Annotated in this window: 58 protein-coding genes and 2 tRNA genes (2 of these 60 running past the window's edge); 43 read left to right on the forward strand and 17 right to left on the reverse strand. The window is 63.8% G+C overall.

The features are described from left to right. The 12 genes from BLS75_RS12280 to BLS75_RS12335 all read left to right on the forward strand — a co-directional run. On the forward strand, positions 1-382 hold the end of the coding sequence (locus BLS75_RS12280; protein ID WP_011063390.1) for an NAD(P)/FAD-dependent oxidoreductase. 605 nt of this gene lie to the left of the window's left edge; 382 of the gene's 987 nt are visible here — the last part of the coding sequence; the start codon falls outside the window, past its left edge; the stop codon is at positions 380-382. After that, complete coding sequence (locus tag BLS75_RS12285; RefSeq protein WP_072450936.1) at positions 379-594, forward strand: TIGR02450 family Trp-rich protein; 216 nt, start codon at positions 379-381, stop codon at positions 592-594. Before BLS75_RS12280 ends, BLS75_RS12285 begins: the two co-directional genes overlap by 4 nt. Positions 595-716: 122 nt before the next feature. Further along, positions 717-1,667, forward strand: coding sequence for a YbgA family protein (locus tag BLS75_RS12290; protein WP_072450937.1), 951 nt, complete (start codon positions 717-719; stop codon positions 1,665-1,667). 3 nt (positions 1,668-1,670) lie between these two features. Continuing rightward, positions 1,671-2,606 (forward strand): MerR family transcriptional regulator, encoded by a 936-nt coding sequence (locus BLS75_RS12295; RefSeq protein ID WP_072450938.1) that lies wholly within the window; start codon positions 1,671-1,673, stop codon positions 2,604-2,606. A 13-nt stretch (positions 2,607-2,619) separates the two neighbouring features. Continuing rightward, positions 2,620-4,065 (forward strand): deoxyribodipyrimidine photo-lyase, encoded by a 1,446-nt coding sequence (gene phrB, locus BLS75_RS12300; RefSeq protein ID WP_072450939.1) that lies wholly within the window; start codon positions 2,620-2,622, stop codon positions 4,063-4,065. Then, positions 4,058-4,483: a nuclear transport factor 2 family protein gene (locus tag BLS75_RS12305; RefSeq protein ID WP_072450940.1), complete on the forward strand. Its 426-nt coding sequence runs from the start codon at positions 4,058-4,060 to the stop codon at positions 4,481-4,483. Before phrB ends, BLS75_RS12305 begins: the two co-directional genes overlap by 8 nt. Next, on the forward strand, positions 4,480-5,250 hold the full coding sequence (locus BLS75_RS12310; protein WP_072450941.1) for an SDR family NAD(P)-dependent oxidoreductase: 771 nt from the start codon (positions 4,480-4,482) through the stop codon (positions 5,248-5,250). Before BLS75_RS12305 ends, BLS75_RS12310 begins: the two co-directional genes overlap by 4 nt. Next, positions 5,247-6,494, forward strand: coding sequence for an NAD(P)/FAD-dependent oxidoreductase (locus BLS75_RS12315; protein ID WP_011063397.1), 1,248 nt, complete (start codon positions 5,247-5,249; stop codon positions 6,492-6,494). Before BLS75_RS12310 ends, BLS75_RS12315 begins: the two co-directional genes overlap by 4 nt. Further along, positions 6,491-7,306, forward strand: coding sequence for a DUF1365 domain-containing protein (locus tag BLS75_RS12320; RefSeq protein ID WP_065365195.1), 816 nt, complete (start codon positions 6,491-6,493; stop codon positions 7,304-7,306). The genes BLS75_RS12315 and BLS75_RS12320 overlap by 4 nt, the downstream gene beginning before the upstream one ends. Continuing rightward, positions 7,293-8,564: an SAM-dependent methyltransferase gene (locus BLS75_RS12325; RefSeq protein WP_072450942.1), complete on the forward strand. Its 1,272-nt coding sequence runs from the start codon at positions 7,293-7,295 to the stop codon at positions 8,562-8,564. The genes BLS75_RS12320 and BLS75_RS12325 overlap by 14 nt, the downstream gene beginning before the upstream one ends. Next, positions 8,557-9,072 carry a DUF2878 domain-containing protein gene (locus tag BLS75_RS12330; protein ID WP_072450943.1) on the forward strand — a complete coding sequence of 172 codons (516 nt, stop codon included), beginning with the start codon at positions 8,557-8,559 and terminating at the stop codon, positions 9,070-9,072. Before BLS75_RS12325 ends, BLS75_RS12330 begins: the two co-directional genes overlap by 8 nt. 54 nt (positions 9,073-9,126) lie before the next feature. After that, a complete protein-coding gene (locus BLS75_RS12335) occupies positions 9,127-9,435 on the forward strand; it encodes a YkgJ family cysteine cluster protein (protein ID WP_011063401.1) in 309 nt (102 codons plus the stop codon). An 8-nt stretch (positions 9,436-9,443) separates the two neighbouring features. Here BLS75_RS12335 and BLS75_RS12340 read toward each other — a convergent pair whose 3' ends face one another. The 6 genes from BLS75_RS12340 to hemA all read right to left on the reverse strand — a co-directional run bounded on the left by BLS75_RS12340 (position 9,444) and on the right by hemA (position 14,799). Continuing rightward, a complete protein-coding gene (locus tag BLS75_RS12340) occupies positions 9,444-9,962 on the reverse strand; it encodes an acyloxyacyl hydrolase (protein ID WP_015636972.1) in 519 nt (172 codons plus the stop codon). Positions 9,963-10,078: 116 nt separating this feature from the next. Continuing rightward, positions 10,079-10,870, reverse strand: a complete 792-nt coding sequence (gene murI / locus BLS75_RS12345) for a glutamate racemase (protein ID WP_072450993.1) — start codon at positions 10,868-10,870, stop codon at positions 10,079-10,081. Then, complete coding sequence (locus BLS75_RS12350) at positions 10,863-11,618, reverse strand: molybdopterin-synthase adenylyltransferase MoeB (RefSeq protein ID WP_072450994.1); 756 nt, start codon at positions 11,616-11,618, stop codon at positions 10,863-10,865. The genes murI and BLS75_RS12350 overlap by 8 nt, the downstream gene beginning before the upstream one ends. Further along, complete coding sequence (gene prmC, locus BLS75_RS12355) at positions 11,612-12,442, reverse strand: peptide chain release factor N(5)-glutamine methyltransferase (protein ID WP_015636975.1); 831 nt, start codon at positions 12,440-12,442, stop codon at positions 11,612-11,614. Before prmC ends, BLS75_RS12350 begins: the two co-directional genes overlap by 7 nt. Next, the gene (gene prfA / locus BLS75_RS12360) at positions 12,443-13,525 is read right to left on the reverse strand and encodes a peptide chain release factor 1 (RefSeq protein WP_072450944.1); all 1,083 of its coding nucleotides are present in this window, start codon (positions 13,523-13,525) and stop codon (positions 12,443-12,445) included. Further along, entirely contained in the window at positions 13,525-14,799 is a 1,275-nt protein-coding gene (hemA, locus tag BLS75_RS12365) for a glutamyl-tRNA reductase (RefSeq protein ID WP_011063407.1), read from the reverse strand. Before hemA ends, prfA begins: the two co-directional genes overlap by 1 nt. A 347-nt stretch (positions 14,800-15,146) precedes the next feature. On the opposite strand from hemA, the gene BLS75_RS12370 reads away from it, so the two are divergent. The 8 genes from BLS75_RS12370 (at position 15,147) to ychF (ending at position 22,061) form a co-directional block, all read left to right on the forward strand. After that, positions 15,147-16,871 (forward strand): tetratricopeptide repeat protein, encoded by a 1,725-nt coding sequence (locus BLS75_RS12370; RefSeq protein WP_011063408.1) that lies wholly within the window; start codon positions 15,147-15,149, stop codon positions 16,869-16,871. 4 nt (positions 16,872-16,875) lie between these two features. Then, positions 16,876-17,493 (forward strand): lipoprotein insertase outer membrane protein LolB, encoded by a 618-nt coding sequence (gene lolB / locus BLS75_RS12375; RefSeq protein WP_019095037.1) that lies wholly within the window; start codon positions 16,876-16,878, stop codon positions 17,491-17,493. A gap of 1 nt (position 17,494) precedes the next feature. Further along, positions 17,495-18,346 carry a 4-(cytidine 5'-diphospho)-2-C-methyl-D-erythritol kinase gene (ispE, locus tag BLS75_RS12380; RefSeq protein ID WP_072442501.1) on the forward strand — a complete coding sequence of 284 codons (852 nt, stop codon included), beginning with the start codon at positions 17,495-17,497 and terminating at the stop codon, positions 18,344-18,346. 36 nt (positions 18,347-18,382) lie between these two features. Beyond that, positions 18,383-18,457 (forward strand) — tRNA-Gln (locus BLS75_RS12385). Positions 18,458-18,504: 47 nt separating this feature from the next. Then, a complete protein-coding gene (locus BLS75_RS12390; RefSeq protein WP_003171603.1) occupies positions 18,505-19,446 on the forward strand; it encodes a ribose-phosphate pyrophosphokinase in 942 nt (313 codons plus the stop codon). A gap of 138 nt (positions 19,447-19,584) precedes the next feature. Beyond that, the gene (locus BLS75_RS12395) at positions 19,585-20,184 is read left to right on the forward strand and encodes a 50S ribosomal protein L25/general stress protein Ctc (protein WP_011063411.1); all 600 of its coding nucleotides are present in this window, start codon (positions 19,585-19,587) and stop codon (positions 20,182-20,184) included. A 168-nt stretch (positions 20,185-20,352) separates the two neighbouring features. Further along, positions 20,353-20,937 carry an aminoacyl-tRNA hydrolase gene (pth, locus tag BLS75_RS12400; protein ID WP_011063412.1) on the forward strand — a complete coding sequence of 195 codons (585 nt, stop codon included), beginning with the start codon at positions 20,353-20,355 and terminating at the stop codon, positions 20,935-20,937. 23 nt (positions 20,938-20,960) lie between these two features. Continuing rightward, positions 20,961-22,061: a redox-regulated ATPase YchF gene (gene ychF, locus BLS75_RS12405; protein ID WP_015636980.1), complete on the forward strand. Its 1,101-nt coding sequence runs from the start codon at positions 20,961-20,963 to the stop codon at positions 22,059-22,061. 58 nt (positions 22,062-22,119) lie between these two features. On the opposite strand, the gene BLS75_RS12410 is transcribed toward ychF, so the two are convergent. Further along, entirely contained in the window at positions 22,120-24,174 is a 2,055-nt protein-coding gene (locus BLS75_RS12410; protein WP_072450945.1) for a TonB-dependent receptor domain-containing protein, read from the reverse strand. A 189-nt stretch (positions 24,175-24,363) separates the two neighbouring features. Next, on the reverse strand, positions 24,364-25,551 hold the full coding sequence (gene pobA, locus BLS75_RS12415; RefSeq protein ID WP_072450946.1) for a 4-hydroxybenzoate 3-monooxygenase: 1,188 nt from the start codon (positions 25,549-25,551) through the stop codon (positions 24,364-24,366). A 190-nt stretch (positions 25,552-25,741) separates the two neighbouring features. Here pobA and BLS75_RS12420 point away from each other — a divergent pair, with 190 nt between their 5' ends. After that, positions 25,742-26,632: a helix-turn-helix domain-containing protein gene (locus BLS75_RS12420; RefSeq protein WP_015636982.1), complete on the forward strand. Its 891-nt coding sequence runs from the start codon at positions 25,742-25,744 to the stop codon at positions 26,630-26,632. Positions 26,633-26,698: 66 nt separating this feature from the next. Here the strand turns inward: BLS75_RS12420 and BLS75_RS12425 are convergent, their stop codons facing one another. After that, positions 26,699-27,916 (reverse strand): MFS transporter, encoded by a 1,218-nt coding sequence (locus BLS75_RS12425; protein ID WP_011063417.1) that lies wholly within the window; start codon positions 27,914-27,916, stop codon positions 26,699-26,701. A gap of 87 nt (positions 27,917-28,003) precedes the next feature. Continuing rightward, positions 28,004-28,912 (reverse strand): LysR substrate-binding domain-containing protein, encoded by a 909-nt coding sequence (locus tag BLS75_RS12430; RefSeq protein ID WP_011063418.1) that lies wholly within the window; start codon positions 28,910-28,912, stop codon positions 28,004-28,006. A gap of 226 nt (positions 28,913-29,138) precedes the next feature. On the opposite strand from BLS75_RS12430, the gene BLS75_RS12435 reads away from it, so the two are divergent. The 8 genes from BLS75_RS12435 (at position 29,139) to BLS75_RS12470 (ending at position 36,574) form a co-directional block, all read left to right on the forward strand. Next, complete coding sequence (locus tag BLS75_RS12435; protein WP_041119858.1) at positions 29,139-30,257, forward strand: ABC transporter ATP-binding protein; 1,119 nt, start codon at positions 29,139-29,141, stop codon at positions 30,255-30,257. Between the two features lie 15 nt (positions 30,258-30,272). After that, positions 30,273-31,193: an ABC transporter permease gene (locus BLS75_RS12440; RefSeq protein WP_041119859.1), complete on the forward strand. Its 921-nt coding sequence runs from the start codon at positions 30,273-30,275 to the stop codon at positions 31,191-31,193. After that, positions 31,190-31,999: an ABC transporter permease gene (locus BLS75_RS12445; RefSeq protein ID WP_015636986.1), complete on the forward strand. Its 810-nt coding sequence runs from the start codon at positions 31,190-31,192 to the stop codon at positions 31,997-31,999. Before BLS75_RS12440 ends, BLS75_RS12445 begins: the two co-directional genes overlap by 4 nt. Before the next feature lie 27 nt (positions 32,000-32,026). Further along, positions 32,027-33,061: an ABC transporter substrate-binding protein gene (locus BLS75_RS12450; protein ID WP_072450947.1), complete on the forward strand. Its 1,035-nt coding sequence runs from the start codon at positions 32,027-32,029 to the stop codon at positions 33,059-33,061. A gap of 70 nt (positions 33,062-33,131) precedes the next feature. Further along, positions 33,132-34,595, forward strand: coding sequence for an amidase (locus tag BLS75_RS12455; protein ID WP_072450948.1), 1,464 nt, complete (start codon positions 33,132-33,134; stop codon positions 34,593-34,595). 77 nt (positions 34,596-34,672) lie between these two features. Continuing rightward, positions 34,673-34,749: transfer RNA gene (locus BLS75_RS12460), tRNA-Met, on the forward strand. A gap of 180 nt (positions 34,750-34,929) precedes the next feature. Then, positions 34,930-35,769 carry a 5'-nucleotidase, lipoprotein e(P4) family gene (locus BLS75_RS12465; RefSeq protein ID WP_065365183.1) on the forward strand — a complete coding sequence of 280 codons (840 nt, stop codon included), beginning with the start codon at positions 34,930-34,932 and terminating at the stop codon, positions 35,767-35,769. A gap of 118 nt (positions 35,770-35,887) precedes the next feature. Next, positions 35,888-36,574, forward strand: coding sequence for a T6SS immunity protein Tli3 family protein (locus tag BLS75_RS12470; RefSeq protein WP_072450949.1), 687 nt, complete (start codon positions 35,888-35,890; stop codon positions 36,572-36,574). 49 nt (positions 36,575-36,623) lie between these two features. Here BLS75_RS12470 and BLS75_RS12475 read toward each other — a convergent pair whose 3' ends face one another. After that, positions 36,624-37,520 carry a cytochrome-c peroxidase gene (locus tag BLS75_RS12475; protein ID WP_275656354.1) on the reverse strand — a complete coding sequence of 299 codons (897 nt, stop codon included), beginning with the start codon at positions 37,518-37,520 and terminating at the stop codon, positions 36,624-36,626. 331 nt (positions 37,521-37,851) lie between these two features. Between BLS75_RS12475 and ggt the strand changes: the two genes are divergently transcribed. From ggt to BLS75_RS12520, 9 genes are all read left to right on the forward strand, one after another. Then, positions 37,852-39,687 carry a gamma-glutamyltransferase gene (ggt, locus tag BLS75_RS12480; protein ID WP_072450951.1) on the forward strand — a complete coding sequence of 612 codons (1,836 nt, stop codon included), beginning with the start codon at positions 37,852-37,854 and terminating at the stop codon, positions 39,685-39,687. A 154-nt stretch (positions 39,688-39,841) separates the two neighbouring features. Further along, the gene (locus BLS75_RS12485; protein ID WP_072450952.1) at positions 39,842-40,336 is read left to right on the forward strand and encodes a GNAT family N-acetyltransferase; all 495 of its coding nucleotides are present in this window, start codon (positions 39,842-39,844) and stop codon (positions 40,334-40,336) included. A gap of 463 nt (positions 40,337-40,799) precedes the next feature. Further along, on the forward strand, positions 40,800-41,066 hold the full coding sequence (locus tag BLS75_RS12490) for a DUF3077 domain-containing protein (RefSeq protein ID WP_072442483.1): 267 nt from the start codon (positions 40,800-40,802) through the stop codon (positions 41,064-41,066). A gap of 115 nt (positions 41,067-41,181) precedes the next feature. Then, positions 41,182-41,493 (forward strand): type II toxin-antitoxin system HigB family toxin, encoded by a 312-nt coding sequence (locus BLS75_RS12495; protein ID WP_072450953.1) that lies wholly within the window; start codon positions 41,182-41,184, stop codon positions 41,491-41,493. After that, on the forward strand, positions 41,490-41,861 hold the full coding sequence (locus BLS75_RS12500) for a helix-turn-helix domain-containing protein (protein ID WP_011063430.1): 372 nt from the start codon (positions 41,490-41,492) through the stop codon (positions 41,859-41,861). Before BLS75_RS12495 ends, BLS75_RS12500 begins: the two co-directional genes overlap by 4 nt. 78 nt (positions 41,862-41,939) lie before the next feature. Next, positions 41,940-42,752, forward strand: a complete 813-nt coding sequence (locus BLS75_RS12505) for a MerR family transcriptional regulator (protein ID WP_072450954.1) — start codon at positions 41,940-41,942, stop codon at positions 42,750-42,752. 133 nt (positions 42,753-42,885) lie between these two features. Then, positions 42,886-43,602: a purine nucleoside phosphorylase YfiH/LACC1 family protein gene (locus tag BLS75_RS12510; protein ID WP_011063432.1), complete on the forward strand. Its 717-nt coding sequence runs from the start codon at positions 42,886-42,888 to the stop codon at positions 43,600-43,602. Beyond that, on the forward strand, positions 43,599-44,054 hold the full coding sequence (locus BLS75_RS12515) for a GNAT family N-acetyltransferase (RefSeq protein WP_072450955.1): 456 nt from the start codon (positions 43,599-43,601) through the stop codon (positions 44,052-44,054). The genes BLS75_RS12510 and BLS75_RS12515 overlap by 4 nt, the downstream gene beginning before the upstream one ends. Positions 44,055-44,150: 96 nt before the next feature. Continuing rightward, positions 44,151-44,732, forward strand: coding sequence for a membrane protein (locus BLS75_RS12520; RefSeq protein ID WP_019093550.1), 582 nt, complete (start codon positions 44,151-44,153; stop codon positions 44,730-44,732). Between the two features lie 9 nt (positions 44,733-44,741). On the opposite strand, the gene BLS75_RS12525 is transcribed toward BLS75_RS12520, so the two are convergent. The 4 genes from BLS75_RS12525 to BLS75_RS12540 form a co-directional block, all read right to left on the reverse strand. Continuing rightward, a complete protein-coding gene (locus BLS75_RS12525; RefSeq protein WP_011063435.1) occupies positions 44,742-45,095 on the reverse strand; it encodes a gamma-glutamylcyclotransferase family protein in 354 nt (117 codons plus the stop codon). A 30-nt stretch (positions 45,096-45,125) separates the two neighbouring features. Then, positions 45,126-46,220 (reverse strand): D-alanine--D-alanine ligase, encoded by a 1,095-nt coding sequence (gene ddlA, locus BLS75_RS12530; protein ID WP_065365173.1) that lies wholly within the window; start codon positions 46,218-46,220, stop codon positions 45,126-45,128. Between the two features lie 38 nt (positions 46,221-46,258). Then, positions 46,259-46,744: a GNAT family N-acetyltransferase gene (locus tag BLS75_RS12535; protein WP_072450956.1), complete on the reverse strand. Its 486-nt coding sequence runs from the start codon at positions 46,742-46,744 to the stop codon at positions 46,259-46,261. Positions 46,745-46,818: 74 nt separating this feature from the next. Then, the gene (locus BLS75_RS12540) at positions 46,819-47,460 is read right to left on the reverse strand and encodes a LysE family translocator (protein WP_072450957.1); all 642 of its coding nucleotides are present in this window, start codon (positions 47,458-47,460) and stop codon (positions 46,819-46,821) included. A 242-nt stretch (positions 47,461-47,702) separates the two neighbouring features. Between BLS75_RS12540 and BLS75_RS12545 the strand changes: the two genes are divergently transcribed. The 4 genes from BLS75_RS12545 to BLS75_RS12560 all read left to right on the forward strand — a co-directional run bounded on the left by BLS75_RS12545 (position 47,703) and on the right by BLS75_RS12560 (position 52,090). Then, entirely contained in the window at positions 47,703-48,512 is an 810-nt protein-coding gene (locus tag BLS75_RS12545; RefSeq protein WP_072450958.1) for an AraC family transcriptional regulator, read from the forward strand. A gap of 81 nt (positions 48,513-48,593) precedes the next feature. After that, a complete protein-coding gene (locus tag BLS75_RS12550; RefSeq protein ID WP_011063440.1) occupies positions 48,594-48,980 on the forward strand; it encodes a cupin domain-containing protein in 387 nt (128 codons plus the stop codon). A gap of 258 nt (positions 48,981-49,238) precedes the next feature. Further along, on the forward strand, positions 49,239-49,853 hold the full coding sequence (locus BLS75_RS12555) for a biliverdin-producing heme oxygenase (protein ID WP_072450959.1): 615 nt from the start codon (positions 49,239-49,241) through the stop codon (positions 49,851-49,853). Continuing rightward, positions 49,850-52,090, forward strand: a complete 2,241-nt coding sequence (locus tag BLS75_RS12560) for an ATP-binding protein (RefSeq protein WP_072450960.1) — start codon at positions 49,850-49,852, stop codon at positions 52,088-52,090. The genes BLS75_RS12555 and BLS75_RS12560 overlap by 4 nt, the downstream gene beginning before the upstream one ends. A gap of 36 nt (positions 52,091-52,126) precedes the next feature. Here the strand turns inward: BLS75_RS12560 and BLS75_RS12565 are convergent, their stop codons facing one another. Continuing rightward, positions 52,127-53,026: a LysR substrate-binding domain-containing protein gene (locus BLS75_RS12565; RefSeq protein WP_011063443.1), complete on the reverse strand. Its 900-nt coding sequence runs from the start codon at positions 53,024-53,026 to the stop codon at positions 52,127-52,129. A gap of 102 nt (positions 53,027-53,128) precedes the next feature. Here BLS75_RS12565 and BLS75_RS12570 point away from each other — a divergent pair, with 102 nt between their 5' ends. Next, positions 53,129-54,061 carry a DMT family transporter gene (locus tag BLS75_RS12570; RefSeq protein ID WP_011063444.1) on the forward strand — a complete coding sequence of 311 codons (933 nt, stop codon included), beginning with the start codon at positions 53,129-53,131 and terminating at the stop codon, positions 54,059-54,061. Positions 54,062-54,066: 5 nt separating this feature from the next. Here the strand turns inward: BLS75_RS12570 and BLS75_RS12575 are convergent, their stop codons facing one another. Then, positions 54,067-55,309: the 3' portion of an MFS transporter gene (locus BLS75_RS12575; RefSeq protein WP_072450961.1), read on the reverse strand. It continues 164 nt past the right edge of the window; only the last 1,243 of its 1,407 coding nucleotides appear in the window; its start codon lies beyond the right edge, outside the window; its stop codon occupies positions 54,067-54,069.

The raw sequence follows: 55,309 nt of genomic DNA on the forward strand, positions 1-55,309 counted from the left end.
CTGCTTCGTGCAGGACAGCCCGCTGGACTGGCTGGCCCGCAACCGCAGCAAGCCCGGGCGCGACAGCCACCTCGACACCTGGGTCCTGCATGCCACCAGCGCCTGGAGCCGGCAGCACATCGACCTCTCGAAAGAAGCCGTGACCGAACAACTGCACGGTGCCTTCGCCGAGCTGCTGCACAGCGTCATGCCCGCCCCCACCTTCAGCCTGGCCCACCGCTGGCTCTACGCCCGCCCGGCCACCAGCCATGAATGGGGCGCCCTGGCCGACGCCGATCTGGGCCTGTACGTTTGCGGCGACTGGTGCCTGTCCGGCCGCGTCGAAGGCGCCTGGCTGAGCGGGCAGGAGGCCGCGCGCCGGCTCCACGAGAGCCTGCAGTGAATCGCCTCAACCCGCGCAAACTGCTGCTGTCGAAGTGGACAGCAGCCCACCCGCAACACCGTGAGAAACACTTCCTGGTTACCGAGCTGTTCTGCGATGAACAAGGCACCGTGCTGGACATCGAATTGCAGGCGGTGCTCACCCGACGCAGCCAGCGCCTGAGCTGGCAGACCCTGCAGAACGAGCGCGACTGGCACATGGGCTGGCAATAACCTGGCGCATCCGCGCCGGCGGATACCTATACAAATAATTTGACTTGTACAACTTTAATTCTATGATGGATAAAAGTTGTACAAGCCACCGTTCTTGTACAGGTATACCCGGAGGTTGAACCATGTCTGCCAAGCCGAAAATCGCCATCAGCGCCTGCCTGATGGGCGTCGAGGTCCGCTACAACGGCGGGCACAAGGAATCTCGCTTGTGCAGCCGGGTGCTGTGCGACTACTTCGATTTCGTGCCCCTGTGCCCGGAAGTCGCCATCGGCCTGGGCACGCCCCGGGAGCCGATTCGCCTGGTAGGCACCCCCGAACAGCCACGGGCCACAGGCACACGGGACAGCAGCCTGGACGTCACCCAGCCCCTGGCCGACTACGCCGAACACATGGCGGGCCAGTTGGGAGATATCTGCGGCTACATCTTCATGCAGAGCTCCCCTTCTTGCGGCCTGGAGCGAGTCAAGGTGTACCAGGCCAACGGCATTCCCCATCGCAGCGGCGGGCGCGGCATCTACGCCCAGGCCTTCTGCGCCCGGCACCCGGACCTGCCCGTGGAGGAAGCCGGACGCCTGAATGACCCGGTGCTGCGGGAGAACTTCCTGACCCGGGTGTTCGTCTATCGCGACTGGCAGGCCCTGGTTCAGCAAGGGCTCAGCCGCCGTGCCCTCACCGACTTCCACTCACGCTGCAAATACCTGCTGATGGCCCATCACCCCGAACAGTACAAGGCCCTGGGCAATCTGTTAGGCAGCATGGGCAAGGGCGATGCGACGCTGATCGGCCCACGCTACTTCAGCCAGTTGATGGAAGCGCTGAGCCGCTGCGCCACCCGTGGCACCCACAGCAATGTGCTGCAGCACATCAGTGGCTACTTCAAGCGGGCCATCAGCAGCGAGGACAAGCAGGAAATGCAACGCCTCATCAGCCAGTACCGCCAGGGCATCGTGCCGCTGGTGGTGCCCCTGACCCTGCTCAAGCACCACTTGCGCCAGAACCCCGATCCCTACATTGCCCAGCAACTGTACCTGCAGCCGCACCCCGAAGACCTCAGCCTGCGCAACGCGATCTGAGCCATGAAACTCTTCCCCCCAGCGGTCGACGAAGACACCGCCCCGGATACCGACTGCCAGGAACAGGGCTGGCTGCCGATCCGCGAGGTGGCGCGCCAGACCGGTGTCAACGCAGTCACCTTGCGGGCCTGGGAGCGCCGCTACGGGCTGATCGTGCCCCGGCGCACGCCCAAGGGCCACCGGCTGTATTCCAGCGAGCAGGTGCAGCAGATCCTGACCATCCTCACCTGGCTCAATCGAGGGGTTGCGGTGAGCCAGGTCAAGCCCTTGCTGGACAGCGACACCAGCTCCAGCCCCCAGGTGGAGAATGACTGGCTGCACCTGCGCGCCGCCCTCGCCCGGGCCATCAGCCAGTTGGCCGAGCGCAAGGTCGACGACACCTTCAATCAGGCCATGGCGCTGTACCCGCCACGGACCCTGTGCGAGCACCTGTTGATGCCGCTGCTGGCGGAACTGCAACAGCGCTGGCAAGGCCAGTTCGGCAGCCAGATGGAACAGGTGTTCTTCTACTCCTGGCTGCGCAGCAAGCTCGGCGCCCGGATCTATCACAACAACCGCCAAGTGCAGGGCGCCCCGCTGTTGCTGGTCAACCAGTCGGACCTGCCACTGGAGCCGCACCTGTGGCTCACCGCCTGGCTGGCCAGTAACGCCGACTGCCCGGTGGAGGTCTTCGACTGGCCGCTGCCCGGCGGCGAACTGGCCCTGGCCACCGAACGCCTGCAGGCCCGGGGCCTGCTGCTGTATTCCGGCAAGGCACTCAACCCCGCCCAGTTGCCCAGGCTGCTCAGCGGCGTGGCCTGCAAAAAATTCATCGTCGGACCCGCGGTGTGCATCCACCCCGCCCAGTGGTCCGTATGTACCACTGAAATCGCCGATCTGTACCTGGCCCAGGACCCGATAGCGGCCTGCCAGCTACTGCTCGAGCGAGGACTTTTCTGATCCGGGAACCGACATGCAATTGATCTGGCTGCGCAGCGATCTGCGCCTACATGACAACACCGCCCTGAGCGCCGCTGCCCAGCGGGGCGTGGCCGTAGCGGTGTATCTGCTGAGCCCGGAGCAGTGGCTGGCCCATGACGATGCACCCTGCAAGATCGATTTCTGGCTGCGTAACCTGCAGTCGCTGAGCACCGCCCTGGGCCGCCTGAATATCCCGCTGCTGATCCGCAGCGCCGCCACCTGGGAGCAGGCGCCTCAGGTCCTGCTGGAGCTGTGCCGGCAATTGCAGGTGCAGATGCTGCACTTCAACCAGGAATACGGCATCCACGAAAGCCGCCGCGATGCGGCCGTGACCCGGGCCCTGCAACACGCCGGAATCAGCGTCCAGGGTCATCTCGACCAATTGCTGTTCCAGCCCGGCAGCGTACTGACCAAGAGCGGCGGCTACTTCCAGGTCTTCAGCCAGTTTCGCAAGGTCTGCTACAGCCGCCTGCAGACCGCACTGCCGGCCCTGGTGAAGGCACCCGGGGCTCAGTTGCCGCTGTCGATCAACGCCGATCCGCTCCCGCAGCAGGTCGAAGGCTTTCCCAGCCCCACCCAAGCCCTGCGCGAGCTGTGGCCCGCCGGCGAGGACGAGGCGCAAAGGCGCCTGGAGCAGTTCAGCGATGAACAGATCCACTACTACCAGAGCGAACGCGACTTCCCGGCCAAACCCGGCACCAGCCAGCTTTCGCCCTACCTCGCCGCCGGCGTGATCTCGCCCCGCCAGTGCCTGCACGCCGCCTTGCGCGGCAACCAGGGCGAGTTTGAAAGCGGCAGCCCCGGGGCCGTCACCTGGATCAACGAACTGCTCTGGCGCGAGTTCTACAAACACATCCTGGTGGGCTACCCACGGGTGTCCCGGAACCGGGCCTTTCGCCCGGAAACCGAGGCGGTGAAATGGCGCCATGCCCCCGAGGAACTGGTGGCCTGGCAGGAGGCCCGCACCGGCCTGCCGATCATCGATGCTGCCATGCGCCAGCTGCTGGAGACCGGCTGGATGCATAACCGCCTGCGCATGGTGGTGGCGATGTTCCTGACCAAGAACCTGCTGATCGACTGGCGCGAGGGCGAGCGTTTCTTCATGCGCCACCTGATCGACGGCGACCTGGCGGCCAACAACGGCGGCTGGCAGTGGAGCTCGTCCACCGGCACCGATTCGGCGCCCTACTTCCGCATCTTCAACCCCATCAGCCAGTCGCAGAAGTTCGACAGTGAGGGGCGCTTCATCAAGCACTGGCTGCCGCAACTGGCGGGGCTGAACAAAAAAGATATCCACAACCCGGCGGCCATGGGCGGCCTGTTCGGCGTGCCTGGCTACCCGGCGCCAATCGTCGATCTTTCACGCTCCCGGGAGCGGGCCCTGGCGGCGTTCAAGGCGCTGCCCGCGCGAATGGATGCAGGGGTGAGCCATGAGTGACTTTCTCGACAACTTCGCCCGGGAGTTCGCCGCCCTCGACCGGCACAATCTCGACCGGCTGGAGCAGCTCTACAGCGATGACATCCAGTTCACCGATCCTCTGCACGAGGTCCAGGGGCTGGCTCAGTTGCGCGGCTACTTCGCCGAGCTCTACGCCAACGTCCGTGAGCTGCGCTTTGACTTCCACGGCAGCGACCTGTGCGCCGAGGGCCAGGGCTACCTGCGCTGGACCATGAGCTACCGCCACCCGCGCCTCAACGGCGGCGGCCTGATCCAGGTGGCGGGCTGCTCGTACCTGCAATGGCGCGACGCCAGGGTCTACCGCCACCGCGACTATTTCGACGCCGGTGCCCTGCTCTATGAACACTTGCCGCTACTCGGGGCGATGATCGCCTGGCTGAAACGGAGGCTCGGATGAAGCCTGCCATGCCACGAAGGGTCTGGCTCACCGGTGCCAGCAGCGGCATCGGCGCAGCCCTGGCCGAAGAACTGCTCAAGGCCGGGGTCCAGCTGGCGCTCAGCGCCCGTTCCCGCGAGCCCCTGGAGGCCCTGGCCAAGCGCTATCCGGGCCGAGTGCTGGTGGTGCCCGGCGACCTCACCGATGCCTTGCAGGTACGCGAGATCGGCAAGCGCATCGCCCAGGCCTGGGGCGCCCTGGACACGGTGATCCTGAATGCCGGGACCTGCGAATACATCGAGGTACAGCAGTTCGACGCAGCGCTGATCGAACGGGTGCTGAACACCAACCTGCTGGCCGCCAGCTACTGCATCGAGGCCGCACTACCGCTGTTGCGCGCAGGCAATCGCCCGTACCTGGTGGGCGTGGCCAGTTCGGTGACCTGTTTGCCACTGCCCCGGGCCGGTGCCTATGGCGCCTCCAAGGCGGCGCTGCGCTATCTGCTGCAGTCCCTGCGTATCGATCTTGCTGCCGAAGGCATCGACGTGACCCTGGTCAGCCCGGGTTTTGTCGACACGCCACTGACCGCACGCAACGATTTCCCGATGCCCATGCGCTGGACCGCCGAACAGGCCGCCCGGCATATCCACCGGCATCTGGGCAGGCGCCCCCTGGAGATCGCCTTCCCAGGTCTGTTCATCTTCGGCCTCAAGCTCTTGGCCTGGCTGCCCGGCCGCCTGCAACTGGGCATTGCCAGGCGCCTGGCCCGTAGCGGGGAAACATCGTGAAAATCGCCATCATCGGCAGCGGCATCGCTGGCCTGACCTGCGCCTATGTGCTCAACCGCCGGCATGACATCCGGGTCTACGAGGCCGGCAGCTGGATCGGCGGCCATACCCACACCGTGAACGTCAGCCTCAATGGCGAGACCCAGGCCGTGGACACCGGCTTCATCGTCTTCAACGACTGGACCTACCCCAACTTCATTCGCCTGCTGAAGCAGCTCGGGGTGCGCTACAAAGCCACCGAGATGAGCTTTTCGGTGTGCGACCCAGCCTCCGGGCTGGAGTACAACGGCAACAACCTCAACAGCCTCTTCGCCCAGCGGCGCAACCTCCTGTCACCGGGGTTCTGGGGCATGCTGCGGGACATCCTGCGCTTCAACCGGGCCTCCCAGCAGGACCTGCTGCAACAACGCATCGCCGCCGACACCACCCTGGGCCAGTACCTGCAAAGCCAGGGCTACGGCGAGCGTTTTATCCGTCACTACATCGTGCCCATGGGCGCAGCGATCTGGTCGATGTCGCCGGGGCAGATGCTCGGTTTCCCTTTGCAATTCTTCGTGCGCTTCTTCAAGAACCACGGCTTGCTCTCGGTGAGCAACCGCCCGCAATGGTGCGTGATCGAAGGCGGCTCCAGCCGTTACATCGAGCCGCTGACCGCAAGCTTTCGCCAGCACATCCGTCTCGACTGCCCGGTGCGGCGGGTCGAACGCGATGAGCAGGGCGTACTTATCCACAGCGACGCCGGCAGCGAGCGCTTCGACAAGGTGGTGTTCGCCTGCCACAGCGACCAGGCCCTGCAACTGCTGTCCAGCCCGAGCCTCGCTGAACAGGAAATCCTCCAGGCCCTGCCCTACGCCGACAACGACGTGGTGCTGCACACCGACACCCGCCTGCTGCCACGCCGGCGCCTGGCCTGGGCCAGCTGGAACTACCGCCTCGACGCCAGCGCCGAAAAGGCCGCAGCCGTGACCTACGACATGAACATTCTCCAGGGCCTGCAAAGCAGCAGTACCTTCTGCGTCAGCCTCAACCAGAGCGCCGCCATCGACCCTTCGAAGATTCTTGCCCGCTACACCTACGCCCACCCGCAATACAGTCTCGGCGCGCTGGCCGCACAAGCGCGCTGGGGCGAACTGCAGGGCGCGCACCACAGCTTCTATTGCGGAGCCTACTGGGCCAACGGCTTCCATGAAGACGGCGTGGTCAGCGCCTTGCGCGTGGCCCAGGCCTTTGGAGAGCAACTGTGAACAGCGCCCTGTACAACGGCTGGATCAGCCACCGGCGCTTCGCCCCCAAGGACCATGCCTTCCGCTACCGGATCGGCCTGCTGTACCTGGACCTGGACGAGCAGGAAGCGGTACTGGGGCTCTCGCCCCTGGCAGGCCGCAGCCGTTTCGCGCCCTTCGCCTTCCGTGAAAGCGACTACCTGCCGACCTTCACCGGGCAGGGCATGCGCCTGATCGACGCGGTACGCCAACAGGTGGCCGCGGCCATCGGCCATGCCCCCAGCGGCGCAATACGCCTGCTGACCCAGGTGCGCAGCTGGGGGCTGGCGTTCAATCCGGTGAGCTTCTTCTATTGCTTCGAGGCCAACGGGCAACTGGCGGCGATTCTCTGCGAAGTCACCAACACCCCCTGGCGCGAGCGCTATCACTATGTACTGCCGGCCCGCCCGGGCACTGCCACAACGCCCGAGCACCAGCACTTCGCCGTGGCCAAGGCCTTCCACGTATCGCCATTCCTGCCCCGGGATCTGGAGTACCGCATGAGCTTCAGCCCGCCGGCCGAGCGGCTGGGCGTGCACATGGCCGACTGGCAGGGCGAGCTCAAGGTGTTCGACGCCACCCTCAACCTGCAACGCCAGCCCCTGGATCGACGCAGCCTGCACCAGTACCTGCGACATTTTCCATGGATGACCGCCAAGACCTGCCTGGCGATCTACTGGCAGGCCCTGCGCCTGGCCGCCAAGGGCATGCGCTTTTTCCCCCATCGGGCCGCCGTTGGCGCCTATCGCACAGCCGCCGTACAACCCAAGGATCGCCGCCATGAAATCCTCTAGCATCTCGGCCAGAACCCCCTTGCTCAGCACCCACAGCCTCACCGCCAGCCTGCTGCGCCGTGGCGTGCTTCGGCAACTGGCGCAGCTCAGGCACGGCCAACTGGTGGTCTGCGAAGAGGGCGAACGCCTGGTGTTCGGCAGCAGTGGTGCCGCCCTGCTGGGGGAAATCCACATCCACGACTCCAGCGCCTGGGGCCTGGTGGCCAGCAGCGGTTCGATCGGCGCCGGCGAGGCATTCATCCACGGCTACTGGAGCACCCCGGACCTGACCGCGGTGATCCGCGTGTTCGTCAGCAACCTGGACGTGCTGGACGCCATGGAAGGCGGCCTGGCGAAACTGGGCCGGCCGCTGATCCGCGGCCTGCACTGGCTCAACCGCAATACCCGCAAGGGCTCGCAGAAAAACATCGCGGCCCACTACGACCTGGGCAACGAGCTGTTCGAGCAGTTCCTCGACCCCACCATGATGTATTCCGCCGCGCAGTTTCGCAGCGCCGAAGACAGCCTGGAGCAGGCCCAGCTGAACAAGCTGCAACGCATCTGCCAGAAGCTGGCGCTCAAGCCCGAGGACCACCTGCTGGAGATCGGCACCGGCTGGGGCAGCATGGCCCTGTATGCCGCGCAACACTACGGCTGCCGGGTGACCACCACGACCCTGTCCAGGGAGCAGTTCGCCTATACCCGGCAGCGGATAGAGGCCGCCGGCCTGCAGGACCGGGTAACCCTGCTGCTGGAGGATTACCGCGACCTGCGCGGCCAGTACGACAAGCTGGTGTCGATCGAGATGATCGAAGCCGTGGGCCACCGCTTCCTGCCCACCTACTTCAAGCAATGCGCGCACCTGCTCAAGAGCAACGGCCTGATGCTGCTACAGGCCATCACCATTCGCGACCAGCGCTATGAGCAGGCGAAAAATGGCGTGGATTTCATCCAGCGCTACATCTTTCCCGGTGGCGCCCTGCCCTGCGTACAGAAGATGCTCGAAGTGGTCAGCCGCGACACCGACATGAACCTGCTGCACATGGAGGACTTCGGCCTGCATTACGCCCGCACCCTGCGCCTGTGGCACGAGAACTTTCGCCGCGCCCATGGCCGTCTCGGCGAACTGGGCTACGACGAATACTTCCTGCGGCTCTGGGAGTTCTACCTGTGCTATTGCGAAGGCGGCTTCCTGGAACGCAGCATTGGCACCGCCCAACTGCTGCTGGCCAAACCTGCGGCCGCGCCACAACCAGTGCTCGGGCGCCTCGATGCCTAGGCAACTGGTCAATGCCCTGCTGTTCCAGCTGGGCTGGTTCATCTGCGTGCTCAGCGGCGACAGCCTCTGGCTGCTGCTGGGGGTGGCGATCCTGCTGGCGCATCTGCACTGGATCGGCCGCTGGGCCGACGAAGGCCCGATGATCGTCGGCATTGCCCTGATCGGCATCGCCCTGGACAGCTTCCTCAGTTGGCTCGGGGTGTTTCAGTTCCAGCAAGTCAGCCTGCTGGTGCCCTTGTCGCTGATGCTGCTCTGGGCCCTGCTGGCCACCACACTGCGCCATGGCCTGGCCTGGAGCGCCCGGCCCTGGTGGCTGGGGTGTGTGCTGGGGGCATTGGGCGGGCCGCTTTCCTACTACGCCGGGGGGCGCCTGGCGGGAGTGACCTTTCCCTACGGCACCGGCCCCACCCTGCTCGGCCTGGGGCTGCTCTGGGCGCTGCTATTGCCGCTGCTGCACGTGCTCGCGCGGCCGGCACCGCAAGAGCCGCCACTGGTCACCGGAGACTGAGCATCCGTCCGGGCTTTAACACAGCCCGGGCTCACTGCCTTACACTGCGCGCCTATGACCACCATCCCCGTTACCTCCATCGCCGCCGAACCCGCCGTCAGTTGCTCCACCTGCGCCGCCTGCTGCTGCCAGCTGGAGGTCATGCTGATCACCGACACCGGGGTGCCCGAGCGCTTTATCGATACCGACGATTGGGGAGGGGAAGTCATGCGCCGCCTGGATGACGGCTGGTGCGCGGCGCTGGACCGCGACAGCATGCGTTGCAGCATCTATGAGCTGCGACCGCTGATCTGTCGCGAGTTCGAGCTGGGCGAGGCCGATTGCTTGAGCGAACGCCGGGGAATTGCCACGGCGTATCGCTGATAGCGGCCTTAGAGCGGCATCGTGTAATGCAGCGCGTAGCTTTCGATACCGTCGTTGGGGGTCTTGATGCCGGCGTTGGAGTAGTGCGTGGCGCGGATACCGACTTCATGGCCACCGGCGAAGCGCAGGCCGAAACCGATGCGGTCTTCGAACTGGAAGGATGACCCCAGCTTGTTGTCCTCGACCTGGGTATGGGCAAAGGCCGCTACCCCGATGCCGGCCTCGATGTAGGGCTTGACGCTGGCCCCGGCGAATTCGTAGACCAGCACCGGGGAGAACGACAGGCTGTGGTTGCTGGAGGTCTTGTCGCCATCCCAATAGGTGTAGGCGCCGCTCCAGTAACCCGTGAGACGGCCGACGTCACTTTGCAGCCAGCTCTTGTCCCAATCCCATTGCATACCCAGCCGATAGGCCTGGGTCGAATCGCCGGTTTGCCCCACGGAGAACTCGACTCCGGCCGCCTGCGCGGAAAAACTGTGCCCCAACAACCCGGCCGCAAGTGCAGCCAAACACAACAGTCGCTTCATCAGGAACATCCTTTTCGAACGGTTTTATATGGTGTTGTACAACCCTGTGGATAGGCTATAGAAGCCAGCGCGCATTCAGAAGTTCAGCGCCAGCGAAGGGATTTTTCACGATTTTTTCACAACTGCAAAGGCAGGACTTCAGCAGATTCTTTCCACAACAGAGGCAGCACCCGGGCAAAGTGCGGGACATCGCCACTGGTCCAGAAACAGGTTTTCCGGGCTGGCCCCTGGGCACGCAGATCGCCTTCGTCGAGCAGCCGCTGCAATTGCCGGGCAACCGCGGCGCCGGTATCGATCAGGCTGATAGGCCCGGGCAGCATCTGCGCCAGCAGCGGCTTGAGAAACGGATAATGGGTGCAGCCCAGGATAATGGTGTCGCAGCCGGCAGCCAGCAGAGGCTCGAGGTAGCCGTGCAACAGTTGGCGCAGAGCGGCACTGTGCAAGTCGCCATTCTCGATCATCTCCACCAGCCCCGGGCAGGGCTGCGTGACGACCTTCACATCAGTGGCGAAACGGTCGAGCAAGGCGGCGAACTTGGCACTCTGCAAGGTGCCGGTGGTGGCCAGCACACCGACCACGCCGCTGCGGGTCGCGGCCGCCGCCGGCTTGACCGCAGGCTCCATGCCAACGATGGGCCAGTCCGGATAATCGCGGCGCAGGTCGGCCACTCCGGCCACGGTAGCAGTGTTGCAGGCCAGCACCAGGGCCTTGGCGCCCTGTTCACGAAAGAACCGGGCCATCAGGCTGCAACGCTGGCGAATGAACTCCGGGGTCTTTTCGCCATAGGGAATATGCCCGCAGTCGCCGAAGTACAGCAGCGACTCGTGGGGCAGCAACTGTTGTATTTCCGCCAGCACCGAGAGGCCGCCGACGCCGGAGTCGAACACCCCGATCGGCGCTTCACTCACGATGGGTACCACAGACGCTGCACCCCGGATCGCGCTTGACCCGCAACTCGCGAAAGCGCGTGCCCAGGGCATCGATCAACAACAACCGGCCCACCAGCGGCTCGCCAAACCCGGCCAGCAGTTTCAGGGCTTCCAGGGCCTGCAGGCTGCCCACGGTGCCCACCAGCGGGCCGAGCACCCCGGCTTCGCTGCAGGTCAGTTCGGCTTCGCTGCCATGCCCGTATAGACAGTGGTAGCAAGGGCTTTCCGGGCGCCGCGGGTCAAAGACCGACAATTGCCCTTCCAGGCGGATCGCCGCACCGCTGACCAGGGGCTTGCCGGCCACCACGCAAGCGGCGTTCACCGCCTCGCGGGTACTGAAGTTGTCGGAGCAATCGAGTACCAGGTCCACCGCCGCCACGGCAGCGGCCAGGGTATCGACATCCAGCGCCTGGCGATGGGGCACCAGGCGGACCTCCGGGTTGAGGGCAGACAGGCGACTGATGGCCGAGTCCACCTTGCTGACCCCGACGCTGTGGCTGTCGTGGATGATCTGGCGTTGCAGGTTGGTCAGGTCCACGCTGTCGAAGTCGGCCAGGTGCAGCTCACCAACCCCCGCCGCCGCCAGGTACAAGGCTGCGGGAGCACCGAGACCGCCGAGGCCGACGATCAGCACGCGGCTTTCCTTGAGGCGCAGCTGGCCGTCGATATCGACATGCTGCAACAGAATCTGTCGGCTATAGCGCAACAGCTCCTGGTCGGTCAGCACGGCCGGCACCCCAGGCTGATGCGCTCATGCCCACCGAGGTCGACCCGGCTGTGGACTTCGATGAACCCCTGGGCAGCCAGCAACTCGCGGACCGCCGCGGCCTGATCGTAACCGTGCTCCAGCATCAGCCAGCCACCGGCCTCCAGGTGCTGCGGAGCCTGGGCGACGATCAGGCGCAGGTCGTCCAGGCCATCCTTGCCCGCCACCAGGGCGCTTTCCGGCTCGAAACGCACGTCGCCGGCCACCAGATGGGGGTCGGCTTCGGCAATGTAGGGCGGGTTGCTGATGATCAGATCAAAGCGCCGGGACTCAATGGAGCTGAACCAGTGGCTGCTGAGCACGCTGACGTTGTCCAGTTGCAGGCGCTGGCGGTTGCGTTCGGCCAGGGCCACGGCTTCCAGTACCCGGTCCACCGCCGTGACCTGCCAGGCCGGGCGCTCGCTGGCCAGGGCCAGGGCGATGGCACCACTGCCGGTGCCCAGGTCAAGGACCGTGGCTGGGGTCGCGGGCAACAGTTCCAGCGCCGCTTCCACCAGTAGTTCGGTGTCGGGGCGCGGGATCAGGGTGTGGGGCGCCACCTCCAGGTCGAGCTTCCAGAAGCCCTGCTGGCCAAGGATATAGGCCACCGGCTCGCCGGAGCGGCGTCGCTGCAGGTAGTCGGTGAACACCAGGGCCGCCTCGCTGGGCACGATGCGCTCCGGCCAGGTGTGGAGAAAGCTGCGGGGCTTTCCCAGGGCCGCGGCCAGGAGCAGCTCGGCATCCAGGCGCGGGGTCGGCGAGTCGGGCAGTTGGGCTGCGCGCAGCAGGCTGGCGATGATGGTCATTTACTCACCCAATGCCGCAAGTTGATCGGCCTGATATTCAGCCAGCAACGGCTCGATGACGGCTTCCACGCCCCCGGCGAGGATTTCGTCCAGGGAATACAGGGTCAGGTTGATGCGGTGATCGGTGACCCGGCCCTGGGGGAAGTTGTAAGTGCGGATGCGCTCGGAACGGTCCCCCGAGCCCACCAGCAACTTGCGCTCGCTGGCAATGGCATTGGCCGCGGCACTGGTCTGCTGGTCGTTGAGCTTGGCCGACAGCCAGGACATGGCCCGCGCCCGATTCTTGTGCTGGGAACGCTCTTCCTGGCACTCCACCACGATCCCCGAAGGGATGTGGGTGATGCGGATCGCCGAGTCGGTCTTGTTCACGTGCTGGCCACCGGCACCCGAGGAGCGATAGGTGTCGATGCGCAGGTCCGCCGGGTTGATCTCGATGGCTTCCTGTTCATCCGGCTCGGGCAGTACTGCCACGGTGCAGGCCGAAGTGTGGATGCGGCCCTGGGACTCGGTGGCCGGCACTCGCTGCACGCGATGCGCGCCGGATTCGAACTTCAGCTTGCCGTAGACGCTCTCGCCTTCGACCCGGGCAATGACTTCCTTATAGCCGCCGTGCTCACCCTCGTTTTCCGAGAGGATCTCCAGCCGCCAGCCGCGCCGCTCGGCGTAACGGGAATACATGCGGAACAGGTCGCCGGAGAAGATCGCCGCCTCGTCGCCGCCGGTGCCGGCACGGATTTCCAGGAACACATTGCGCCCGTCGTTGGGGTCCTTGGGCAGCAGCATGCGCTGCAGGCTGCTTTCCAGGTCGGCCAGTTGTTCCTTGGCCTCGCGCACTTCCTCGGCGGCCATTTCCCGCAGGTCCGGGTCGTTGTCCTTGAGCAGCGCCTGGGCGCCTTCAAGGTCCGCCTGGACCTTGAGCACCTGTTTATAAGTAGCCACGATCGGCTCGACTTCCGCGTATTCCTTGGAATAGGCGCGGAACTTGGCCTGATCGGAAATGACCTCAGCATCGCCGAGCAAGGCGGTCAGTTCCTCGAAACGATCCTGGAGAATGTCCAGCTTACTGAGCAGTGACGCTTTCATTACGGGGTTTTATCCGATGAGCCCTCACCGAGGGCAAAGAGTTCTTGGGCCATGGCCAGCGCATCGAGGCGGCCTTCGGCGGAGAGCTTTTTCAACTGCACGCTCGGCGCGTGCAACAGTTTATTGGTCAGGCCGCGGGCCAACTGGGCCAGCACGTCCTCGGCGCCGCTGCCGTTGGCCAGCATGCGCAGGGCTTTCTGCAGTTCTTCATCGCGCAGGCGTTCGCTCTGCTGACGATAGGCCTTGAGCACATCCACCGCCGCCAGTTCCCGCAGGCGCACCATGAAATCCTCGGCGCCGATGTTCACCAGTTCCTCGGCGGCCTGGGCCGCGCCCTGGCGGCTCTTGAGGTTTTCCGCCACCACTTCGTGCAAGTCGTCGACGGTATAGAGGTAAACGTCGTCCAACTCGCCGACTTCTGGCTCGATATCCCGGGGAACGGCGATGTCCACCATGAAAATCGGCTTGTGCTTGCGCAGCTTCAAGGCACTTTCCACTGCGCCCTTGCCGAGGATCGGCAACTGGCTGGCGGTGGAACTGATGACGATATCGCTGTGCACCAGTTCCTGGGGAATATCCGAGAGCAGCACGGCGTGGGCACCGAATTGCTCCGCCAGGAGGCTGGCGCGCTCCAGGGTACGGTTGGCCACCACGATACGCTTGACTCCCAGGTCGTGCAGGTGCCGGGCCACCAGGGTGATGGTCTCCCCGGCGCCGATCAGCAGTGCCTGGCTGCGTTGCAGGTCGCTGAAAATCTGTTTTGCCAGGCTCACCGCGGCGAAAGCCACGGACACCGGGTTCTCACCGATGGCGGTGTCGGTGCGCACCTGCTTGGCGGCGCTGAATGTGGCCTGGAACAGCCGGCCCAGCAGCGGCCCGACGGTGCCGGCCTCGCGGGCCACGGCGTAGGCGGACTTCATCTGCCCGAGAATCTGTGGCTCGCCCAGCACCAGCGAATCCAGCCCCGACGCCACCCGCATCATGTGACGAACTGCCGCATCGTCCTCATGCACGTAGGCACTGGCGCGCAGCTCGTCTAGGCTCAAATGGTGATATTCCGCCAGCCAGCGCAGCACCACATCCGCAGAAAGATGATCCTGTTCTATATAGAGCTCACTGCGATTGCAGGTGGAGAGGATCGCAGCTTCGCGGCTGTCGGTGAGTCGGCAGAGCTGCTGCAAGGCCTCAACCAACTGCTCAGGGGTAAAGGCCACGCGCTCGCGGACGTCTACAGAAGCAGTCTTGTGGTTAATACCGAGTGCAAGGAAGGCCATTCAAGGTCGCTGATGATGTCGAGAAGCCGGCAATTGTCCTACTTCGTCCGACTCAGAACAACTACCGCCGACTATTGTCCTAGTTTTGTGCCAAAACTCGCCGAGCGAAGATCAGGCAAGGCGAAAACAGGCGAGGACGCGGAGTTTAGGGGCCTAAATGAGCATTTCGAGCCTGTTTCTGCGTAGCGCCAAGGCCGCCCAGCGCGCAGCATGGTCGAAGCGCAGGCAGTTTTCGCGCAGAAACTAATAGACTGCCTCTGTTCTGGCATCCCGTTGAGTCTCGGTTATGTTTGGCCGAAGGCTTGTGTCATGATGATCCGACCGCAGGTTAGTCGCCCTCTTCCTATATGAATAGATCTTCCGCGTTGCTCCTCGCCTTTGTCTTCCTCAGCGGTTGCCAATCTCTGGCACCCGTTTCATCGGACGCTACGTCGCCGGTGGAAGACAGCACCTCCGCCCCTGAAAAGCCCAAGGTCTATTCCTCGTTCAGCGAAGACACCGTCTTCAGCCTGCTGAGCGCTGAACTCGCGGGCCAGCGCAATCGTTTCGACATTGCCCTGGACAACTACGTGACCCAGGCCATCAACACCCAGGATCCGGGCATCTCCGAGCGGGCCTTTCGCATCGCCGAGTACCTGGGCGCCGACCAGGCTGCCCTGGACACGTCGCTGATCTGGGCGAAAAACGCCCCCGACGACCTGGAAGCGCAGCGAGCCGCCGCGATCCAGCTGGCCCGGGCCGGGCGCTATGACGACTCGATGGTCTATATGGAGAAGGTCCTGCAAGGCAAGGGCGATACCCACTTCGACTTTCTTGCCCTGTCCGCAGCCGATACCGACCAGGACACGCGCAACGGCCTGATGAAAAGCTTCGACCGCCTGCTGCAGAAACACCCGCACAACAGCCAGTTGATTTTCGGCAAGGCCTTGCTCATGCAACAGGACGGCGACGCCAAGGAAGCCCTGGCCCTGCTGGAACAGAACCCACCGGAAGACGGCGAAGTTGCGCCATTGCTGCTGCGCGCCCGCCTGCTGCAAAGCCTGAACCGCGGTAAAGAAGCCCTGCCGCTGCTGGAAAAAAGCATCCGCAAGTACCCGGACGACAAGCGCCTGCGCCTGACCTACGCCCGCATGCTGGTGGAACAGGACCGCATGGAGGATGCCAAGACCCAGTTCTCCAGTCTGGTCCAGCAATATCCGGAAGATGACGAACTGCGCTATTCCCTGGCACTCGTCTGCCTGGAGGCCAAGGCCTGGGAAGAAGCCAAGGGCTACCTGGAAGACCTGATTGCCCGTGAAAGCCACGAAGATTCCGCGCACCTGAACCTGGGCCGGATCGCCGAAGAGCTCAACGACCCGCAAGGGGCCTTGATCGAATACGGCCAGGTCGGCCCGGGCAATGACTACCTGCCCGCACAGTTGCGCCAGGCCGATATCCTGATGAACAACGGCCGCACCGACGAGGCGCAAAAACGCCTGGTGGCGGCCCGCGACGCCCAACCCGACTACGCCATCCAGCTGTACCTGATCGAAGTCGAGACCCTGTCGGCGAACAACCAGGGCGAGCGCGCCTGGAAAGTTATCCAGCAGGCCCTGCAGCAATACCCCGACGACATGAACCTGCTGTACACCCGCGCCATGCAGGCGGAAAAACGCAATGACCTGGCGCAGATGGAAAAGGATCTGCGCCTGATCATCCAGCGCGAACCGGACAATGCCATGGCATTGAACGCCCTGGGCTACACCTTGTCTGACCGCACTACACGCTATGCCGAAGCCAAGACCCTGATCGAGCAAGCCCACCAGCTGACTCCGGAAGACCCGGCCGTCCTCGACAGCCTGGGCTGGGTGAATTTCCGCCTGGGCAACCTGGACGAAGCCGAACGCCTGCTGCGCCAGGCCCTGGAACGCTTCCCCGATCAGGAAGTGGCGGCGCACCTGGGTGAAGTGCTGTGGAACAACGGCAAGCAGCGCGAGGCCAAGCAGATCTGGAGCAAGTTCCTCAAGGATCAGCCCGACAGCCCCGTGCTACGCGGCACCATCAAACGCCTGACCGGATCAGAGACTCTTTAAGACCATGTTTTTGCGCCACTTTATTGTTTTCAGCTTTATCGCCCTGCTGGCCGGCTGCGCCGGCTTCGGTGCCCGCGAGTCCGTCCAGGGCCAGGGCAACCCTGCGCAATGGCGCTTGCACAAGGATCAACTGACCGGCCTCGACGGCTGGCAGATCAACGGCAAGATCGGCATTCGTGCCCCCAAGGATTCCGGCAGCGGCACGCTGTTCTGGCTGCAACGCCAGGACTACTACGACATCCGCCTGTCAGGCCCGCTGGGCCGTGGCGCCGCACGACTCACCGGTCGTCCCGGCCAGGTCAGCCTGGAAGTGGCCAACCAGGGTCGCTATGAATCCGCAAGCCCGGAAACCCTGCTGGAAGAACAGCTGGGCTGGAAGCTGCCGGTCTCGCACCTGGCCTGGTGGGTTCGCGGCCTGCCCGCGCCCGACAGCAAAAGCCGCCTGACCCTGGACGGCGACAGCCATCTGGCGAGCCTGGAGCAAGATGGCTGGCAGGTGGAATACAGCAGCTACTCGCAGCAGAACGGCTATTGGCTGCCCGAGCGGATCAAACTGCACGGCAGCGACCTTGACGTCACCCTGGTGATCAAGGAATGGCTGCCGCGCAAGCTGGGGCAATGAAATGTCCGTGGAAAAACTGACCCTGCCCTCCCCGGCCAAACTCAATCTGATGCTGCACATCCTCGGTCGCCGTGAAGATGGCTATCACGAGCTGCAGACCCTGTTCCAGTTTCTCGACTACGGCGATGAAATCACTTTCGCCCTGCGCGATGACGGCGTGATTCGCCTGCACACCGCGTTCGAAGGCGTGCCCCACGACAGCAACCTGATCGTCAAGGCGGCGAAGAAACTCCAGGAACAATCGGGTTGCACCCAGGGCATCGACATCTGGATCGACAAGATCCTGCCCATGGGCGGCGGCATCGGCGGCGGCAGTTCGAATGCCGCCACCACCCTGCTGGGCCTCAATCACTTGTGGCAACTGGGCTGGGACGAAGACCGACTGGCCGCACTGGGGCTGACCCTGGGCGCCGATGTTCCGGTTTTCGTCCGCGGGCATGCTGCCTTCGCCGAAGGTGTGGGGGAAAAACTGACCCCTGAATATCCCGAAGAACCCTGGTATCTGGTACTGGTCCCGCAAGTGTCTGTTAGTACAGCAGAAATTTTTTCAGATCCTTTGTTGACACGGAACACCGCGCCCATTAAAGTGCGCCCCGTTCCCAAGGGAAACAGCAGAAACGACTGCCTTCCGGTAGTCGCAAGGCGTTATCCAGAAGTACGTAACGCATTGAATTTGCTAGGTAAATTTACCGAAGCAAAACTGACTGGAACTGGAAGTTGTGTGTTTGGGGGCTTCCCAAGCAAAGCTGAAGCTGATAAAGTCTCGGCCCTTCTTACAGAGACCCTTACAGGGTTTGTAGCCAAAGGAAGCAACGTTTCGATGTTGCATCGCAAGCTGCAAAGTCTGCTCTAAAGGAACCGAGTGCCAGGCATTCGAAGCAACAGATACAGGGGCGTCGCCAAGCGGTAAGGCAGCAGGTTTTGATCCTGCCATGCGTTGGTTCGAATCCAGCCGCCCCTGCCATTTTCCTATACTCATCCAGGTATACCCTCAGCCTTCAGGTACTGCGCGTGTCCAAGATGATGGTCTTTACGGGGAACGCTAACCCCGATCTGGCTCGGCGTGTCGTACGTCAGCTGCATATCCCTCTCGGTGACATCTCTGTTGGAAAATTTTCCGACGGCGAAATTACTGCCGAGATCAATGAAAATGTCCGCGGTAAAGACGTCTTCATTATTCAGCCGACTTGCGCTCCGACCAACGATAACCTGATGGAACTCGTGGTGATGGCCGACGCCTTCCGCCGTTCCTCAGCTACTCGTATCACTGCTGTTATTCCTTATTTTGGTTATGCCCGTCAGGATCGCCGTCCGCGTTCCGCACGTGTGGCTATCAGCGCGAAAGTCGTCGCTGACATGCTCACCGTAGTCGGCATCGACCGTGTTCTCACGGTTGATCTGCATGCTGACCAGATTCAGGGCTTCTTCGATATTCCGGTAGATAACATCTACGGCTCCCCGGTTCTGGTGGATGACATCGAAGATCAGCGTTTCGAGAACCTGATGATCGTGTCCCCGGACATTGGCGGCGTCGTACGTGCACGTGCCGTGGCCAAGTCCCTGGGCGTTGATCTCGGGATCATCGACAAGCGTCGTGAGAAAGCCAATCACTCCGAAGTGATGCATATCATCGGCGACGTCGAAGGACGCACCTGCATTCTGGTCGATGACATGGTCGATACCGCCGGCACCCTGTGCCACGCGGCCAAGGCCCTGAAAGAGCATGGCGCAGCCAAGGTCTTTGCCTACTGCACACACCCTGTGCTGTCGGGTCGGGCCATCGAGAACATTGAAAATTCCGTGCTGGACGAGCTGGTGGTGACCAACACCATCCCGCTGTCCGCTGCAGCACAAGCCTGTGCGCGTATCCGTCAACTGGATATCGCACCGGTAGTTGCCGAGGCGGTTCGCCGTATCAGCAACGAAGAATCGATCAGCGCGATGTTCCGCTAGGGCCCGTCCCTGGCAGAACATCCCGATGACGAAAAGCGCCCCGTCCCAACCTGTGTTGGGACGGGGCTTTTTTGCCCATATCGCCTTTAGCGCTGGTCGCAAACGCTGGGGCGAGTGTGGTTATTTTGGAGATACAACATGAACGATTTTACTCTGAATGCTGAAGTGCGTTCCGACCTGGGGAAAGGTGCGAGCCGCCGCCTGCGTCGTCTCGCAAGCCTGGTTCCAGCTGTAGTTTACGGTGGCGACAAAGCCCCTGAATCCATCAGCATGCTGGCCAAAGAAGTTGCCAAGCTGCTGGAAAACGAAGCTGCCTACAGCCACATCATCGAACTGAACGTTGGTGGCACCAAGCAGAACGTCGTGATCAAGGCCCTGCAACGTCACCCGGCCAAAGGCCACGTGATGCACGCTGACTTCGTTCGCGTGGTTGCTGGTCAGAAACTGACCGCCATCGTTCCAGTGCACTTCATCAACGAAGCTGCTCCGGTCAAGAAAGGCGGCGAGATCTCGCACGTAATCGCGGAAATCGAAGTTTCCTGCCTGCCCAAAGACCTGCCTGAGTTCATCGAAGTCGACCTGGCTGACGCTGAAATCGGCACCATTGTTCACCTGTCCGACATCAAGGCCCCTAAAGGCGTTGAATTCGTGGCCCTGGCACACGGCAACGACCTGGCAGTAGCCAACGTCCACGCTCCACGTGTTGCTCCAGAAGCTGCAGAAGGCGCTGCAGAGTAATTCACTCTGACGCGGGAGTTAAGCGGAGTACATCGCGGACTGGAACGTAGCGAGAAAGCGGGCGAGAACGCGAAGTTTGCCGCAAGGCAACCCAGCTCTTGTCGTCCACTTTCGCCGTAGCACCGGTTGCGGCGATGTCATCCACCACTCCAAAGAAGGGCCCCTATCGTGACTGCCATCAAACTGATCGTTGGCCTGGGTAATCCAGGCACCGAATACGAACAGACCCGGCATAACGCAGGGGCCCTTTTTGTTGAGCGCATCGCCGAAAAACAAGGGATCAACCTTGTCGCCGATCGCAAATATTTCGGCCTGACCGGGCGCTTCAGTCACCAGGGTCAGGACATTCGTCTGTTGATTCCCACCACCTACATGAACCGCAGCGGCCAGGCCGTGGCGGCGCTTGCCGGCTTCTTCCGCATCAAGCCGGAAGAGATCCTGGTGGCCCACGACGAACTCGACTTGCCGCCAGGCGTCGCCAAGCTCAAGACCGGCGGCGGCCATGGCGGGCACAACGGACTGCGGGACATCATCGCGCAGCTCGGTAATCAGAATACCTTTCACCGCCTGCGGCTCGGCATCGGCCATCCGGGCGTTGCCAGTATGGTTTCAAACTTTGTCCTGGGTCGTGCGCCACGCGCCGAACAGGAAAAACTCGATGCCAGCATCGATTTTGCCCTCGGCGTGCTGCCGGATATCTTCGCCGGTGAATGGAACCGCGCGATGAAAAACCTGCACAGCCAGAAGGCCTGACTCTACTCCTCGGGGAATACACCATGGGATTCAATTGCGGCATCGTCGGCCTGCCTAACGTCGGCAAGTCCACCCTGTTCAACGCCCTGACCAAATCCGGGATCGCGGCCGAGAACTTCCCCTTCTGCACCATCGAGCCCAACAGCGGTATCGTGCCGATGCCCGACCCGCGCCTGGACGCCCTGGCCGCCATCGTCGTGCCCGAGCGCGTGCTGCCCACCACCATGGAGTTCGTCGACATCGCCGGCCTGGTGGCCGGTGCTTCGAAAGGTGAAGGCCTGGGCAACAAGTTCCTGGCCAACATCCGCGAAACCGACGCCATCGCCCATGTGGTCCGCTGCTTCGAAGACGACAACGTGATCCACGTGTCCAACAGCGTCGATCCCAAGCGCGACATCGAAATCATCGACCTGGAACTGATCTTTGCCGACCTCGACAGCTGCGAGAAGCAACTGCAGAAAGTCGCCCGCAACGCCAAGGGCGGTGACAAGGATGCCGTGGCCCAGAAAGCCCTGCTGGAACAGCTGATCGCCCACTTCACCGAAGGCAAGCCGGCCCGCAGCCTGATGAAGGACATGAGCGCCGACGAGAAGCTGATCATCCGCGGCTTCCACCTGCTGACCACCAAGCCGGTGATGTACATCGCCAACGTTGCCGAAGACGGCTTCGAGAACAACCCGCTGCTGGACGTGGTCAAGGCCATCGCCGAAGAAGAAGGCGCCATGGTGGTGCCGGTGTGCAACAAGATCGAAGCGGAAATCGCCGAACTTGAAGACGGCGAAGAAAAGGACATGTTCCTCGAGGCCCTGGGCCTGGAAGAGCCCGGCCTGAACCGGGTGATCCGCGCTGGCTACGAAATGCTCAACCTGCAGACCTACTTCACCGCAGGTGTGAAGGAAGTCCGCGCCTGGACCGTGCGTGTCGGCGCCACCGCGCCACAAGCCGCCGCCGTGATCCACACCGACTTCGAAAAAGGCTTCATCCGCGCCGAAGTCATCGCCTACAACGACTTCATCCAGTTCAAGGGTGAAGCCGGAGCCAAGGAAGCCGGTAAATGGCGCCTGGAAGGCAAGGAATACATCGTCAAGGACGGCGACGTGATGCACTTCCGCTTCAACGTGTGATCCCCTTCAGCCCCATTGCCTGGCAATGGGGCTGATTTCCCCGCTACATCCAGCGGCCTCAGAAGTAAGTGGTCGCCCCTGCGAAGAATGCCCGTCCGGGCACATAGAAGTTGGTCGATCCGTCCCGCAGGTCCTTGTCCATCAAGTTCTGCACCCCGCCGTTCAAGGTCAGCCACTTGGTCAACGCCAGGTTCGCCGTCAGGTCGTAAGTGGTATAGGACTGCACGAAATCATTGCCCAGGCCCCGCTGCTTGCCGACGTGCTGAGCCGAAAGCTCGGTGCTCAAACGGTCGGTGACCTGCCAGTCCAGCGCACTGAATGCCGACAGTTTGGGTGAACTGATCAGGTCTTCACCGGTGGACAGGTTCTTGCTTTCCAGCATGTAGGTGGCGTTGGTGCGCCAGTTCACGGAGTCGCCCAGCGGAACCCGGGCGGTGCCTTCCCAGCCACGGGTACGGGCCTTGTCGACGTTTTCCAGCATGGTCCACCAGCGGCCCTGGTACTGGCCCAACGGGCCGTATTCGATCTTGTCGGTGAAATCGGTGTGGAAGTAGGTCAGGCCCGCTTCCCAGCCATCGTGGTCGAACGAAAGGCCGATTTCCTTGTTGGTGCTGGTTTCCGGTGTCAGGTTCGGATTGCCCGCCATCCAGCAACTACCAGTGACATAGCCCAACGGCCGTAACGAACCACAGCCCCGACCTGCGGATTCGGTAGCCGCCCCCGCACTGCCCTCCTTCAGGCTTGGCGCACGAAAACCCTTGGAAACACCGCCACGCACGGTCCAGTCCGGGTGCGGGTGATAGACCACATACGCCCGCGGGCTGTTGTGGTTACCGTACTTGTCGCTGTGGTCGAAGCGGTTGCCCAGGGTCAGGGACAGGTTGTCCAGCAGGAACAATTCATCCTCGATAAAGGCCGCCGAGTAATCGCCCTTCAAGGTCGAGCCACTGACCGGCGCGCCCTGATAATCCACGGGTACCGTGCCCAGGGTATCGGTGTTGGTCAGCTCTTCACGCTTCCATTGCCCGCCCACCGTCAGGCGCTGGTCCAACAGCAATTGGAAGGGAATATTCAGGCTGCCCTCGACGATCTTCTCTTCCGAGTTGGCTTTGCCCAGGTCAAGGTCGTTGCGGTACTTGTTCAGGTAGGCATCGAGCTTCGAGGTGCCAAAGCTCCAGTCGCCGGTATGGGACAGAATGTAGCTGTCGCGGGTCAGGCGGCTGGGGCCGAAGGCGCCACCAACGGTCTCGTTCCAGTCACCAAAGGTCTTCTTTGATGCCCAGGAATGCTCAACGCCATGCACCGCCTCGAAGGACAGGCTCTGCTCCTGATTGATCTGCCAGTCCAGCAGTGCATTCACGCTCTGATCCTTGGAGCCGCCCGCGCCATCGTCGTACATGAAATCGCCCTGGGCATCGCGCCGCGCCTCTACCTCATCCGCAGCCCGACGCGTGACGTTGGCCCCCAGGCGCAGCCCCAGGGATTCTGTCAGCGGACCTGCCGCATTCACGCTGTACTGAGTGGTCTGGCCGCGGTCGGAATCCTTGGGCACGGTGATATTGGTGCTGGCCGAGCCGGTCCAGGTCCGCGAGACCTTGCGGGTGATGATATTGATCACCCCGCCCATGGCGTCCGAACCATACAGCGACGACATAGGCCCGCGGACGATCTCGATGCGCTCGATCATGTTCGGCGAGATCCAGTTCAGGTCCTGGCGCGCCAGGTCGCGGCGATAACTCAGGTCCGCGGAACTGCCGACCCGCTTGCCATCCACCAGGATCAGCGTGTACTTGTCGTCCAGCCCCCGCAGCTTGATCTTCGACTGCTCGCCCACCGGGCCGAAACCACCGGTCACCCCCGGCACCCGGCGCAGCAGGGTATTGAGGTCATAGACCGGCTGGCGCTCGATTTCCTCGCGGGTGATGACGCTGACACTGGCCGGGGCATCCTTGAGATCCGTGGCGCCGCCAGTAGCCGTGACAAAGGCGGTATCCAGTTCCAACGATGCAGGCTTGGCCTCTTCAACCGCATCGCCGGCCTGCGCCAGCGGGGCCAGCAGGCCGACACCGGCGCTGAGCAGAAGCGAATTGAACAGGCAGGAGCTGACTTTCATTACAAACGATCCTTGTCGATTCAATGCACCCGGATGGTGCATCAAGGGAGAGAGGGATCGGAGTGTAATGCTAATGAATATCATTTATAAATAGGAATGTTTCCGCACTGTTACATTACGGCTTGCCGCCCGTTGCAGGCAGCGCCCTGAAACGGCCCACTGCATGCGGGTCGCTTCAGGGTCGTGGGCTCAGCAGATTTCTTCGTAAGGCAGGCCCACATAGTTCTCGGCAATGTTCACCAGGCCAGCGTGGGAATTGAGGAAATATTCGCGATCGGCCTGCTGCATCTTGTGGTCCCAGGCATCCTGCCGGTCGCCGAAATCGTGCAGCAGATTGGTCATGAACCAGCTGAAGCGTTCGCCCTTCCACACCCGGCGCAAGGCCAGTTCGGAATACTTTTCCAGCAGCTCGGTACGCCCTTCGCGGTAGACCTTGACCAGGATCCGGTACAGGTAGCACACATCGGAGGCCGCCAGGTTCAGGCCCTTGGCACCGGTAGGCGGAACGATATGGGCCGCGTCCCCCACCAGGAACAGCTTGCCGTACTGCATGGGCTCCACCACATAGCTGCGCAGCGGCGCGATGCTTTTCTCCAGCGCTGGCCCGGTCACCAGGTCAGCCGCCACCTCTTCTGGCAGACGGGCCTTGAGCTCGTTCCAGAAGCGCTCGTCGGACCAGTCCTCGACCTTGTCGCTCAGCGGCACTTGCAGGTAGTAGCGGCTGCGGGTCAGGGAGCGCTGGCTGCACAGCACGAAACCACGTTCATGCTGCCCATAGATCAGTTCGTGATTGACCGGTGGGGTATCGGACAGCAGCCCCAGCCAGCCGAAGGGGTATTCGCGCTCGTAGTGGCTCAGCACGTCTTCGGGGATGCTCTTGCGTGCCACGCCATGAAAACCGTCGCAGCCGGCGATGTAATCGCAGTCGATGCGCTGTAGCTGGCCGTCTTTTTCATAGGTGATATAGGGCTGCGCGCCCTTCATGTCATGGGGCTGCACCTTGTCCGCCGAATAGATGATCGGCGCTGCGCAGGCAGCGCGGGCCTCCATCAGGTCGCGGGTGACTTCGGTCTGGCCATAGACCATCACCGTCTTGCCGCCGGTCAGGGCCTTGAGGTCGATGCGCACGCGCTTGCCGCCCATCAGCAGCTCCACCCCTTCATGGACCAGGCCTTCAGCGTCCATGCGGCGGGCCACACCGGCCTCGCGCAGCATGTCCACGGTGCCCTGCTCCAGCACACCGGCACGGATGCGGCCCAGCACGTAGTCCGGGGTCTGGCGCTCGACAATCACGGTGTCGATGCCGGCCTTGTGCAGCAGTTGGCCCAGCAGAAGGCCGGAAGGTCCGGCGCCGATAATCGCAACCTGAGTTTTCATTGTTGTCGTCTCATAAGGGCATTCCAGTCACCGTGCAGGCGAAATCCGGAATTTATGGTTATTGTTGTACCCCTGCATTTTTGCCGACAAAAATCGCAAAAAATGGTGATTAACCACCGTAAAAATGCACTTTTGAAAACAGCGTTCGATTATCGAGCATTCCAACCCCTCACCCCCAGGGCCGCGCCCGATGAAAGCCAGTCGCTCCAGCATCCCCGTATTCAAGCTCTACGGCGAAAACCAGGCCTGGCCGACTCCGGACCTGTTGCACTGCGAATCCATCCCCAAGCGCAGCAGCCTGCACCACTGGGAGATCAAGCCACACCGCCACGCCGACCTGTATCAACTGCTCTATGTGCAAAGCGGACAGGCCCTGGTGGAAGTCGAAGGGCGCCGCGAGGACGTGCGCGAAGCAACCATCCAGGTGGTGCCGCCGCTGATGGTCCACGGCTTTCAGTTTTCCGAGAACATCGAGGGCTACGTGCTGACCCTGGGTGCGCCGCTGGTGGCCCAGCTGGAAAGCCAGCTGGGGGCGCCGCTGGCGGTCCTGGCCGCGGCCGGGCGCTACCCGGTGGGCCGTGACCGGCAGCGCCTCAACAGCCTGTTCAAGACCTTGCTGGAGGAGTACGAAGGCAGCGCCTCAGCGCGGGACCTGCTGCTGCATTCGCTGGTCAACGTACTGCTGGTGTGGATCAGCCGCCGACGCCAGCAGAACGTGACGCCCAGCAACCGCAGCGAGCGCAACCAGCAACTGCTGGGGCACTTCATCAAGCTGGTGGAGCAGCATTACCAGGAGCACCCGACGGTGGAAGCCCTGGCCCATCGCATCGGCCTGTCCAGCGTGCACCTCAATACCCTGTGCCGGGAACTGGCCGGGCAGACCGCGCTGCAGATCATCCACCAGCGCCTGATGCTGGAGGCCAAGCGCAACCTGATCTACACCAACATCAGCATCAGCCAGCTCTCGGACAACCTGGGCTTCAGCGACCCCACCTACTTTTCCCGCTTCTTCAAGCGCCTCGGCGGCCAGACACCCAACGCCTTTCGCCAAGGCACCGGGCACACCCGCCAGGGCGGCTGAAGCCCAGGCAAAAAAAAGCCCGGGGCCAGAACCCCGGGCGTTCTATCGCCAGCACGCCTCAAGCCATCAGGCTTTGCGGGTACGCGGCAGGAAGATCGCCAGCACCCCGAACAGCGGCAGGAACGAGCACAGGTAGTACACATACTCGATGCCATGGATGTCCGCCAGGTGCCCCAGCAGCGCCGCACCGATCCCGCCAAAACCGAACATCAGGCCGAAGAACACCCCGGCGATCATGCCAACGTTGCCCGGCACCAGTTCCTGGGCGTACACCACGATGGCGGAGAATGCCGAGGCCAGGATAAAACCGATCACCACGCTCAGGACGCTGGTCCAGAACAGGTCGACATGGGGCAGCAACAGAGTGAACGGCGCCACCCCGAGGATCGAGAACCAGATCACTGCCTTGCGCCCGATCTTGTCGCCGATCGGGCCGCCGAAGAAGGTTCCCGCCGCCACGGCTCCCAGGAACAGGAACAGATGCAGTTGCGAGCTGGCCACCGACAGGTCGAATTTCTCGATCAGGTAGAAGGTGAAGTAGCTGGTGAAGCTGGCCATGTAGAAATACTTGGAAAACACCAGCAGCCCGAGGACCACCAGGGCGCTGATCACCCGGTTCCTGGACAGGCCGTGAGTCGCCGCCTGGCCCTGCTTGAGCTTGTACAGGCGCAGGTGGTTGGCATACCAGCGGCTGATGGCGTACAGCACCACCAGGGCAAACAGCGCGAACAGGCCGAACCAGGCCACATTGCCCTGGCCGTAGGGAATGATGATGGCCGCAGCCAGCAAGGGGCCGAAGGCGGTGCCGGCATTGCCGCCGACCTGAAAGCTCGACTGGGCCAGGCCATAGCGCCCGCCCGAGGCCAGCCGCGCGACCCGCGAAGCCTCCGGATGGAAGGTCGAGGAGCCAATGCCGATCAATGCTGCTGCCAGCAGGATCAAGGGAAAGCTGCCGACCTGGGACATCATCAGGATGCCGATCAGGGTGCAGATCATTCCCGCCGGCAGCAGGAAAGGTTGAGGCCGGCGGTCGGTGTAGTAGCCGACCCAGGGCTGCAACAGCGACGCGGTCAGCTGGAAGGTCAGGGTAATCAGGCCGACCTGGGTGAAGGTCAGGCCGTAGCTGTCCTTGAGCATCGGGTAGATCGCCGGCAGCACTGCCTGGATCAAGTCGTTGATCAGGTGCGCCAGGGCCACCGCACCAATGATGCGCAGGACCAGGGGACTGCTTTGCGAAGCCGGGGAAGCCGTCGCGGCGACGCTCGGGGAGTTGCTGCTAGCCATAGGATTTTCCGTACAACGGGTGGGTGCACAGGGGCAGGTGCGTCAATGTGCCATTTTTCGGTGCAGTCGCGCCATCCCATTAGCTTGCTAACGAACCCCGATTCGCGCCTCGGGGAAATCCGCTTCCAGCTCGGCCTTGAGCCACTGGATAAACCATTCAACGTCCTCCGACCACTCGCTGGCCGGGGTCAGCACCCGGTAGCTTTCCAGCTGCACCTGGTCTTCCAGCACCCGCACCAGGGTGCCGGCCTTGAGCTCCTCGCGCACCAGCACTTCGTTGGCCAGGGCAATACCACCGCCGCTTTCCGCCACCGACAGCGCATGGTCGTTGTTCACGTAGATCAGGTCGGACGTGAGCTGGATATCCAGGCCATTGGCGGCGAACCACATGTTCCACCACTCGCCGTCATCGAAGTGGATCAACTCATGGCGGGCCAGGTCCGCCGGCTCGCGAATCGCCTCGATACTGGCCAGGTAGGCCGGGGTGCAGATGGGAAACACCCGGGGGCAGATCAGGCTGACCCGGGACTCGGCGTATTGCCCGTCCAGGCCGTAGGCGATCCCCAGGTCGCTGCTCTTGGCATCCACTTCGCTAAAGGTCGAGTTCGGCTCGATGGCGAACTTCAGGCCCGGGCGCACGTGGCGCAGCGCCTCCAGGCGCGGGGTCAGCCAGCGCTTGGCAAACCCCGGCACGACCATGATCCGCAGCCAGCGCTCGGCAGCCCTGGGCTGTACCTCGCGCCCGGCCTCGATGATCAGTTGCAGGGCGGCGGCGATCTTGCGGTGGTACTTCTCCCCCGCCGGGGTCAGGTTCACCCCGCGGGACGTGCGCTCGAACAGCTGCACCCCGAGCCAGTCCTCCAGCAGCTTCACGTGGCGGCCGATGGCCGGCTGGGTCACATGCAAGGCCCTGGAGGCTTCGACATAGCTGCCAAGACGGGCGGCGGCATCAAAAGCACGCACTGCATTCAACGGTGGCAAACGCTGCTCGACCATGATTTCGCCCGCCTCTTGCTATTAAATTTTTTAACAGCCGGTATGTTAAAATTGATGTTTCGCCCCCGCAACCCCTCACTGATAATCAGCCCCAGCAGAACCCGGTAAAACCCGCGCAAAGCCTGCAAAGACAAGCTTTCCACGCACCCGACACATTTCGATCCTGCCCAAGAAAAACAAGATCCATGGCCTGCACGACAGCTCATGGGGGAATCGGAGGTAAGGCATGAATGCCCTGCATGCGCTGCAAACGCTGGCGGTGTCCATCCGTTCAGTGCGCAAGGTCTACGGCGATCCACACAGCGGCCCGGTGGCCCTGAAGAACATCGACCTGGATATCCGCGACAACGAATTCTTCACCCTTCTCGGCCCCTCGGGCTGTGGCAAGACCACCCTCTTGCGGATGATCGCCGGGTTCGAGTTCCCGACCCAGGGCGAGATCCTTCTCTATGGCGAGAACATCGCCGACCGGCCGCCCTTCGAGCGCCCGGTGAACACGGTGTTCCAGCATTACGCACTGTTCCCCCACATGACCCTGGCCGAGAACCTGGCCTTCGGCCTGGAATCGCGCCCTATGGGCCAGGTATTGAGCAAGGCGCAGATCGCCGAGCGGGTGCGCGAAATGCTGGCCCTGGTGCAGATGGAGCGCTTTGCGGCGCGCAAGCCCAACCAGCTGTCCGGCGGCCAGCAGCAACGCATCGCCCTGGCCCGGGCCCTGGCCCCCCACCCCAAGGTACTGCTGCTGGACGAGCCGCTGTCGGCCCTGGACCTCAAGCTGCGCCAGGCCATGCGCGAAGAACTCAAGGCCATCCAGGCCAAGACCGGTATCACCTTCATCTTCGTCACCCACGACCAGGAAGAAGCCCTGACCCTGTCCGACCGCATCGCCGTGCTCTCCGAAGGCGAAGTGCAACAGGTGGGTCGCCCGGAAGAAATCTACGAGCAGCCGCGCAATCGCTTCGTCGCCGACTTCATCGGTGAAACCAACTTCATCCCGGCCACGGTCAGCCGTGTCGAAGCGGGCCTGGCCTGGTTCAGCGGGCCCGCCGGGCAGGCGCTGCCGGCGCAACCCTGCACCACCGCCAAGGTCGGCCAGCAGGTCACCCTGTCGGTGCGCCCCGAGCGCTTGCACCTGCGTGGTGATGCCTCGCAAGGCGCCCTGGCGTGCCGCATCGAAGCACTGATCTACCTGGGCACCGACCTGCAATACCAGGTCAGCCTCGGCGACGGCACACGCCTCACCGTGCGCACGCCCAACAGCCTCGAACACCACCCGCGCCTGAGCGTAGGCAGCAGCGCCGGGCTGCTGTTCGAACGCGGCAGCGCCAGCGTCCTGCTGGATTGACCACGAGGATTCGCCATGCACGCTTCTTCGATTTCCCAGCACCTGGAACGGCGCAAGGCCCTGCGCAGCTTTCTCGGGGTCAGCCCGGCCCTGGTGGCCATCGGCCTGTTCCTGATCGTGCCGATCCTTATCGTCATCGGCTATTCATTGATGGAAGCCAACCCCTACGGCGGGGTGAACAAGGTCTTCAGCAGCGACGCCTACACCTCACTGCTGTTCGAACGGCAACTGGACGACAGCCTGGCCTTCGCCGACTCCTACCTGCTGATCGCCCTGCGCTCGATCGGCATCGCCGGGCTGACCACGGTGATCACCCTGCTGATCGGTTTTCCGGTAGCGGTGTGGCTGGCCATGCAGCCAGTGCAGCGCCGCGGCCTGCTGATCTTCCTGATCACCGTGCCGTTCTGGGCCAACCTGCTGATCCGCACCTACGCCTGGATCCTGCTGCTGCGCAACACCGGGGTGATCAACAACAGCCTGATGGGGCTGGGGGTCATCCACGAGCCGTTGCAGTTGCTGTACACCGACGGTGCGGTGCTGCTGGGGCTGGTCTACACCTACGCGCCCTTCGTGGTGCTGCCGATCTACGCCACCCTGGAAAAGATGGACACCCGCCTGCTGGAAGCGGCCCAGGACCTCTACGCCGGGCGCATTCGGACCCTGCGCAAGGTGGTGCTGCCCATTGCCAAGCCGGGAATTTTCGCCGGGGCGATCCTGACTTTCGTGCCCTGCCTGGGGGCGATGATCGCCCCGGAACTGCTGGGGGGCGGCACCCGGATGATGCTTGGCAACCTGATCTTCCGGCAGTTCAGCGATGCCCGTAACTGGCCCTTCGGCGCCGCCCTGTCGCTGGTGCTGATGGCCGCGGTGATGCTGGTACTGACCGTCTACGCCCTGCGCGCCCAGCGCCAGAAAACCCTTCAGGAGGGTGCATGATGATCCGCCTGTTCAAGCGCAACGGCCTCGGTGTCCAGGACTTTCCCGGCTTCGGCGGTTTCAGCTTCCTGTTCTACCTGTACCTCTACGCGCCGATCCTGGTGCTGGTGGTGTTCTCCTTCAACGCCAACCAGTCGGCCACGGTGTGGAGCGGCTTCAGCCTCGACTGGTACCGCGCGGCGTTCGCCAACCAGGCCCTGCGCCAGGCGGCAGGCAACAGCCTGCTGATCGCCGTGTGCGCCAGCATGGCGGCCACCGCCATCGCCACCCTGGCGGCCCTGGGCACCTCACGCGGGGCGAAGTTCAAGGGCCTGCAACTGTCCATGGGCGCCATCATGCTGCCCCTGGTGCTGCCGGAAATCGTCGTCGGCGTGGCCACCCTGGCGCTGTTCTCCACCCTGGGGCTGTCCCTGGGCTACGGCAACCTGATCATCGCCCACACGGTGTTCTGCATCCCCTTCGCCTATTTGCCGATCCGCGCCCGCCTCAACGACATGGACCTGTCCCTGGAGCATGCGGCGGCAGACCTGTACGCCGGCCCCTGGCGCACCTTCCGCAAGGTGACTCTGCCGCTGCTGATGCCGGGGATCGTCTCCGGGCTGATGCTGGCCTTCATTGTCTCCCTGGATAACTTCGTGATCTCGATGATGGTGTCCCAGGCCGGCACCACCACCCTGCCGATCTTCATCTTCGGCCTGTTGCGCATGGGCGTGACACCCGACGTCAATGCCGTGTCGACGCTGATCCTCGGCGTCTCGGTGCTGTTCGTCAGCCTCTCTTATCTGCTGAGCAAGAAACACGCTTGAACCTTCCACTGACCTTGGGGAAATGACATGAGCAAGTTGATCGCAAGCCTGGGTACCTCGTTGTTGCTGAGCCTGCCACTGGCGGTGCAGGCCGCCGAGAAACTCAACGTCGTGAGCTGGAGCGGCTACTTTTCGCCGGAAATTCTCGCCAAGTTCCAGAAGCAGACCGGTATCGAGGTCACGGTGGACTCCTACGACTCCAACGAAACCCTGCTGGCCAAGCTGAAACAGGGCGGCACCGGTTATGACGTGGCGATCCCGTCCCACCAGTTCATCCCGATCCTGATCAAGGAGCAGTTGCTGGAGCGCTTCGACCCGGCCAAGCAGCCCTATTACGCCAGCGTGGTCGACAACCTGAAGAACCCGACCTGGGACCCGGAAGGCGCCTACTCGGTGCCCTTCATCTGGGGCACCACCAGCGTGGTGCTCAACGGCGAACGCTACAAAGGCCCGAGCGACAGCTACAAGGTGCTCTACGAGCCGCCAGCGGAGCTGCAGGGGCGGATCAACATGTTCGACTCGGTGAGCGAAGTGATCGACATGGCCAGCCTGTACCTGAACATTCCACTGTGCAGCGAAGACCCCAAGCAGATGCAGCAGATCCTTGGCCTGCTCAAGACGCAGAAGCCCTTCGTCAAGACCTACAGCTCCAAGGCCGGGGCGATCCGCGAGAACCTGGCGGCCGGGGAAATCGACATGTCGATGTTCTGGGGCGGCTCGTCGATGCGCGCCCGGGAGATGAAGCCCGGCCTGAAATATCTCTACCCGAAAGAAGGCGTGCTGGCCTGGGTGGACAACATGGTCATCCCCAAGGGCAGCAAGAACCCGGCGAACGCCAAGGCCTTCATCGCCTTCCTCAGCCAGCCTGATAACGCCGCCATGACCCAGAACTTCCTCAAGCACCAGAGCCCGATCAAGGGCGTCGAACCCTTCCTCGACGCCGGGTTGAAGGATGCTCCCGAGCTGCACATTCCCGAGGGTACCAAGGTGGTCTTCAGCCAGACCTGCGGCGAAGGCGCAATCCGCCTTGCCGACCGCCTGTGGACCAACCTGATGCGCTGAGCAGCGTTGACTTGCCGCCCCGGCCTGGATGCCGGGGCGTTTCTAAAGCCGTTTGAAAGGCCCTCCTGCCATGATCGCCAAGCCCCCCAGCGAACTGGTCCTGCTTCAGGCCCATGAACTCGCCGAGCGTATCCGCCTGCGTCAGGTTTCCTGCCGGGAAGTGATGCAGACCTACCTTGCCCACATCGAGCACTACAACCCCCTGGTCAATGCCCTGGTCAGCCTGCAACCGGCCGAAGCCCTGCTGGCCGAGGCCGACCGGCGCGACGCCGAACTGGCCCGTGGCGAATATCGCGGCTGGATGCACGGCCTGCCCCACGCGATCAAGGACCTGTCCCTGACCCGGGGCATCCGCACCACCCTGGGTTCGCCGCTGTACCGGGATTTCATCCCAGAGCGCGACGGCATCATGGTGGAACGGATCAAGGCCGCCGGGGCGATCCTGATCGGCAAGAGCAACACCCCGGAATTCGGCCTCGGCTCCCAGACCTACAACCCGCTGTTCGGCGCCACCGGCTGTGCCTATGACCCGAGCAAGACCGCCGGCGGCAGCAGTGGCGGCGCCGCCGCAGCCCTGGCCCTGCACCTGGTACCGGTGGCCGACGGCAGCGACATGATGGGTTCGCTGCGCAACCCGGCGGCTTTCAACAACATCTTCGGCTTCCGCCCGTCCCAGGGCCGGGTGCCCTTCGACGACAGCAGCGACCTGTTCATCGACCAGCTCGGCTACGAAGGCCCCATGGCCCGCAGCGTGCGCGACGCGGCCCTGCTGCTGTCGGTGCAGGCCGGGGGCGATGCGCGGGCGCCGCTGTCCATCGCCGAGTCCGGCCAGGGCTTCGCCGCCCCGCTGGAGCGCGACTTCAAGGGTGCGCGCCTGGGTTGGCTGGGGGACTTCAACGGCTACCTGCCAATGGAAAAGGGCCTGCTGGAGCTCTGCGAAAAGGCCTTGGGCGATTTCCGCAGCCTGGGCTGCAGCGTAGAACCCGCCAGCCCCGACTTCGCCCCCGAGCGCCTGTGGAGCAGCTGGCGCACCCTGCGCCACTGGATGGTCGCCGGGTCCCTGGGCGGCGCCTATGCCGACCCGCATAAGCGCTCACAACTCAAGACGGAAGCCATCTGGGAAGTGGAGAACGGCCTCAAGCTCTGCGCCAGCCAGGTGTTCGAAGCCTCGGTGATCCGCAGCGACTGGTACCGCGCCATTTCAAAACTGTTCGAACGCTTCGACTACCTGCTGCTGCCCAGCGCCCAGGTCTTCCCCTTCGACAAGAACATACCCTGGCCGCGCAACATCGAAGGCGTGGCCATGGACACCTACCACCGCTGGATGGAGGTGGTGATTCCCGGCACCTTGTCCGGCTGCCCGGTGGCCAGCGTGCAGGCCGGCTTCAATGCCAACGGCCTGCCCATGGGCTTGCAGATCATCGGCCGACACCAGGCCGACTTCGCCGTCCTGCAACTGGCCCACGCCTACGAACAGGCCAGCCGCTGGTTCCAGCGCTGCCCATCGCCACTGATTTTCGGGGGGAAGGGATAAACGGTTGATAGCGTAGATAATTTTTTTATAAAAACGCTTGACGCATTGTCGTTCCGAGCGAATAATGCGCGCCACTTGGCTACATAGCTCAGTTGGTTAGAGCATAGCATTCATAATGCTGGGGTCCGGGGTTCAAGTCCCTGTGTAGCCACCAAGTACTAAAAACGGCTTACCGCAAGGTAGGCCGTTTTTTTATGCCCGCGAAAAAGTACCGGGGATTACGCCGCATTGATCCACAAACGCGACACCCGCATTGAGCACCGCCACTGGCTGGGATAGAACACTCCGGCAGTGTTTGTGAGAGCTGCGCAATCCTCACTTCAAGGGCTCGAAAATGAAAACAAAAATCACCCGAACCGCGGTCGCTCCCTGGCTGTTCTCGCTCCTGGCAATCACCTGTACCCCGACCTTCGCCGAGCAGGCTCCTACCCCGCCCTCCAACCTGCTGACCGCCGCCGTGGCCTGGAAGCAAACCGCCGCCGAATTCGAGGCGCTGTACTACCAGGGCTTCAACATCGCCCGCCTGCAACTGGACCGCGCCCTGCAGGAACACAAGGCCGGCGAGCGGCCACTGGCGATCATCAGCGACGTTGACGACACCGTGCTCAGCAGCAACAGCTACTGGGGCTACATGATCAATTCGGGCAAGGAGTTCTTCGACGACGAGGCCTGGGACAAATGGGTCGCCGACAATGGCCCGGTGGCCACCCCGGGCGCCGTGGAGTTCCTCAAGTACGCCCAGTCCAAGGGTGTCGAAGTGTTCTACGTCACCAGCCGCGACCAGGGCGAAAAGACCTACGAATACGCCCTGGCCAACCTGCGCAAGAACCAGCTGCCCTATGCCGATGAGCAGCACCTGACGGTGTACCGCGACAGCTCCAACAAGGAGCCGCGGCAGCAGGAGATCGCCAAGGACCACAACGTGGTGCTGATGCTGGGCGACAACCTCAACGACTTCAAACGCAAGTACTACGTGGCCGACGTCAAGCAGCGCAGCAGCCTGATGACCGAGGACAAGGAGCAGTTCGGCCGCAAGTTCATCCTCTTCCCCAACCCCACCGATGGCCATTGGCTGAAGGCGATCTTCGGCGACTCCGAACCGCCGGCGACTCCGGAAAATCGGGCCAAGTTCAAGGCCGCGGCCAGCTCGACGGCCTGGCAGATGAAGCCCTGAGAGGGCGCCGCAACATCAGCGCAACGCTGGCCCGCCATGGCCAGTGTTGCGCCAAGCCCCCAGGGATGTCATAAACGCCAGCCCCTGCATTCAGGCAGGAACAAGGAGTCGTTTTCTCATGTGGGCAAGGAAGCTGCTGTTACTGATCTCGTGCGGGGTACTTGGGGCCTGCAGCGCTCCCGAGCCGATCCAGTACCTGCCCGGCCGGGTCATCTACCGCATCGATTCATCACGCTTTTTCGAGATCGACCGGACCACCTTCAAGCTCTGCAACGGTTCCTCGCCGGTCATCGCCAGCAGTGGCGACATGGTGCACTACACCGACACCCGGCTCGGCATCCACACCCCGGTTGCACCCTTTGGCTCATTCAACGGCATCACCGTGCATGGCCGTGGTTCGCACTTGATGATCGATGCTGCCAACTCCAATTACCTGGTGATTCCGATTGCCCAAGGACCGGGCTTCAGCAAGGGCGGGGCCGGCTTGCCGCGCCTGTACTTTTCCCAGGATGCCGGGCGTACCTGGCTGCGCATCACCGCGCCCAGGTACCTGGAAAGCCCTGAGCGAACCTGGCTGACCGGCTCCGTCCTTTCGATCGAAGGCCCCCTCCTGCACGGCGCCGCACAGATCGACCTGTCCTTGAACTACGAGACGCTCAAGGACCACTCGCCCTACTCGATGCTGTCTTACCCACAACGCTGGCAACGCACCGATAGCACTCGTACACCTGGCTACTTCGAACCCGCTCGCCAAGCACCCATCGATGACCGGTTCAATTGTGCCACTGGGGCCAAGCAGGGCTGACCCAGCACGTGGGGCTTGAAAAACCGCAGCAGGCTGCGGTTTTTTTTGCTCAGTTGAACGGCTGCGGATGCGGTGTCTGCGCCGAGGACGGCGGCAGGATCGGCAGCTTGAAGTCCGGCTGGTCACCGGTCAGGGTTTCAAGGAAGGCCACGATCTGGCTGACCTCCTCGGTACCCAGCTTGCGTCCCAGTTGCAGACGGGCCATCACGTCCACCGCCTCTTCCAGCTTCCAGTAGGCGCCGTCGTGGAAGTAGGGATAGGTCAGCGCCACGTTGCGCAGGGTCGGCACCTTGAACAGCATGCGGTCGGCATCCTTGCCGGTCAGCCCGGCCACGCCCTGGGCCGGGTTCTGGGTGACATAGGGCTCGATCATGCCCATCTTCTGGAATGAGCCACCGCCCACCGCCTCGCCGTTGTGGCAAGCCACGCAGCCGATGGACTTGAACAGTTGATAGCCCTTGAGCGCGGAGGGGCTGATGGCCGCCTTGTCGCCCTTGAGCCAGCGGTCGAACGGCGCATTGGGGGTAACCAGGGTTTCTTCGAACGCAGCGATGGCGTTGGTCACGTCGTCAAACTTGATGCCGTCGTCGCCGTAGACCTGCTTGAAGGAGGCCCGGTACTGGGGAATGGAACGCAGCACGTCCACCGCCAGGTCATGGGTGAAGCCCATCTCCCCCGGGTTGGCGATGGGGCCACCGGCCTGTTCCTGAAGCGTGGCCGCGCGGCCGTCCCAGAACTGCGCGACGCTCATGCCGGAGTTGAGCACCGTGGGCGAGTTGATCGGCCCCTGGTGCCAGTTGTGGCCAATGGAGGTGGGCAGGTTGTCGCTGCCGCCCATGCTCAGGTTGTGGCAGGAGTTGCAGGATATGAAACCGGACTTGGACAGGCGCGGGTCGAAGAACAACTGCTTGCCCAGCTCCACCTTGGCCACATCGGTGATCTTCACCGGCTGTACCGGCTGGATCGGTTCGCTTGGCGTTTCCCCCCTGACCTCCCCCCCCAACAGCAATCCGAAAACAAGTAACCACTTACAACGGTGCATGACGTCCCCTCATCAGGCTTATAGTTTGTTTCACCCTGTACCCAACGCCCCCCTCCCGCCCTGACTCAGATCAATCGACGGCCGGGTGAAAGACTGCCTGCGACCCCATGTACAGGGGAGATGGCCCCCTCCAGCCTCGTGCCCAGGGCTACATCCGGGTCCAACTGCCGGCGCCACTGCTGTACATTCCCCCGCACGGACGACCCCTCATTTCCCTGTGAACGGAGCTCAACGCGTGTTCTCGAACTTCCCTCCCCGTCACCGCCAACTGCTCGGCCTCAGCCTGCTGGCTGCCGCCCTCAGCCTTGGCGCCTGCCACAACCCGCCTTCTTCCAACGCTCTGCCTGCCGCCCCGGAAATCGCCTCGGGCTACCGCACCGACATGCAGACTCGCCATGCCGACAAGCACATGGCCGCCGCTGCCAACCCGCTGGCCGCCGAGGCCGGGCGCGAAATGCTGCGCAAGGGCGGCTCGGCCATCGACGCGGCGATTGCCATGCAGGCCGTGCTGACCCTGGTGGAACCGCAGTCCTCGGGGATTGGCGGCGGCGCGATGATCGTGCTCTGGGACGGCAAGGCCGTGCGCACCTATGACGGGCGGGAAACCGCGCCGGCCGGCGCCACCGAGAAGCTCTTCCTGCAGGCGGACGGCAAGCCCATGGCCTTCCCCCAGGCGCAGATCGGTGGACGCTCGGTCGGCACCCCGGGCGTGCTGCGGGCCCTGGAAATGGCCCACCAGAAACACGGGCGCCTGCCCTGGGCGCAATTGTTCGAACCGGCGATCCGCCTGGCCGAGCAAGGCTTCGCCATCTCGCCACGGCTGCACAGCATGATCAGCGCCGATCCTTTCCTGGCACGCTCGCCGGACATGGCCGCGTACTTCCTGAATGCCGACGGCACGCCGAAAGCCGTGGGCACCTTGCTGAAAAACCCACCACTGGCCGCGGTGCTCAAACGCATCGCCGAGGAAGGCCCGGATGCCCTGTACAAGGGCCCGGTGGCCGCGGAAATCGTCGCCAAGGTCCAGGGCCACGCCAACCCCGGCAGCCTGTCGCTCAACGACCTGCAAGGCTACCGCGCCAAGGAACGCGCGCCGCTGTGCAGCGACTACAAGCGCTGGCAGGTGTGCGGCATGCCGCCGCCCTCCTCCGGCGGCGTGGCGGTGGCGCAGATACTCGGCACCCTGCAGGCCCTGGAACAGCGCGACCCGCGCTACACCCTGGCCAACCTCAAGCCGCAGAAAACCAACCTGCCCGCCGGCCTGGAGCCAGCGCCACAAGCGGTGCACCTGATTGCCGAAGCCGAGCGCCTGGCCTATGCCGACCGTGGCCTGTACGTGGCCGACAGCGACTTTGTGCCCGTGCCGGTGGCCGGCCTGATCGCCCCGGACTACCTGGCCAAGCGTGCCGCACTGATTGGCGAGCGCAGCATGGGCAAGGCCGAACCGGGCAAGCCCCAGGGCATCCAGGTGGCCTATGCACCGGACCGTTCGCCAATGCGCATCTCCACCTCGCAAGTGGTGGCAGTGGATGACCTGGGCGGCGCCGTATCGATGACCACCACGGTGGAAGCGGCCTTCGGCTCGCACCTGATGGTCCAGGGCTTCATGCTCAACAACCAGATGACCGACTTCTCGTTCATTCCCGAGGAAAACGGCCAGCCGGTGGCCAACCGCGTCCAACCGGGCAAGCGTCCGCGCTCGTCCATGGCGCCAACCCTGGTCTTCGACCGCGCCAGCGGCGAACTGCTGGCCAGCGTCGGCTCCCCCGGCGGCTCGCAGATCATCGAGTACGTGGCCAAGTCGGTGGTCGGCATGCTCGACTGGAACCTCGACCCGCAAGCCGCCGTCGGCCTGCCCAACTTCGGCAGCCGCAACGGGCCGACCGAACTGGAGAAGGGCCAGTTCAGCCCGGCCCTGAAACAGGCACTGCAAGCTCAGGGACATGAGGTAAACGAGATCGACATGACCAGCGGTACCCAGGCCATCGTTCGCGTGCGTGATGCACAGGGCAAGGCCTCCTGGGCCGGCGGCGCCGACCCGCGGCGCGAAGGGGAAGCGCTGGGGGATTGAGAGTAATCGGATGAACCCAGGGGCTGGCCGTGAGGCTGGCCCTTTTTTGTGGGCGGTGAACGAGGGCTCTGTATGCAAGATTTTGCGGCGGTCTGTGTCTGATCCGACCTTTGGATCTGCCCTAGCATCGTCCCTGTCCACCGAGGAACCGACGATGAACAAGATTGCAGCCGACCTTGATATTCCGGGCCTGAGCCCACGCCGCCTGACGCCCCAGGACCTTGAACTGATCTGCCGCCATCGCCAGGCGATGTTTCTCGATGCGGGTAAGGACCTCTCCACCTTGCAGGTGATGACCGAGCACTTTCGGCCCTGGTTGCGTGAACGCCTGGAGGACGGTCGCTACTACGGCTTCGCCTTGATGGACGCCGAGCAGAGCGTGGCCAGCATCGGCCTGATGAGCATCGACTGGCCGCCCCACCCTTCCCATCCAACCCAGGATCAGCGCGGCTACGTACTCAACGTCTACGTCGAACCGGCCTACCGGCGCCGCGGCCTGGCTTCGGCGCTGATGAAACTGGCGGAGGCCGAGTTCAGCCAGCGCGGGCTGGGCTTTGCCGTGCTGCATGCGACCGAGGCTGGCAAGCCGCTGTATCAGGGGCTGGGTTGGGCGGCGACCAGTGAGATGGCGAAACAGGGCTTTCTGTAGCCGCTGCCGCAGGCTGCGACAAGGACCGAAGGGCCTTCGGCGCCTGGGAGATCGCTGCGACCGTTCCGGTCGTTCGCAGCCTGCGGCAGCGGCTACAGGGTTGGTTCACAAAATGTCGCAGTAATGCCGTTGCGACGCCCCCTACTCCAACCTATGGTTCGACCGTCGCTGCAAAATCAGCGAACAGGCTTGGCGGCCTGATAGAATCGAGGCGCAACAGCGCCCCACCCACATGCAGGCGCTTTTTTTGCGCCCGCATACCTGCGTTATGGCGGGTTGCGTGGGAGAACCTTCGGGTTCGCCGGTTCCTTGATTCCCGGTCCGCCAATCCTGCGCAATCCGCCACCCTGATCTGCTTGGCGGCAGACGGTGACGGTCCTTCGAATCAAGGGGTCGTGACCATAAACTGCTTCTGCAATCTGTTTCTCCAACACCTCCCGCAACACAAAACCGGAGGTGCCCGATGACCACTCAATCGCCCCTGACCACCCTCGGTGAAATCCGCTTTTCCCAGTGCGGCGAGCACCTGCATCCGCTGTTTCGGGTGAATGCCGACGTGCCGATCAACGACGCCCTGGAACACGCCTCGACCCTGTTGCATCTGGCAAAGCAATTCACCCTGGAGGCCGCCATGGAGCCGCGGTGCGACCGCTATGCTTGGGCGGCACACTACCTGGCAGAGATGGGCAAGGCACTGATGGACGACGTGCACGCCACGCTCTCTGCATGACCTGATCGTCCCTGAACCAACGTCGCCTGCGCGGGCAGATCCAGCGATCTGTCCGTACATCGCTTGACGCACTCAGCGACTTGTTTAAGTCCCAGGACGGGACTAGGATCACGCCATGAGAATTATTGCAGTCAGTCAGTTGAAGGCCTTCTGGGAGAAGTACCCGGACGCAGAACAGCCCTTGCTGGCCTGGGTCGATGAAGCAAGGAAAGCCGAGTGGTCCAACCCTGCGCAGATCAAGGACCAGTATCGCAACGCGAGCATTCTCAAAAGCCGCAGGGTGGTCTTCAACATCAAGGGGAATGAGTATCGACTGATCGTTGCCGTGGCCTATCGCTTCGGCGCGCTGTACATCAAGTTCGTAGGTACCCACCAGCAGTACGATGCCATTGACGCCGACAGCGTAGACATGGAGCAACCCGCATGAACATCCGCCCCATCCACACCGACCAGGACTACCGCGCCGCACTGAAAAGCGTCTCGCCCCTGTTCGACAACGAACCGCAGCCCGGGACACCTGAAGGCGATTACTTCGATGTGATGATCACCCTGATCCAGGCATACGAGGCCAGGCAGTTTCCCCTGGACCTGCCCAACCCGATCGAGGCGATCAAGTTCCGCATGGAGCAATCCGGCTTGTCCGCCGCCGACCTGGCGCCGGCCATCGGCCGCACCAACCGCGTCTATGAAGTGCTCAACGGCAAGCGCGCGCTGACCCTGCCCATGATCTGGAAACTGCACCAGCTGTTCGGCATTCCCGCCGAGAGCCTGATCAAGCCGATCAAATCGTCCTGAGCCGTGCTGCCGGACTTGAGCTTGCCCTTGGGTAAAGGCTCAACCTGCCTGGCAGCCCAACAACACCAAGGACGCTCCATGCTCACCATCGGACAAATGGCCCGCTGCCACGGCCTTATCACCAAGACCCTGCGCCATTACGACAGCATCGGCCTGTTCACCCCGGCCCTCACCGGCCGGGACAACGGCTACCGCTATTACAGCCCGGAACAGATCGTGACCCTGGGGCGCATCGTCTGGCTGCGGCAGTTGGGCATGTCCCTGGAAGACATCCGCACTCTGGCGGACCAGGGCGGCCTGGACAGCGTGCTGCACATGCAGCAGTCACTGCAGGCGCATGCCCGGCAGTTGCAAAGCGAGATCGCCCGCAGCCAGAAAGTACTGGGCCATCTGCAGCGCTACCTGGCCCAGCCGCAGCGCCAACTCCCAGCCGCGCAGACACCACAGAAGGTATTCCTGGCGCCGCAGCGGATCATCGGCATGGCCTGGCAGCAGGACGACCCGGGCACCATCGCCGAGCTCTGGCAACGTTTCGAACCTCGGGAACAGGAGATCCAGCGCCTGGCCGAGCCGGTGGGCACCTATGGCATCTGCCAGCCCCTGGAAGACGGCCAGTGGCGTTATGTGGCCGGCCTGCCGGTCGCCGCCGACGCGCCCCTGGTGCCCGGCATGGTGGAGCTGGAAATCCCTGCCCGCCATTACGCGCGAGTCGAGCATCACGGCAGCGTGGCCACCCTGCCGGAAACCTTTCGCGCCGCCTACAGCGAGTGGTTGCCCGCCGCCGGGCTGATGCCCCTCGACGCGGTGGAGTTCGAGTACACCGGCGAGCGCTTTCTGGGGCCCATGCACCCGGACAGCGTGGTGGAACTGTATATCCCGCTGAGCGCCTGAAACGCCCGGTGAAGGGGCAGACCAGCAGGCTACCGCTGGTCTGCCCCGGCCTATCCAGCGTTGTCTGTCAGCAAAAGTACCTCGGATACCGCTATGCTCTGCAGCCATTCCCAGGTTACCGAGCGAAGGCCCGATGAGTTTCCAGGCAGGTGTGTTGAACCAGATATCCGGCATCCGTCATGGGTTTTCGACCCTCGGCGCCGCCCTGCCGGCCAACCTGTTCTTCTGCTCGCAGATCCACAGCGGCGAGGTGGTGCAAGCCAGTACCACGCTACCCAGCGGAATCATCCGCGGCGATGCGGTACTCACCCATTCCAGCCGGCCCATCGCAGTGGTCACCGCCGATTGCCTGCCGTTGCTGATCAGCAGCGAGGACGGTTCCTGGGTCGCGGCAGTGCACGGCGGCTGGAAAGGCCTGCATGGCGGGATCATCGCCAATGTGCTGCAACACTTCGCCAGCAAGGGCATCACCCCACAGCAATTGCGGGTGGCCATCGGCCCATCGATCAAACCCTGCTGCTATGAAGTCAGCGCCGATTTCATCGACACCCTGTCCGCCACTCAGGACCCGCTGTGGCCGGCCGCACAGGCCCCCTGGAGCCGTGAGCAACCGGCCCCGCTGCTGCCGCCGCAGATTCCGCCACCGCAACCGACCCAGGCCGATTCCCTGTGGTTCGACCTGAGCCGCTATGCCGTGCACTTGCTGCACGCCGCTGGAATCAGTGATGAACAGATCGAAATCAGCGAGCTGTGCACCTACTGCTCGACCCCGGCCCTGGCCAGCTATCGTCGACGCGGGCACCGGGGTGAAGCCAAGGCCTTCCAGTACTCGTGGATCGGCCGGACATGAACCTCGAGAGTGCACTACTCCCAACCTCCCTGAGCGACCTGGAAACCCTGGTCCAGATGCGCATCGCGGCGATGCGCGAAAGCCTTGAGCGCCTGGGGCGCTTCGATCCGCAGCGGGCCCGGGAGCGTTTTGCCGCAAGCTTCGCGGCCGAACGCTGCCACTTCATCCTCAGTGACGGACAGCCCGCAGGCTTTATCCAGAGCCAATCACACGGTGATCATCTGCGCCTGCAGCACCTGTACGTCTTACCGCAATTCCAAGGGCGGGGCCTCGGCGCCAAGGCCCTGGAGCAGCTTTTGGAACGCTCCGCCAAAGAGCAGCTACCCATCCACCTGGATGCGTTGCGCGGCAGTGACTCGAATCGTTTTTATCGACGCCTGGGTTTTGTTCAGGTGGGTGAAAGTGAATGGGATATTCACTACGTTCGGCCGGCGGATCCACCTCGGGCCTGAACCCGGTTCCGCTCGGCCACCGAGCCCCTGCTGGTTCTTGGCCAGCAACCTGAGCTAACGTTGCCTCCCCTCTCAGGCCCAACCCAAGGAGTGCCCGTGTCTGACAACCTCTATGCCCCGCCCCAGGCGGATCTGGTCGCCCCCTCGCCCGAAGCGGCGCAACAGCCGTTCTACGTGGTGTCCAAGGCCAAGTTCCTGACCCTGTACATCCTCACCTTCGGCATCTACCAGGTGTACTGGGCCTACAAGAACTGGCATCAGTTCAGGCACGCCAGCGGCCAGGAGCTGTGGCCGGTGGCCCGGGCCTTCTTCGCGATCTTCTTCACCCATGCGCTGTACCGCGAAGCCGATGCGACGCTCAAGCGCGACGGCCGCAGCCATGACTGGCGGCCCGGTGAACTGGCAACCCTGTTTGTGGTGGGGGTGATCATCAACAACGTGGTGGACGCGCTGTCGCGCAAGAATATCGGCTACCCGGTGACCGACATTGCCAGCCTGGCGCTGCTGCCGGTACTGGCGTGGATCACCTGGCTCGGCCAGCGCGGCCTGAATGCCGCCGCGAAAGATCCCGAAGGCCGCAGCAACGCCCGTTTCACGCCGCTGAACTATGTGTTCATCGTGCTCGGGGCGGTGCTGCTGGCCCTGGCGTGCATCGGGGTGATGCTGCCGCCGGAGTGAGCCGAAGACTCAGGCGCTGACGTAGACCCAGGCCTGGATGCCCGAGGCCAGGGTCACGCTGACCCGCTTGTAGTCCGAGACTTCATAGCTGTCGGCCGCTGCCAGCTCCTCGGGGGTGATGCAGAACACGGTGCCGGGAATCGGCGCGCTGTCCGCCGCCCCCGGGCGCAGGATCGGATGATGGGTCTTGCCGCTGGCCGCCAGCACCTCGGGGTCGGTGATTTCCACCCAGCTCTGTTCGTAGCCAAGCATGGCATCCGCGCTGCCACTCAACTCACGGCCAAAGTTGGCGATCTGCACCGCCTTGTCTTGCAGGGTGCCGTAGGAAAAAAGATAAACCGATGCATCTGTTGCCGAACTCATTCGTCACGTCCTTAACCACGATGATCCGCTTCAGCGGTTGATTTTCAGCCCTTGCCGTTCAGCGTGACGCTCCAGCGCCAGCTCGATCAGGCGGCTCACCAGCTCGCTGTAGCTCATGCCGGTGGCCTGCCAAAGTTTGGGGTACATGCTGATCCGGGTGAAGCCCGGCAGCGAGTTGATTTCGTTGATCAGCACCTCCCCCTCATCGGTGAGAAACACATCGACCCGAGCCAGCCCGGAGCAGCCCAGCACCTGGAATGCCTCGACGGCCAGGGCCCGAATGCGCTCGCTGTGCTCAATGCTGATGTCCGCCGGCACCAGCACCTGGGCCGCCTCCCCGTCGATGTACTTGCTGTCGTAGGAATAGAAACCGTTGCTGACCACGATCTCGCCGCAACCACTGGCAATGGGCTGGTCGTTGCCCAGCACCGCGCATTCGATTTCCCGCCCACGCACTGCCGACTCCACCAGCACCTTGTGATCGAAGCCCAGGGCCAGTTCCACCGCGGCCTCGTATTCGGCCTCGTTGTCGACCTTGCTCACCCCCACCGATGAACCCTGGTTGGCCGGCTTGACGAACAGCGGCAGGCCGAGTGTTTCCCGGGCCAAGGCAAAACCGTAGCGAGCACGGGTGGCCCGGGTCAGGGTGATGAACGGGGTCACCGCCAGCCCGGCGTCGCGCAGCAGGCGCTTGCTGATGTCCTTGTCCATGCACACCGCCGAGCCCAGCACATCGGAGCCGACAAAGGGCAGGTCGGCCATGCGCAGCAGGCCCTGCAGGCAACCGTCTTCGCCCAGGGTGCCGTGGACGATGGGGAAGATCACATCGACATGCCCCAGCAGTTCCTGGCTGGAGGTTTCCACCAGTTGCTGGCTGGCCTTGCCCGGCACCACCGCCAGTTCGCGATTGGACTGGTTGAGGGCGATCAGCGCCGGGTTTTCCTGGTTGATCAGGAAGTTCGAGGTGTCGTTGAGGTGCCAGTGCCCCTGTTTGTCGATGCCGATCAGCACCGGCTCGAAACGCGTGCGATCCAGGGCATCGACGATATTGCGCGCCGACTGCAGCGACACTTCGTGTTCGGCCGAACGGCCACCAAAAATAATCCCGACCCGCAACTTGCTCATGACTGCTTCCCGTTGAAAAAATGATTGCTGACGGTTCTTCAATTCAGCTGGGGGCTGTAGCGCAAATGGATCAGCGCCACTCGCTCCTGCTCCTTGTTCTTGCGCTCTTCGATGGCGAACGGCACAAAGCCCAGCTTCGGATAGAGCAGCAACCCCGCCACGTTGCTGTTGAAGCACGACAGCGTCACCTCGCTGGCCTGGTGCTTGCTGTGGGCGATGTGGATCATCTGCCCGATCAATTGCGCCGCCAGGCCCGCGCCGCGCACCTCTGGGTCGACGATGACATTGCCGATGGTACAGGTGCCGCCCTTGGCCCAGCGGTAGAAGTTGGCAAAGCCCACTACCTGCCCGTCACGCTCGATCACCGTCGAGTCGCTGCGCTGGGCGATGGAGTCGCGCAACTGCTCGTGGGTCAGCGGCCAGGTGGCGGCGGGAAAGAAGAAATACAGCTCCTGGGGATTGCCCACGAAACTGCAGATCCGCGGAATGTCCGCCTCTGCCACCGGGCGAAAAACAACAGCCATGTTCAGTCTCCTGATACGGGGACGGGTCGTCCTTTTTGGGGGGCGGATACTGGCCGGCGCAAGGCACCGGCCGTTCAGCGATTGGCCAGCAGATGCCCGCCGAACAGCACATAGCAACCACCGGCCAGGCGGTCCAGCCAGCGCCGGGCCCGGGCATAGAACCCGGCCACCCGGCTGCTGGCGAAAAACAGCGCCACGCAGCAGTACCAGGACAGCGACAGGCCGGCCATGGTCAGCACCGCCAGCCCCAGTAGCAGAGGTGGCGGGGAGGCCGGCATCGACGTGGCAAAAATGGTGGCCACGAACAGCGCCGACTTGGGGTTGGTCATGTTGCCGAGAAAGCCCAGCCGGTAGGCCGAGAACAGGCTGCGCGCAGCATGGCTCGCGCCATCGGTGGTCGGGGTCTCCAGGGCCGGCTTGCGCTTGAACTGCTTGAGCCCCAGGTAGATCAGGTAACAGCCACCGGCAACCTTGAACAACACGAACAGCGCCGGCACCGCGCTGAACAGCGATTTGATGCCCAAGCCTCCCGCCAGCCCCCAGAGCACGGTGCCGCTGGCCACCCCCAGGGCGGCGAACAGGCCATGGCGCCGCGAACAGCCCGCCGCCAGTTGTGCAGTGGTGAAAAAGTTCGGCCCGGGGGTGATCACCGCCACGCTCCAGAGCAGGGCCAGCGACAACAACGGGGCGAGGTAAACCAGGTGTGAGGCGTACATGGGAACAGATGGCCATGAAGAGGGTCCGGGGGAACGACGCTACTCCACTCGCGCCTGCCCAGGCAACCGCCGATTGGCCTCGCAACCCGGCTCAGGCAACAAGCCATCGTGCAGCGCCGGAACCCTCCTGCAAGCCGCCCTTCTTCCGGCAGAACCGCTACGGCGTAGAACCGAGGGGCAAGACAGCCAGCGCGCCCCTGAGTTAACGTACGGCCCTTGGTTTCATCCATCAGGACCGTTCCATGGCCAAACCCGCAGCTGTCACCGACTGGGTTCACCGCGCGCCGCCCGCCCGGGGCCTGGAGCGCATCGAGGCGTATTTCGCCGGCCATGGCTATGACATGCACCGCCATGACACCTACGCCATCGGCCGCACCCTGCACGGGGTGCAGAGCTTCCAGTACCGCGGCGGCTGGCGCCACAGCCTGCCCGGCGCCACCATGGTCCTGCACCCCGACGAAGCCCACGACGGCGAGGCCGGCACCCACGACGGCTTTCACTACCGCATGCTGTATGTCGAGCCGGCGCTGATCCAGCAGATCCTCGGCGGCCAGCCACTGCCCTTCATTACCGGCGGCCTGTCCAACGACCCGCGGCTGTTTGCCGCCACCGAGGCCCTGCTGCGGGGGGTCGACAGCCCCCTGGACCCGCTGGAACAGGAAGACGCCCTGTTCGATCTGGCCCATGCCCTGAACAGCGTCTCCGGGGTCGCCCAATCACGGCAACGTTTCGACTATGTGGCGGCCGAGCGGGCCCGGGAATACATCCACAGCACCCTGGACCGCACCCTGACCCTGGAGGAACTGGCGGCCCACAGTGGGCGCGACCGCTGGAGCCTGTCCCGGGATTTTCGCCTGCTGTTCGGCACCAGCCCCTACCGATACCTGAGCATGCGCCGCCTGGACCTGGTCCGCGCGCTGCTGGTGCAGGGCCAGACCCTGGCCAACGCCGCACTGATCGCCGGCTTCACCGACCAGAGCCACATGACCCGGCAGTTTCGCCAGACCTACGGCCTGCCACCGGCGCGCTGGCTGAAGATGCTCGGCCGCTGAGGCCACACACGATCATTCAAGAAGCCCTAGCCCCTGGCTGTTTACCCTCAGCGCTCATTCATCACTGAGGTGGACCACACCATGCAAAACCCTGCCCCGCAAGACGCCTACCAGAGCATCAACTTCGCCAGCAAACTCGGCCTGTTCAGCGAACACTGGACCCCCAAGGTGATCGCCGAGATGAACGACTACCAGTTCAAGATCTCCAAGTTGCAGGGCGAATTCGTCTGGCACTCCCACGCCGACACCGATGAAACCTTCATCGTGCTCGACGGCCAGTTGTACATCGACTTCCGTGACGGCCGGGTGGCCATCGGCAGTGGCGAGATGTTCGTGGTGCCCAAGGGCGTCGAGCACAAACCCTGGGCCGAGCAGGAGGTCAAACTGCTGCTGATCGAACCCAAGGGCGTGCTCAACACCGGCGACCAAGGTGGCGAACGCACCGCCCAGAACGACGTCTGGATCTGATCCTCACCGCTGAACCTGCGAGACGGAAAAAGGAATTTCTGCCTCTTGAACACAGTCAGACACAGCAACACGTCATCGATCGACTACCCTTGGCCGACCAATGGTGCGTCAAAAACTGTACGTCAGTGCAAAAAGCACAGGTAGAGTGACGCTCTTATTTTTCTGTGCGATGGCTCTAGTGCAGGGACTACAGCCTGGTCCCAGCTTTCGATGACGCCCATGGCGCGTCCATTACCTGTTGCGACCCCTGACCCCTGAATGCCCAAACCGCACCAAGACACCACCGCCCCCACCCTGCTTCAAGACCTGCGCGCCGGCACCGCGACCTTGCACGTGGCCCTGGAAAAGCGCCTGCCGTTCTTCTCCGAGCACCTCGATGCGGCCTGGTACCAGCGCCTGATCCAGGCCTATTTCGGCTTCTATCAGCCCCTGGAGGCGGCCCTGCATGACAGCGGCCTGATCCCTGCCGGCTACGACCCGGAGCAGCGCCGCAAGACCCCGGCCCTGGCCGGCGACCTGCAGGCCCTGGGCCTGGCCCCGGAGCGCATCGACGCCCTGCCCCGCTGCGACCATCTGCCCGCACTGGCCAGCCCCGGCGCGTGCCTGGGCGCCCTCTATGTACTGGAGGGCGCGACCCTGGGCGGGCAGATCCTGCGCCGGGAAATGGCCCAGCGCCTGGACCTGCACGGGGATAACGGCGGGGCTTTCCTCGACGTGTATGGCGCCGCCACCGGGCGGCGCTGGAAAGACTTTCTCGACTACCTGGGGCGCATGCCCGAGGACGCGAGCGCACGACAACAAGTGGTCCGCGCCGCGCAATCCACATTTGCCTGTTTCGAGCACTGGCTCGACAGCCGCGAGGTGCTGCTATGACCCCACAAGACGCCCAAGCCTTCGAACAACTGCTGGCCAACTGCGCCGATGAGCCAATCCGCTCCCCCGGGGCGATCCAGCCCCATGGCGTGCTGCTGACGCTGTCGGAGCCGGAGCTGCGCATCCAGCAGATCAGCGCCAACGTCGAGGCCCTGCTGGGCCAGCCTGCCGCGCAGGTCCTCGGCCAGCCCCTGGAGCAACTGCTGGGAGACACCGACGGCCAGCGCATCCGCGAGGTGCTGCAACTGCCGCGCTTGTCCGATGCGCCACCGCTGCACCTGGCCGTCAATGGCGCGCGCTTCGAAGGCTTGCTGCATCGCCACCAGGGAGTGCTGATGCTGGAGCTGGAAATCCAGCTCGAACACCTGCAGCCCCAGCACCTGAAAGAGCAGACCGAGAACCTGGGGCGCCTGCTGCGGCGCTTGCAGACGGCCAAGACCCTGAATGAGCTGTACGCCATCAGCGTCAGCGAAATCCAGGCGATGACCGGCTACGACCGGGTGCTGATCTACCGCTTCGAAGAGGAAGGCCACGGCCAGGTGATCGCCGAAGCCACCCGCCCCACCATGGAAGTGTTCAATGGCCTGTTCTTCCCGGCCTCGGACATTCCCCAGCAAGCCCGCGAGCTGTACCGCAGCAACTGGCTGCGGATCATCCCCAACGCCGATTACCAGCCGGTACCCCTGCTGCCGGCACTGCGCCCGGACACTCAGCAGGCTCTGGACCTGAGCTTCGCCACCCTGCGCAGCGTGTCGCCGATCCACTGCCAGTACATGAAGAACATGGGCGTGCTGTCCTCCATGAGCATTTCCCTGCTCAAGGGCGACCAGCTCTGGGGCCTGATCAGTTGCGGCAACCGCCAGCCGCTGCTGGTGCCCCACGAGCTGCGCATTGCCTGCCAGACCATCGGCCAGGTGCTGTCGTTGCAGATCAGCGCCATGGAAGCCCTGGATATCAGCCGCCAGCGGGAAGAGAAAGTCACCGCCCTGGCCAGCCTCGACCAGGCCATGCGCGACACCCCCGACAGCGTCTTCGACGGCCTGACCCAGGTGCCGCAACTGCTGCTGGACCTGACCCAGGCCGGTGGCGTGGCAATCATCGAAGACAAGCAACTGCACTGCTTCGGTAACTGCCCGCCCCAGGACGAAATCCGCGCCCTGCACCGCTGGCTGCAAGGCACCGGGCAGGCGGTGTTCGCCAGCCATCACCTGGCCAGCGTCTACCCGCCGGCGGCGAGTTATCAACAGGTGGCCAGCGGGGTCCTGGCCATGACCCTGCCCAAGCCTGTGGATAACGGCGTGCTGTGGTTCCGCCCGGAAGTGAAGGAAAACATCAACTGGAGCGGCAACCCGCAAAAGCCCCTGGACCTGGAAAACTCCGACGCCGGCCTGCGCCTGCGGCCGCGCACCTCGTTCGAGATCTGGAAAGTGGAGATGGCCGGGATCTCCACCAAGTGGAGCCACGGCGACCGCTTCGCCGCCAATGACCTGCGTCGCTCGGCCCTGGAGCACGACCTGGCGCGCCAGGTGCTGCGCGAGCAACAGGCCGTGCGCGCCCGGGACGAACTGGTGGCGGTGGTGTCCCACGACCTGCGCAATCCGATGACCGTGATCTCCATGCTCTGCGGCATGATGCAGAAGGCCTTCAGTTCCGATGGCCCGCATACCTCACGGCGCATTTCCTCGGCCATCGACACCATGCAGCAGGCCGCCAGCCGCATGAACAACCTGTTGGAAGACCTGCTGGACACCTCCAAGATCGAGGCCGGGCGCTACAGCATCGCCCCGCAGCCGCTGGACGTCAGCCAGATGTTCGAAGAGGCCTATTCATTGCTGGCGCCACTGGCTCTGGACAAGGCCATCGACATCAGCTTCCACGCCGAACCGGACCTCAGGATCAACGCCGACCCCGAGCGCCTGTTCCAGGTGCTGTCGAACCTGGTGGGCAACGCCATCAAGTTCACCCCCAAACAGGGCAAGGTCGGGGTGGTGGCGATGTCCGACGGCGAGCAGATCGTGTTCAGCGTGCGCGACTCCGGGGAGGGCATTCCCACCGACCAGTTGCCATTCATTTTCGACCGCTACTGGACCATGAAGGAAGGCAACCCCAACGGCACCGGCCTGGGGCTGTACATCACCCAGGGCATCATCCACGCCCACGGCGGCAAGATCGAAGCCCACAGCGAAGTGGGCAAGGGCAGCGAGTTCCGCTTCAGCGTGCCGCGCGCCAGCCTCTGACCCATAGCCCGGGGCTGGCCATTGAGCCCCGGGCGCTCATTCAGCCGCCTGGGCCACCAGCCAGTCGCGAAACAACTGGCCGCTGGCGGACAGGCGCTTGTGCCGCGGATGCACCAGAAAATCCGCCTGCCCGGTGCGGAACGCCCACTCGCCAACCCGCAGCAACTCGCCCTGGGCCACCAACTGGCTGGCCATGAAATCCCAGCCCAGCCCCACGCCCATGCCCTGCTGCACCGCGCTGAACATCAGGGTCAGCTGGTTGAACCCCAGGGCCCCCGGTGGCGCGCTGTAGTCCAGCCCGAAATGATGGAACCAGTCCCGCCAGTCGATGCAGTTCCACTCCGAGGCGTCCAGCTGGATCAACGGCAGTTCGGCCAGTTGCGCCAGCTCCTTGACCACAGGCAGCTCCAGGCGCCGGCTGACGATCGGGTAGACCATCTCGGCGAACAGCGATACCGCCGCCAGGGACGACCAGTGCCCCGCACCATAGAGAATGCCGAAGTCATGCTCGGCCACGCTGGACTCGTCCATGTCGTTGTTGGCATGGATGCTCACGGTGATGTCCGGGTGCTGCTTGTTGAATGCCAGCAGGCGCGGGAACAGCCAGAACTGCGCCACCGCGTGGGTGCATTGCACGGTGATGGTATTGGCGTCGCGCCCGGCCCGCAGGCGGCTGACGCTGCGCAGCAAGGCTTCGAGCTGGGTGCTGACCTCGACGAACAGCGAGGCGCCGCTGGCGGTGAGCTTCACCCCCCGGGCCTGGCGCTCGAACAGTTCGGTCTTGAGCGACAGCTCCAGGGCGCGGATCTGCTTGCTCACCGCGCTCTGGGTCAGGCACAGCTCGGTGGCCGCACGGGTGAAGCTGGCGTTGCGGCCCACCGCCTCGAAGGTGACCAGGGTTTCCAGCGGCGGCAGATGACGGGCGAAGCGGCTCACAAGGCATTCCCCAGGAGAATAGGTAGGTGCCTATATATCCTTTGTCCATCCGGTCAGCAATGACTAGCCTGCGCAACTTGATGAATAGGTACGAGTGTTTGCATGAAACGTGGAGTTGCTTATGCCGCCCTGGCCGGTGCGGTCTGGGGCCTGGCGATTGTGGTGCCCAGCCTGCTGCCTGAGTTCAGCCCGTTGCTGCTCAGTTGTGCGCGCTTCAGCCTCTACGGTGCATTCTCCCTGCTCCTGGCTGCGCCCCAGGCCCGGGAGCTGCTGCAACGCCTGACCTGGGGCGATGCCGTGCTGTTGGTGAAGCTGGCGCTGACCGGCAACCTGATCTATTTCATGCTCCTGGCCAGCGCCATCCAGTGGGCCGGCGTAGCCAGCACCGCACTGATCGTCGGCTTGCTGCCGCTGACCATCACCCTGGCTGGCCGCGGTGATGCCGATGCTGTGCCCCTGCGCCGGCTGCGCTGGCCCTTGCTGCTGGTGTTCGCCGGCATCTGCTGCATCAACCTCGACACCTTGCTCACCGCCCACAGCGATTCGGTGGAACTGGGCCAGCGCGCCCTGGGCCTGCTCTGCGCCTTCGGCGCCTTGCTGTGCTGGACCTGGTTTGCCACCGACAACGCCCGCTACCTCAAAGGCAGCCGTTTCAACAGCAGCCAGTGGTCGACCCTGTGGGGCATTACCACTGGGCTGATGAGCGCCTTGGTCTGGCTGCTGGCGGACGGGTTCTCATTGCCCGGCACCCGGGCCGAGGCCAGCGAGCAGCGCTGGATGCTGTTCTGGGGCCTGAGCCTGTCCAGCGCGGTGCTCGGCTCCTGGTTCGGCAATCGCATGTGGAATGCCTCGACCCGGCGCCTGCCGTTGACCCTGAGCGGCCAATTGATCGTGTTCGAGACCCTGTTCGCCCTGCTCTATGGCTTCATCTGCCTGCAGCACCTGCCCAGCCTGCTGCAAAGCAGCGCCGCCCTGTTGCTCCTGGCCGGGGTGCTGTGGGCGGTGCGCCGCCACCTGCCACAGGCCCATGGCTGACGCCCTCAGCCCTGGGCCACGGAACAGGCCGGCAAGGCCACTCCAGCCCGGGGCAGGCGCAGCGCCAGCAAGGCCCCGAACAGCGCCAGCAGGGCGCTGGCGGCGGTAGCCATCTCGATGCCATAGGCCTGATTGCCGCCGGCGCTCAAGGTGTTGGCCAGGGACACCAGCAGCGCCAGCCCCAGGGCGCCGCCGATCTGCTGGCTGGTGGAGGCCACGCCCGCAGCCACCCCTTGCTCGGACGCCGCGATACCCTGCCCGGCCGAGACCCACATCGAGGTCCAGGTCATGCCCTGGCCGATGCTCATGATCACGATCCCCGGCAGCAGGCCGACAAAGCCGCTACTGCCCGGCAGGGCCAGGTACATCAGGCTGATGCCCAGCGCCCCGAGCAGCAAGCCGCTGACCAGGGTCGCCCGCAAGCCTACGCGCAGCAGGGCCCGCTCCGCGACCCAGATCCCGGCGGTGCACAGCAGGGTCGAGGGCAGGAACGCCAGTCCGCTCTGCAACACACTGAACTGATAGACCTGCTGGAAATACAGGCTGAGGAAGTAGTACTGCACGCCGAAGCTGCTCATGAACAGCGCGGTAATCACCATGGCCATGCGCAGTTGTGGATAACCCAGCAGGCGCAGGGGCATCAGCGGGTCGGCGCTACGCTGTTCAAGGCGCACGAACAACCCGAGCAGGGCCAGGGACAACGCCAGGCAGCCCAGGGTCGCCGGGGCGCTCCAGCCCCACTCCGGGCCCTGGACGATGGAAAACACCAGCAGGGTGCCACCCAGGGTCACGGTCAGCGCGCCGCGCAAGTCGAACTGACGGCCGCGCTGGCGCGCAGGGTCGGCGGGTATCCAGCGCCGGGCCAGCAACGCACAGGCCCCAGCCAGGGGCACGTTGACCAGGAACACCGCCTCCCAGCCCCAGTACTGGGTCAGCACCCCGCCCAGCAGCGCCCCCAGGGCCAGCCCCGCCGCCGAGGCCGCGCTCCACACCGCAAAGGCCCGGTTGCGCGCCGGCCCCTCGGCGTACCAGGTGTTGATCAGGGCCAGGGTCGCGGGGAACAGCATTGCCCCGCCCACGCCCTGCACCGCCCGGGCCAGCACCAGCAGCAGCGCGCTGCCGCCCAGGCCGCCGGCCAGCGAGGCCAGGGCATACAAGGACTGGCCGACGATGTAGAAACGCCGCTTGCCCAGGAGGTCCGCCGCCCGTCCGCCCAGCAACAGGAAACCACCGAAAGCCACGCTGTAG

Origin of the sequence: Pseudomonas sp. NFPP12 (assembly GCF_900103205.1) — a bacterium.
GTDB classification, from domain to species: domain Bacteria; phylum Pseudomonadota; class Gammaproteobacteria; order Pseudomonadales; family Pseudomonadaceae; genus Aquipseudomonas; species Aquipseudomonas protegens.

Coding starts and splice junctions, on each gene's coding strand:
- lolB (WP_019095037.1), top strand. CDS start 16,876: ATGTTTTTGCGCCACTTTATTGTTTTCAGCTTTATCGCCCTGCTGGCC.
- BLS75_RS12335 (WP_011063401.1), top strand. CDS start 9,127: ATGACCACCATCCCCGTTACCTCCATCGCCGCCGAACCCGCCGTCAGT.
- BLS75_RS12455 (WP_072450948.1), top strand. CDS start 33,132: ATGATCGCCAAGCCCCCCAGCGAACTGGTCCTGCTTCAGGCCCATGAA.
- BLS75_RS12485 (WP_072450952.1), top strand. CDS start 39,842: ATGAACAAGATTGCAGCCGACCTTGATATTCCGGGCCTGAGCCCACGC.
- BLS75_RS12490 (WP_072442483.1), top strand. CDS start 40,800: ATGACCACTCAATCGCCCCTGACCACCCTCGGTGAAATCCGCTTTTCC.
- BLS75_RS12545 (WP_072450958.1), top strand. CDS start 47,703: ATGGCCAAACCCGCAGCTGTCACCGACTGGGTTCACCGCGCGCCGCCC.
- BLS75_RS12340 (WP_015636972.1), bottom strand. CDS start 9,962: ATGAAGCGACTGTTGTGTTTGGCTGCACTTGCGGCCGGGTTGTTGGGG.
- BLS75_RS12495 (WP_072450953.1), top strand. CDS start 41,182: ATGAGAATTATTGCAGTCAGTCAGTTGAAGGCCTTCTGGGAGAAGTAC.
- BLS75_RS12305 (WP_072450940.1), top strand. CDS start 4,058: ATGAGTGACTTTCTCGACAACTTCGCCCGGGAGTTCGCCGCCCTCGAC.
- BLS75_RS12440 (WP_041119859.1), top strand. CDS start 30,273: ATGCACGCTTCTTCGATTTCCCAGCACCTGGAACGGCGCAAGGCCCTG.
- BLS75_RS12555 (WP_072450959.1), top strand. CDS start 49,239: ATGCCCAAACCGCACCAAGACACCACCGCCCCCACCCTGCTTCAAGAC.
- BLS75_RS12560 (WP_072450960.1), top strand. CDS start 49,850: ATGACCCCACAAGACGCCCAAGCCTTCGAACAACTGCTGGCCAACTGC.
- BLS75_RS12310 (WP_072450941.1), top strand. CDS start 4,480: ATGAAGCCTGCCATGCCACGAAGGGTCTGGCTCACCGGTGCCAGCAGC.
- phrB (WP_072450939.1), top strand. CDS start 2,620: ATGCAATTGATCTGGCTGCGCAGCGATCTGCGCCTACATGACAACACC.
- BLS75_RS12570 (WP_011063444.1), top strand. CDS start 53,129: ATGAAACGTGGAGTTGCTTATGCCGCCCTGGCCGGTGCGGTCTGGGGC.
- BLS75_RS12395 (WP_011063411.1), top strand. CDS start 19,585: ATGAACGATTTTACTCTGAATGCTGAAGTGCGTTCCGACCTGGGGAAA.
- BLS75_RS12295 (WP_072450938.1), top strand. CDS start 1,671: ATGAAACTCTTCCCCCCAGCGGTCGACGAAGACACCGCCCCGGATACC.
- BLS75_RS12370 (WP_011063408.1), top strand. CDS start 15,147: ATGAATAGATCTTCCGCGTTGCTCCTCGCCTTTGTCTTCCTCAGCGGT.
- BLS75_RS12465 (WP_065365183.1), top strand. CDS start 34,930: ATGAAAACAAAAATCACCCGAACCGCGGTCGCTCCCTGGCTGTTCTCG.
- BLS75_RS12540 (WP_072450957.1), bottom strand. CDS start 47,460: ATGTACGCCTCACACCTGGTTTACCTCGCCCCGTTGTTGTCGCTGGCC.
- BLS75_RS12410 (WP_072450945.1), bottom strand. CDS start 24,174: ATGAAAGTCAGCTCCTGCCTGTTCAATTCGCTTCTGCTCAGCGCCGGT.
- BLS75_RS12290 (WP_072450937.1), top strand. CDS start 717: ATGTCTGCCAAGCCGAAAATCGCCATCAGCGCCTGCCTGATGGGCGTC.
- BLS75_RS12430 (WP_011063418.1), bottom strand. CDS start 28,912: ATGGTCGAGCAGCGTTTGCCACCGTTGAATGCAGTGCGTGCTTTTGAT.
- BLS75_RS12515 (WP_072450955.1), top strand. CDS start 43,599: ATGAACCTCGAGAGTGCACTACTCCCAACCTCCCTGAGCGACCTGGAA.
- ychF (WP_015636980.1), top strand. CDS start 20,961: ATGGGATTCAATTGCGGCATCGTCGGCCTGCCTAACGTCGGCAAGTCC.
- BLS75_RS12435 (WP_041119858.1), top strand. CDS start 29,139: ATGAATGCCCTGCATGCGCTGCAAACGCTGGCGGTGTCCATCCGTTCA.
- BLS75_RS12550 (WP_011063440.1), top strand. CDS start 48,594: ATGCAAAACCCTGCCCCGCAAGACGCCTACCAGAGCATCAACTTCGCC.
- BLS75_RS12500 (WP_011063430.1), top strand. CDS start 41,490: ATGAACATCCGCCCCATCCACACCGACCAGGACTACCGCGCCGCACTG.
- BLS75_RS12325 (WP_072450942.1), top strand. CDS start 7,293: ATGAAATCCTCTAGCATCTCGGCCAGAACCCCCTTGCTCAGCACCCAC.
- hemA (WP_011063407.1), bottom strand. CDS start 14,799: ATGGCCTTCCTTGCACTCGGTATTAACCACAAGACTGCTTCTGTAGAC.
- BLS75_RS12470 (WP_072450949.1), top strand. CDS start 35,888: ATGTGGGCAAGGAAGCTGCTGTTACTGATCTCGTGCGGGGTACTTGGG.
- BLS75_RS12450 (WP_072450947.1), top strand. CDS start 32,027: ATGAGCAAGTTGATCGCAAGCCTGGGTACCTCGTTGTTGCTGAGCCTG.
- ddlA (WP_065365173.1), bottom strand. CDS start 46,220: ATGAGCAAGTTGCGGGTCGGGATTATTTTTGGTGGCCGTTCGGCCGAA.
- ispE (WP_072442501.1), top strand. CDS start 17,495: ATGTCCGTGGAAAAACTGACCCTGCCCTCCCCGGCCAAACTCAATCTG.
- prmC (WP_015636975.1), bottom strand. CDS start 12,442: ATGACCATCATCGCCAGCCTGCTGCGCGCAGCCCAACTGCCCGACTCG.
- BLS75_RS12510 (WP_011063432.1), top strand. CDS start 42,886: ATGAGTTTCCAGGCAGGTGTGTTGAACCAGATATCCGGCATCCGTCAT.
- BLS75_RS12445 (WP_015636986.1), top strand. CDS start 31,190: ATGATGATCCGCCTGTTCAAGCGCAACGGCCTCGGTGTCCAGGACTTT.
- BLS75_RS12525 (WP_011063435.1), bottom strand. CDS start 45,095: ATGAGTTCGGCAACAGATGCATCGGTTTATCTTTTTTCCTACGGCACC.
- prfA (WP_072450944.1), bottom strand. CDS start 13,525: ATGAAAGCGTCACTGCTCAGTAAGCTGGACATTCTCCAGGATCGTTTC.
- BLS75_RS12420 (WP_015636982.1), top strand. CDS start 25,742: ATGAAAGCCAGTCGCTCCAGCATCCCCGTATTCAAGCTCTACGGCGAA.
- BLS75_RS12535 (WP_072450956.1), bottom strand. CDS start 46,744: ATGGCTGTTGTTTTTCGCCCGGTGGCAGAGGCGGACATTCCGCGGATC.
- BLS75_RS12425 (WP_011063417.1), bottom strand. CDS start 27,916: ATGGCTAGCAGCAACTCCCCGAGCGTCGCCGCGACGGCTTCCCCGGCT.
- BLS75_RS12505 (WP_072450954.1), top strand. CDS start 41,940: ATGCTCACCATCGGACAAATGGCCCGCTGCCACGGCCTTATCACCAAG.
- BLS75_RS12330 (WP_072450943.1), top strand. CDS start 8,557: ATGCCTAGGCAACTGGTCAATGCCCTGCTGTTCCAGCTGGGCTGGTTC.
- pobA (WP_072450946.1), bottom strand. CDS start 25,551: ATGAAAACTCAGGTTGCGATTATCGGCGCCGGACCTTCCGGCCTTCTG.